We start from the raw sequence: 54978 nt of genomic DNA, 5'->3' as shown, positions 1-54978 counted from the left end.
CCTGTCGCCAAAGCGGATTTCGCCGCTGGCCGGCACGCTCAGCCCGGCCAGCAGACGCAGCAGTGTGCTTTTGCCGCAGCCGGAAGGGCCCAGTAACGCCACGATGCGGCCGGGTTCGATATGCAACGTGAAGCGGTCAAGAATAGGGGTCTCTGCGAAGGCGAAAGAGACCTCCTGCAGGGTGATAGGGGTCAGCGTGCGCATCATCGCCCTCCCTTTCGGGACAGCGAGACCAGCCCGGCGGTCGACATCCGACGGGGCACGCTCACCTGGGATAGCATCAGGGGAGCCAACATATTGTGATCCTCTTTGGGACTTAGTGCTGGCGACTATAGTCAGACGAGATGACGTATTGATTACATTTTCATTGCGGCTTAACGTGTTACCTGCCAACCGACCCATTATTCAAGGAACGCCTATGAGCCGCTTTCGCCACGTTGAACTGCAGTACGCCAGCCGTCTGCTCAACCACGGCCCAACCATTTTGATCACCAGCTACGATGCCCCGTCCGACCGGCGCAACGTTATGGCCGCCGCCTGGTCAATGCCGGTGGAATTCGCCCCGCCGCGGGTGGCTATCGTGGTGGATAAAAGCACCTGGACGCGGGAGATCATCGAGGGCAATGGCACCTTCGGCATTGTGGTGCCCGGCGTCGCAGCCGCCAGCTGGACCTACGCCGTCGGCAGCGTCAGCGGCCGCGATGAGGACAAATTCAATGCCTGGGGGATCCCGGTAGTAACCGGTCCGGAGCTGGGGCTGCCGCTGATCGAGGAGAAATGTCTGGCATGGATGGAGTGCCGGTTGCTGCCGGCGACGGCGGCCCAGACCCAGTACGACACACTGTTCGGAGAGGTGGTCTCTGCCGCCGCCGATGAGCGCGCGTTCGTCACCGGACGCTGGCAATTCGACGACGATAAGCTCAATACCCTGCATCATCTTGGCACCGGCAATTTTGTCGCCAGCGGCCGTCATGTACGGGCAAACTCCCTCGACGAATAAACCGTTCTCGACGATTTCGGCAGCAAAGGCTTTACCGCCGGTGGGATATGGAACTTCGGCGTGCAGACGGAGATTTGGTTCTGACCGAGTGTCACTGGCGGACATCATGCCCGCCAGTGGCAACTACATGCTATAACCCGGCTTCTTAATCAACTGCGCCATCTGCGGGGCGATCTCACTGTCCCACACGGCCTGCCACGCGTCCGGCTCAACCTGAGTGAGTGCGACGCTGACGGCGCTCTCTTTGCTGTTCAGATGGCGGATCAGCACCTCAGTGATGTCGGCGGCCAGCGCGGTTTTTTGTTCATCAGTCAGTTCACGGGGAAAGCATTTAATATCAACATGCGGCATAGCAAAGACTCCTTGTGATCAGAGCCATAACGCTACCACAGAATGGCCGTTATGGTTGGCATCGCGTGCGTTAAATCAGCTTGTTACGGCGTAGCGCCGCGGCCAGCTCCGGTCGGTGACAGACCGCCCGGGCGATGGCGGCGAATTTTGGCGCGTGGTCGTCAAACCACGCCTGGCGGGGTCCCCAGCGGTACATCGCCGCGATATAGCAATCCAGCAACGTTACCGACGCGCCCAGCGCCCACGGCCCGGCGGCCAGCTGCTGTTCGAACCAGAGATAGAGATTTTTCCGGTACTGGCGACAATTCTCCACCAGCTGCTCCGCGGCGGCGGGCGCCCAGCGTTCCGGGTAATCGGCATAGGTAAAGGTAGGATAGACATTGGCCACCAGCCAGACCAGCAGGCGCTGAAACTGCGGACGCTGTGGCGTCCCCGGCGCGGGGGCCAGATCGGGACGCTGGTCGAGGATCATCAGCGCGATGGCGGCGGTTTCGGTCATGATGCTCCCGTCGGCCAGCCTCAGGGTGGGCACCTGGCACAGCGGATTAATCTGCCGCAGACGCTCGCGCGCCGGACCGGGCTGGTCAAAGCCCTCCACGTCAACCACCTCGTAGGGAATATCGGCCAGGGAGAGCATCAGCTCGCTAATCGTCGAGCCCCATCCCGGCACGCCATAAACGGTTATCATGGTCGGCCTCCAGGGTAAAGCCTAAGTGTAGGCAGAAATTTGCCGCTCACCCACCCGGCACACCATGCCACTGGGGGTTAGTAGGTTATCCCCGGCGGGTTGACCACCGACTGCGCCACCGCTTCGCCCTGCTCCCCCCAACGCGCCAGCACCTGCTGATATTCACCGCGGGCAATCGCCCCGTCGAGGGCTGCCTGCAGGGCATAGACCAGACCGTTGCCTTTTTTGGTGGTTGTCGCCACCCACGCTTTTTTCGGCCCCAGGCCCACCACCCGGGTCTGGCCGTTAAGCGCCGCTTTATAGGCTGCCACCGACTGCGGGCCGAAAAAGATATCCGCCCGCCCGGACTGGATATAGAGATTGCCGGAGGCATCATCGGTCAGGTAGACCGGCTGGGCCTGCGGCCGTCCGGCGGCGCGGTTGTCCTCGTTCCAGCCCAGCAGGATCCGCTCCTGATTGGTGCCGGACCCGACGATCACTTTGCGCCCCGCGAGATCGGCGGGTCCGTTTACCGCGGCGATATCGCTGGTGGATTTCACCGAGAAGGCTAGGGAGTCCACCCGGTAAGTCGCAAAATCGAACTTCTCTTTGCGCTTCTCGGTCACCGCGATATTGATCAGCGCCACATCGTAGCGGCCGGAGGCGATGCCCAGCGGCCAGTCCTCCCACGCGGTGGGCACCAGCCTGAGCTTCAGGCCAAGGCTTCCGGCCAGCAGGCGGGCTATATCCGGGTCGCTACCGATCCGCGTGCGGTTGTCGCTGGCCAGCAGGGCCAGCGGCGGCGAATTGAGCGCCGAGATCGCCACCGTTAGCGTCCCCGGCTCGACGAAGCGATAGCCCGGCGGAATTTTCGCTATCGCCTGCGGGTCGCGGGTGACCGGCAATGGCTGCTCATTGGCGCGCAGATCCAGCGCCGCATGAGCGCTCATGGCAAAAGCGCTGAGAACAAGGGTCATTAGCGCTCTGTTCATGACGGCAGCACCCTGGATAAAAACTGCCGGGTACGCGGATGCTGCGGATTGTTGAGCACCTCGTCGCTGCTGCCCTGCTCGACGATCCTGCCGTCGACCATAAACACCACCTGGTCGGCCACCTCGCGGGCAAAGCCAATCTCATGGGTGACCACCACCAGGGTGGTGCCCGATCGCGCCAGCTTCTTGATCACATCCAGCACCTCGCCCACCAGCTCCGGATCCAGCGCCGAAGTGGGCTCATCAAACAGGATCACCCGCGGGTTCAGCGCCAGCGCCCGGGCAATGGCGATACGCTGCTGCTGGCCGCCGGAGAGATGCCGCGACCAGGCGTCGGCTTTATTGCGCAGTCCGACGACGTCCAGTAGCTCATAGGCGCGGGCAATGGCCTCTTTACGCGTGACCTGCTGGTGGGCGATCGGCGCCTCTATCAGGTTCTCCAGCACCGTCAGGTGCGGAAACAGGTTAAAGTTCTGGAACACGTAGCCGACGTTGATCCGCTGGCGGAGGATCTCCTTCTCTTTCATCTCATACAGCTTGTCGCCTTTGCGGCGATAGCCGATATAGTCGCCGTCAATCTGAATAAATCCCTCATCGACCCGTTCGAGGTGATTTATGGTGCGCAGCAGCGTGGACTTGCCCGAACCGGAAGGGCCGAGGATCACCGTCACCGTGCCCGGGGGGATCTCCAGCGACACATCGTCCAGCGCCTTGTGGCGGCCATAGTATTTGCTGACCCCGGTGATAGAGATATGGCCATTATGAGAGCTGGGCATGAACGGCCTCCTGCGGCTGTGGTTGACGTGCGGATTGAGTGGTTCGGCTGCTGCGGGCGCTGTTTACCGCCGAGCGGCGTTCGCTGCGCGCCAGGCCCCGTTCCACCAGATACTGAATGGCGGAGAGGACGCTGGTGATCGCCAGATACCAGGCGGCGCCGACCATCAACAGCGGGATCACCTCCTGGGTACGGTTGTAGATCATCTGGATGGTGTAGAACAGTTCCGGCATCGCCAGGACATACACCATCGCCGTTCCCTTGGCCAGACTGATGATCTCGTTGAAGCCGGATGGCAGGATGGTACGCAGCGCCTGCGGCAGAATAATGCGCAGCGTGCGCCGCCAGGCGGGTAGCCCCAGCGCGGCGGCGGCTTCATACTGCCCGTGGTCGACGCCGAGAAAGCCGCCGCGAATAATCTCCGCGGTATAGGCGCTCTGCACCAGGGTCAGGCCCACCACCGCCGTGGAGAATTGCCCCAGCACGTTAATGGTCTGATAGCTGGCCCAGGTCACGCCGGTAAACGGGATCCCCAGCGACAGGGTGTCGTAGAGATAGGAAAAGTTATAGAGAATGATCAGCACCACAATCAGCGGCAGCGAGCGAAACAGCCAGATATAGCCCCAGGCGAGACTGCTGAGCAGCCACGATGAGGACAAACGGGCCAGCGCCAGCAGGCCGCCGAAGATCACGCTTAGCACCGTGCCGAGCAGGGTCAGGAGCAGGGTTTGCCCCAGCCCCGCGAGGATCACCGGGTCGAAGAACCAGCGGGCGAAGACGCCCCACTCCCAGCGCGGGTTAAAGGCCACCGACTGGATCACCACCGCCAGCACCAGCAGGGCGACCAGAGCCCCGACCACCCGCAGCGGATAGCGCGCCGGCACCACTTTGATCGTTTCAGATGAATGCATAATGCCTCCTCAGGCGCTGTGGCTGTAGGCGCTCACCGCCAGCGCTTTAGTGAACCGCAGCCGGCCATCGTACGGCGGCTGACTGTACTCTTCCGGGTCTCGCGTGAGGTCAAACTGCGCCTCATACCCCTGGCTGAGATAGAGCTTTACCGCCTCCGGCTGACGGAAACCGGTGGTCAGGTAGATATGGCTGTACCCGGCCAGCACCGCCCGTCGCTCCAGCTCCTGGACCACCTTCGCCGCCAGCCCCTGCTGGCGCAGACGGCGGTGCGTCCAGATACGTTTGATCTCCGCGGTGTGGCGATCCTTCGGCTTATACGCGCCGGTGGCGATAATTTCGCCCTCACGCTCAAGGACAATAAACAGCCCCTGCGGCGGCACATACCACTCACTTAACTCCACTTCCGCATCGCGGGAAAAATAGTCGCCGTAGCGGGCGGCATATTCGGCAAACAGCCCGCTAATAATCGGCTGCAGCTCCGGAGCCTCCGGAGAAATATCGCGGAATGCTTCGCTCATCGCGCCTCCTGTCAGTCGCCCAGTCCGGGCGGATTGATTTCCGATTGCGGAATGCTTTCCACCCCTTCGCCCCAGCGGTTAAGCACTTTGGCGTAGTCCCCGCTGGCGATAGCCCCGTTCAGCGCCGCCTGGACGGCATTCACCAGCCCGCTGTCTTTTTTCAGCGTTACCGCGATGTGCGCCGCTTTTGGCCAGCCGCCATCGACGCTGCCCACCAGTTTGGTTTTGCCGGTCAGCGCCGCCTTCCACGCGCCAATCACGTTGGGGCCGAAGAAGGCGTCGGCTCGTCCGGTCTGCAGGGCCAGCGTCTGGGCGGCATCATCCTTGGTGTAGACCGGGATAAACGGCTTAAGCCCCTTCTTGACGTTCGCCGCGTTCCACGCCAGCAGGATCGCCTCCTGGTTGGTGCCGGAGCCGACAATAATCTTTAGCCCGGCGATATCTTCCGCTTTGTCAATCTTGCTCAGCGGGCTGGTGCTTTTGACGTAGAAGCCCAGCGAGTCTTTGCGGTAGGTGGCGAAATCGAACTTCTCTTTCCGCTCTTTGGTAACGGTAATATTGCTGATCGCGGCATCATATTTGCCGGAGGTGACCCCCAGCGGCCAGTCTTCCCATGAAGTGGGAACCACGTTTACTTCCAGCCCGAGGCTCTCCGCCACCAGCCGGGCGATATCCGCCTCGCTGCCGAGCAGGGTTTTGTTGTCATCGGCAAAGACCGTCAGCGGCGGAGAGTTCAGGGCCGCCACCGCGACGGTGAATTTCCCCGGCACCGCCAGATGCAGATCTTGCGGCAACAGGGCAATGGCCTGCGGATTTTTCGCTGTGTGAATCGGCGTTTTGTTGGCCTCCAGGCTCACTCCGGTGCCATTGATCTTGACGTCCTGACCCCACGATGAGGCGCTAAATGCCAACGCGACGGCCAGCAAGAGTGTTGTTTTCTGCATAGCGTGATTCTCTTTTATTATTTTTGGAATTGATTAGCGGGTAGCGCCAGACCCAGACTTTCCCGCAGGGTGGTGCCCGGATAGTCGCGACGGAACAGTCCGCGCGCCTGTAACAGCGGAACCACCTCATCCACAAAGCGCGGGAAGGTTTCCGGCGTGCCGCCCTGAATAATGAAGCCGTCCGCCGCGTGCTGCTCGAACCACAGTTGCAGGCCATCAGCGACATCGCTGGCGGTGCCGGTAAAGCGCGGACGCGGGCTGGCTGCCTCCAGGGCCACCTGGCGCAGGGTTAAGCCCCGCTCGCGGGCGTGACGTTTAATCTCGTCGGTGGTGCTGCGGAAGCTGTTTTGTCCGAGGTCGCCAATATCCGGGAACGGTTCATCAAGCGGGTACTGCGAAAAGTCATGGTGTTCGAAATAGCGCCCGAGATAATTCAGGGCATCCTCGATGGAGACCAACGCCGCGGTGGTCTGGTACTGCCGCTCCGCGTCCTCGGCGTCATCCCCGACGATGACGCTGACGCCCTGGAAGATATGCAGTTGGTCCGGACTGCGCTGATATGCGGCGAGTTGGCTTTTGACATCCCGATAAAATGCCTGCGCCTCGGCCAGCGAGTCCTGATGAGTAAAAATGGCATCGGCGTGGCGCGCGGCTAATTTTTTGCCGTCATCCGACGCGCCGGCCTGGAAAATAATCGGTCGGCCCTGCGGCGTGCGGGCAATATTTAGTGGCCCGGCGACTTTAAAGAAATCGCCGTGGTGGTCGAGCGTATGCAGTTTATTTTTATCAAAGAACTGACCAGTCTCCTTATTGCGCACAAAGGCATCTTCTTCCCATGAATCCCACAAGCCTTTCACCACCTGCAGGTATTCATCGGCAATGCGATAGCGCAGCGCATGATCCGGATGTTGGGCCCGGGAGAAGTTTTTCGCCGACCCCTCCAGCGGGGAAGTGACCACGTTCCACCCCGCCCGTCCCTGGCTTAAATGGTCAAGGCTGGCGAACTGGCGGGCGGTGGTAAACGGCTCGCTGTAGGAAGTCGATAAGGTCCCCACCAGCCCCAGTCGCCGGGTGATCGCGGCCAGCGCGGAAAGTACCGTTAAGGGTTCGAAGCGATTTAAAAAATGGGGAATCGATTTTTCGTTAATATATAAACCGTCGGCGACAAAAATAAAATCCAGCTTCCCCGCTTCTGCTTTTAGCGCCGTCTGGGTGACGAAATCAAAATTAATACTGGCGTCCGCCTGGGCCGCCGGATGACGCCAGGCGGACATATTTCCCGATGCGCCATGCAATATGGTTCCCAGACGCAATTGTCGATTTTCAGACATAGCTACCCCTTCCCCTGTCATTCGTTAAATGTGTTGTAACGCTTCTTCCGCGAGACGGGCGAAATAGTGCGCCGCGGGCGCAATCAGCCGTTCATCCGGATTAAATGCCGGATGGTGCAAACCATATTCGCTGGCGCTGCCGATGCTGACGAACGCCCCGGGAATATGCTGAAGATAGACCGCAAAATCTTCGCCGCCGAGATGCAGATCGGCATGGTGGGTGCGATACCCGGCCTGGGCTGCCACCTCGCTGGCGAAATCGGCCCAGCGGGCGTCGTTGACCAGCGCCGTCGGGCCGGCGTACCAGAAGACGTCAATCTGCGCGCCAAAGGCGCTGGCGAAACCGGCGGCAATCTCGCTGACCCGGGCCTTGACCCGCTGCTGCACTTCACTGCTGTGGGTGCGCAGCGTCCCCTCCAGCTCGACGCTCTCCGGCAGCACGTTCCAGGTATTGCCTCCCTGGATCCGCGTCACGCTGAGCACCACCGAGTCGAGGGTGTTCACCTCCCGGCTGGCCACGCTCTGCAGCACCGTCACCAGCTGGCTGGCCAGCAGGATCGCATCCCTTCCTTCATGTGGGCGGGCGGCATGCGCCCCCTTCCCGGTCACTTTGAAGACGAAGCGGTCGACGTTGGCGTAGAACGCGCCGCCGCGGGTGGCAAATTCGCCCACCGGCAGGCCGGGCTCATTGTGCATGCCGAAGATCGCCGACACCTCCTCCAGCGCCCCGGCGCGGATCAGGGTTTTCGCCCCGCCAAAATTTTCCTCCGCCGGCTGAAACAGGATCCGCACCCGCCCCGGGAGTTCCGCTTCCCGCTCCTTCAGCAGCAGCGCCGCCCCCAGCATCACGCTGGTGTGAATATCGTGGCCGCAGGCATGCATTACCCCTTGATTCTGCGAGCGGTAAGGCAGACCAGTCGCCTCCTCGATGGGCAACGCGTCGATGTCCGCCCGCAGGGCAATCACCTTGTCGCCGCTGCCGACTTCGGCGACCAGCCCGGTTTTCAGATCGTAGGGCAGCAGGGTCAGCCCGCCGCTCTGCAGCCAGTCGCGGATCCGCGCGGTGGTGGCCACCTCCTGCAGGGAGAGCTCCGGGTTCTGGTGCAGCTCGCGCCGCCAGCTAATCAGTTGTTGTTCAAAGGACATTCAGCACCTCCTTGCCGTAGTGAGCCTGCGCCAGCAGGCGCAGGGAGTGCAGGCGCGCTGGCCCGTCGCTAATGGGGGTATCAATGATGAGTTCATCCAACTGTTCTTCCGCCTGCAGCGCGTCAAGCCGGGCTTTAACCTGTTCGGGAGTACCGGAGATCAGCGAAGATTCACGGCGGGCAATGCGCGTCGGTCGGCTGCCGGCCTGGCGGGCAAAAGCGACGGCCTGCGCCTCACTGCCGACGGTCACCCGCTGGCCGTTCTCCAGCTCGACGCCCCACACCTCGACCTGCTGCGCCAGCGCGGCGGCGGTGGCCGGATCGTCAGCGACCACCACCTGGACGGCGACCATCGCCTCACGCGGGCTGAGCTCGCGCCAGCGGTTGAACACGGCACGGCGCAGCGCGCTGTCGCCATTGAGATGGGCGGCAAAGACAAAGTTCCAGTCAAGGCTGGCGGCCAGTTCAGCACTCTCCAGGCTGGCGCCGAGCAGAAAACCGTCTGCCCGGCGCGGCGGGATCGGCGTGGCGCGTAGGCTCTCCTCTCCCCCGGGCTCAGTCAGCGACAGCCAGTTATCCAGCTGCGCCAGCTGATCGGCAAAGGTCCCTTTCTCCTCTTGATGCAGGCCCTGCTGCAGGGCGCGGGTGGAGAGCGGCAGGCCGCCAGGCGCCTTGCCGACCCCGAGATCGATGCGGCCCGGCGCGAGGGCGGCCAGCAGGTTAAAGTTTTCCGCGACCTTATAGGGGCTATAGTGCTGGAGCATGACGCCGCCGGACCCAAGACGGATCCGCTGGGTGTGGCCCAGCAGCCAGGCGATAACCAGCTCCGGCGAGGGGCTCGCCAGCTGATCGGTATTGTGGTGTTCAGCGACCCAGAAGCGGTGGTAGCCCCAGGCTTCGGCGTGTTGCGCCAGCGTTAATGTACGCGCCAGCGCCTGCGCGGCGGTTTCCCCGGCGGCAAGCGGACTTTTATCCAGGATACTGATTCGATAAAACATTTCGCAGGCTCATATGAAAGTACGTGCCTGCATTATTAAAATCTCTGCTAACTATTGAGAAACAATTAATTCACATGTGTACAGCTGAAAATTAGATATGCCCGGCTGAACGCTGCGCTTCCAGCTCGCGGAGCAGCGCCTCGGCCTGCCGCGGATTGCGCACCCGGACGAAGCGAATATGACGATATTGCGGATCCTGCATATCGGCCAGATAGCGTCGGCGATGCTGCCGCCAGGTTTTCAGCGTCCAGAGGATGATGGATTCCCGGCTGCAGAACGAACGGCGAAAACTCTCGCAGTTGCCCGTGCCCGGCCACAGCTCCTGATGTCGCCACGCCCGGCTCGCCGCCCGCCATACCGCCTGGCGCAGCGTGCGCCAGAAACCATAATCTACCCAGATCACCAAATCCACCGCACGCCATTTAACGCTGCGGCTGCGATTGTAATTTCCATCCAGCACCCAGCCCGGCGTGGCCGTCGCGGCGGCAATGGCGGCGAAAAATGCCTCATCCGGCGCGCCCTGCCAGTTCGGCCGCCAGTACAGGCGATCGAGCTCGATCCAGGGTAATTCCAGCCTGTGCGCCAGGCGCCGGGCCAAAGTGGATTTGCCTGAGCCGCTGGTGCCGACCACGTTGATATTCATCTCTGTTTCTCCCCGGTTACCAGACTCTGCCTGGCGATACTCTTGAATCATCTTTCGGGCTGCCGTCCCCCCGGTCATGCCGCGCCAGCGAATGTCGGTTCACCTGGCGCTGGCGTTTTTTGGGCCTATTACAATACCTGCCCTGCACAGAGGAATAAATCATCCGCCATAACCATTCTGCTCCACTGCGTCCGGCCATCAGGCTGGCACAATCCTCAGGCCGGGCATACACTCTGCGTACCTGTGAGCAGTATTCATCAATCCGGAAAGATTATGCTAAAAGAGAACGTAAACGATCTGCTCTCCTTTATGGTGGTGGCGCGTGAACGCAGCTTTACCCGCGCGGCGGCCCAGCTTGGCGTGTCGCAGTCGGCGCTCAGCCATGCCATGCGCCATCTCGAAACGCGGCTCGATGTCCGGCTGTTGACCCGCACCACCCGCAGCGTGGTGCCGACCGAAGCGGGCGAGCGACTGATTCAGCGCCTCGGTCCGCATCTGGAAGAGATCGAGCAGGCCCTGGCTGCATTGCGCGACACCCGAGAACGCCCGGCGGGCAACCTGCGCATTACCGCCGGGGAGCATGCCGCCAGCGCGGTACTCTGGCCGGCGCTAAAGCCATTTATGCTGCAATATCCTGATATTAACATCGAAATCACTGTTGATAATGGGCTCACGGATATCGTGGGTGACCGCTTCGACGCCGGGGTGCGTCTCGGCGAACAGGTGGCAAAAGACATGATTGCCGTGCGCATCGCCCCGGATATGCGGATGGCGGTGGTGGGTTCGCCGGCCTATCTGCAGCGGGCCGGTACGCCGCAAACGCCCTGGGATCTTGCCCAACATCGCTGCATCAATCTGCGCCTGCCGACACGAGGGGGACTTTACGCCTGGGAATTTGCCCGCGATGACCGGGAGATTCAGGTGCGGGTGGAGGGACAGCTGATCCTCAACAGCCTGCCGCAGCGCATCGACGCGGCGGAGGCGGGCCTTGGGCTGGCCTACGTTCCGGATGACTGCGTGGCGGAGGCCTTAGCCAGCGGCCGGCTGGTGCGGGTGCTAGCGGAGTGGACCCCCGCCTTCCCCGGCTACCATCTCTATTACCCCAGCCGGCGCCAGCATACCAGCGCTTTCACGCTGTTACTGGAAACTCTGCGACGCTGATCTCATTGATAAATCTGTCAAATGCTCTCGGTAAATGTTTTAGGTGCGTAACTATTAGGTTACGTGTAGGATTCAGCGCCATGTCTGAGCTTATCTCCTACGTCAGAATGATGAGAAAGCCAGCATAATGTGCCGGCCGTCCTCCATTCCGGCTGCAAACATGGGCATTGACAGGAAACTGATACATCAATGAATACGAAACACGAAAATGCAGCGGAGCATCATGCTGCAAAACGCCACTGGCTTAACTCACATGAAGCGGGTTATCACAAAGCGATGGGCAACCGTCAGGTACAGATGATCGCCATCGGCGGCGCCATCGGTACCGGTTTGTTCCTCGGTGCCGGGGCACGTTTACAAATGGCAGGGCCAGCGCTCGCCCTGGTCTATCTGGTCTGCGGCATCTTCTCCTTCTTTATTCTTCGCGCCCTCGGCGAACTGGTCCTCCACCGCCCCTCGAGCGGCAGCTTCGTCTCTTATGCAAGGGAGTTCCTCGGTGAAAAAGCCGCTTACGTGGCCGGCTGGATGTACTTCGTTAACTGGGCGATGACCGGGATTGTCGATATCACCGCCGTGGCGCTGTATATGCACTACTGGGGCGCGTTTGGCGATGTGCCGCAGTGGGTCTTCGCCCTCGGCGCGCTGGCTATCGTCGGCACCATGAATATGATCGGCGTGAAGTGGTTCGCCGAAATGGAGTTCTGGTTCGCGCTGGTTAAGGTGCTGGCGATCGTCGCCTTTCTCGTGGTCGGCACCATTTTCCTCGGCTCCGGTAAGCCGCTGGACGGCAATGCCACCGGCTTCCATCTGATCACCGATAACGGCGGCTTCTTCCCGCACGGCCTCCTGCCGGCGCTGGTGCTGGTGCAGGGGGTGGTCTTCGCCTTCGCCTCCATCGAGCTGGTGGGGACCGCGGCCGGAGAGTGTAAGGATCCGGAGACAATGGTGCCGAAGGCCATCAACAGCGTGATCTGGCGTATCGGTCTGTTCTATGTCGGTTCGGTGGTGTTGCTGGTGCTGCTTCTGCCGTGGAACGCCTACCAGGCCGGACAGAGCCCGTTCGTTACCTTCTTCTCAAAGCTGGGCGTGCCATATATCGGCAGCGTGATGAACATCGTGGTGTTAACCGCGGCCCTTTCCAGCCTTAACTCGGGTCTCTACAGTACCGGGCGTATTCTGCGCTCGATGTCGATGGGAGGCTCCGCGCCGAAGTTTATGTCGAAGATGAGCCGTCACCACGTCCCTTACGCCGGGATCCTGGCGACGCTGGGGGTATATGTAGTCGGGGTTTTCCTCAACTATCTGGTGCCATCTCAGGTATTTGAGATCGTACTCAACGTCGCCTCGCTGGGGATCATTGCCTCCTGGGGCTTTATCGTGGTGTGTCAGATGCGTCTGCGCAAAGCGATCAAGGAAGGGAAAGCGGCAAAGGTCAGCTTCAGAATGCCGGGGGCGCCGTTCACCTCCTGGCTGACGCTGCTGTTCCTGTTCAGCGTGCTGGTGCTGATGGCCTTCGATTATCCGAACGGTACCTACACCATAGGATCAATTCCGCTGCTGGCAGTATTGCTGGTGGCTGGCTGGTTTGGTGTGCGTAAACGCGTGCATGAGATTCACAGCACGGCGCCGACGCTGAGGAAGTAACTGGCAGGACTCCCGGTTTGTCCATCGCGGGCAAACCGGGAGGTCAGAACTTAATTATCTTCAACCAGCTGCGACACATCGCTGCTGTTAATTTCCCGCTTATTACCTGACTCATCGATATAGCTGGTCATCCCCGTTTCTTTATCCAGCTGCGGCTTGCCGTGGGTAACGATAGTTTGACCGCTCTTCGTGGTCATAACGTAGTTTGACGAACAACCTGCCAGCAGCGCCAGCATCGCGCCGGCGCAAATCACCATGAATGGCTTTTTCATTTTATCTCCACTGATTACCACTGCCCGCACGTGGCGGGAAAGGGTTAAGTGTATAACCATCTGGTTTGTCAGGCCAATAGGCGTTTGTAACAGAGGGTGAGTCGCCGGGCCTGGCCCGGCGGCATGCGGAGCGCGACCACCATTTTCCGGTTTCGTCGCGCTGAGGTCTTACAGGGCGATGCGGATCACATCGTCCGGCGCGGTGGCTTCTTTCTCACGGCTGGAAGCTTGTTTCACGCTAACGTACAGCGTTTTTCCGTCCTCGGAGAGCGCCAGACTGTTGGGGTGAGTCGGCGTTTTAAAGGTCTTCACCACCTTGTAGCTCTTGCCGTCGATAACGCTGACTTCCCCGGCCTTACGATGCGTCACATAGGCTTCGTTGCGCGCCGGGTTAAACAGCACCGCCAGCGACTCCGGCGCGGCGATTTTCTCCAGCACCTTGCCGTCGCGGGTATCGACCACCAGCACTTCCGGCTGCTTGCTGTCGGTAATAAAGGCACGATGGCCGGCGGTATCGAGACTCAGGTTAAGATAGAAATGCGCTTTGCCGTCATCCTGCAATTTTTTGCGGGACGCAATCGTGTTGCTCTCGCTGTCGATGGTCAGCAGTTCGCCATCGGCGTTGGTGGTATACAGACGCTTAGCCTGCGGATCGATCGCCAGACCCGTCGCCATTGCCCCGGTGCCGGTAATGGTCGTTTTCAGCTTCAGGGTTGCGCCATCTACCACCCAAATCACGCTCTCTTTGCCCAGACCGGTAATGTAGACCGTGTTGGTCTGCTCATTGACCGCCAGCTCGCGCGGCTGCAGCGGACGCACGGTTTCGCTGCGCTGACGCTCGTCCAGCACCAGGCGCCCCTTCACGGCGCCGGTTTTGGCGTCAATAGCGGTGACAGTGCTGTCGACGGTATTGCCAAACCACAGCGTGCCGGTGGCATGGTTGATAGTGGCGCCGAACGGCTTCAGATCGTTGTGAATAATCTGCGTCACGTCGAGGGTTGTGGGGTCAAGACGGTAAACCACCCCGCCTTTGTCCAGCGAACGACTCTGTGATGTAGCGACCCACAGCGCATTCTCCTGCTGGCTGTAGGCCATTTCGTAGGCCCCTTTTCCGACGGCCTTGCGCAGCATCTCTTCCGCGGCGTGGGCGCTAAAGCTGCCTGCCAGCAGCAGAGAAGTGACGAGCAGTGAATGGCGCAGACGCGGCGCGGCAAAATGACGTAATGACATGACGACTCCCTTTGATAAACCAGTATGTGCTGACCCGACATCGCTTCCGGCGGTAAAGTCCTGGCTTTACCCTTATTTTTGAATGCGAATAGTAATCATTATTTATCTCAAAGTGGAGCGCTAATTGTTGTTGTGCGGTAAATTCATGCCTGGCGAGCACTATCCGTTAACCAGCAGCAGTTAATAATTTTCAAATATTTTACAAACGAGGTAACATATATACATATGTTCCATTTGGTTCGTCTTTGAGTATTATCGATGAAAATCCTGTCCGTGCGTCACGCCGCCCTCCCGGCCCTGCTCTTGCCGCTCATTGCCGCAGCCCAGGCCGCTGATGAACAAACCATGGTGGTGACCGCCGCGCCAACCACGGTTTCTGAACTGGATACCCCCGCCGCCGTCAGCGTGGTGAATGGGGATGAGATGCGCCAGGCCGCGCCGCGCGTCAATCTCTCTGAATCGCTGGGCGCCGTGCCGGGCCTGCAGGTGCAGAACCGGCAAAACTATGCCCAGGATCTGCAGCTGTCGATTCGCGGCTTTGGCTCGCGCTCAACCTATGGCGTGCGCGGACTGCGCATCTATGTGGATGGCATTCCGGCCACCATGCCCGACGGCCAGGGGCAGACCTCAAATATTGATATCGGCAGCGTTGACACCATTGAGGTGCTGCGCGGCCCCTTCTCTGCCCTGTACGGTAACTCGTCCGGCGGGGTGATCAACGTCACCAGCCAGACCGGCACCCAGCCGCCCACCGTGGAAGCCAGCAGCTACTATGGCAGCTTCGGCACCTGGCACTACGGGATGAAAGCCACTGGCGCCGTTGGCGACGGCAGCCACGCAGGCGATGTCGATTACACGGTCTCAACCAATCGCTTCACCACCCATGGCTATCGCGATCACAGCGGCGCGCGCAAAAATCTGGCGAACGCCCGGCTGGGGGTGCGCATCAACGACGTCAGTAAGCTGACTCTGCTGCTGAATAGCGTGGATATCAAAGCCAATGACGCCGGTGGCCTGACCGCCGATGAATGGCGCGATAACCCGCGCCAGTCGCCGCGCGGCGACCAGTATAATACCCGCAAGAATACCCGACAGACCCAGGCCGGCCTGCGCTATGAGCGCCAGCTCAGTGCCCAGGACGATCTCAGCGTTATGATGTACGCTGGAGAACGTGAAACCACTCAGTTCCAGTCGATCCCGCGCGCGCCGCAGCTGAAGCCGAGCCATGCCGGCGGGGTGATCGACCTTACCCGTCACTACCAGGGGATCGATACCCGGCTGACCCATCGCGGAGAGCTGCTGGTGCCCGTCACGCTCACCGCCGGTCTCGACTACGAGAACATGAGCGAGCGGCGCAAAGGGTATGAAAACTTTGTGATGGTCAACGGCGCGCCGCAGTATGGCGAACAGGGCGCGCTGCGCCGTAACGAACGCAACCTGATGTGGAACGTCGACCCCTACCTGCAGACCCAGTGGCAGCTCACTGACAAACTCTCGCTCGATGCCGGGGTTCGCTACAGCTCGGTATGGTTCGACTCGAACGACTACTACATCACCCCAGGCAATGGCGATGACAGCGGTGATGCCAGCTATCACAAATGGCTGCCCGCGGGCTCGCTGAAATATGCCCTGACCGACGCGTGGAACGTCTATCTTTCCGCCGGCCGCGGCTTCGAGACGCCAACCATTAACGAACTCTCCTACCGCTCCGATAACCAGAGCGGCCTCAACTTCGGCCTGAAACCCTCCACCAACGACACGGTGGAGATCGGCAGCAAGACGCGGATCGGCAATGGGCTGTTCACCGCCGCCCTGTTCCAGACCAATACCGATAATGAGATTGTGGTCGACAGCAGCAGCGGCGGGCGCACCAGTTATAAAAACGCCGGCAAGACCCGCCGTCAGGGGATGGAGCTGGGGCTGGATCAGCAGTTTGGCGAGAGCTGGCGTCTGAAGGCGGCCTGGACCTGGCTGGACGCGACCTATCGCACTAACGTCTGCGACGACGCCAGCTGCAATGGCAATCGCATTCCGGGGATCGCGCGCAATATGGGCTACGCCTCCTTTGGCTATCAGCCGGAGCAAGGTTGGTACGCCGGGAGCGATATTCGCTATATGAGCGATATCATGGCCAATGACGAAAACACCGCCAAAGCGCCCTCCTGGACGGTGGTTGGCCTGACGACTGGCTATAAATGGAGCTACGGCAGGATGGATATGGATCTGTTCGGTCGCATCGACAACCTGTTCGACCGGGAGTACGTCGGGTCTGTCATCGTTAACGAGTCTAACGGACGTTACTACGAGCCTGCCCCGGGACGTAACTACGGCATCGGCCTGAACCTCGCCTGGCGCTTCGAATAACGCGCCCCTTCCCCGCCGATGCCTCTCGCGATCGGCGGGCGAAGCGCTTTTCCTTACCGTCTATTCCACCGCCAGGCGGACACCCGCCAACCAACCGCGCTTGACACTCCACCCCCTTCGTAGTCATATAGTAACCACATAATCACCATGGTTACTATTTATATTGATCGGCACTTTTATCAGCCAGGGAGGGATAAATGGATAATGTCGTTTATGCGGACTGCGTATTGATTAACGGCAAGGTCGCCACGGTGGACGCACATTTTAGTTTTAAGCGCGCCATCGCCGTGAAGCAGGGATGGATTATTAACGTTGGTGAAGACCAGGAGATTCAGCAGCATATTGGTCCCCAGACGCAGGTCATTGACCTTGGCGGCAAACTCATTTTACCCGCCGCGCATGACTCACATATCCATATCGGCTGGCTCGCTGACAGCTGGCATTGCCTGAACTGCCAGGACGTGCGTTCCCTGGCAGTACTGCGGGAAAGACTGCGCGACCAGGCAGCCCGCACTCCCGCCGGGGCATGGATTCGTGTCTGCGGTCTGGATCCAAACGCAATCAAGGAGTGCGCGGCCGAGCAGCGCTCTCTGACGCGCTGGGATATTGACGACGTCACGGCCGATCATCCCACCCTGCTCGCCCTGTGGGACGGTCACTCCTGCATCGTCAACAGCCGGGCGCAGGCCCTCTCCGGTCTTGACGCCAGCACCCCTGATCCCCTCGGCGGACATCTGGGGCGAACGGCCAGTGGCGAACTGGACGGCAATTTCATCGACCTGCCCGCCCTGCATCTCGCATCCGGCACGATGCCCCGTCTGACCGTAGCGGCCCTCAAAGAGAACCTTCTGGCAGCCCAGCGCCTGATGAACAGCGAAGGGTATGCCAGCTACACGGAAGGCGCCATGGGTCCGGGGGAAAACACGCGCGAGGTGGGCGCTGCGGGGGATCGCGCCATCGCCGCCTACCATGAACTGCAGGATGAAGGAAAACTCACCGCCCGGGTATCCATCGCCTTTTACTCCGCCGAGCGGGGCGTTCAGTCCTGCGCCACCCTGAAGCGCGATCTGGATAGCTTTGATTTCTCCCAGTTCACCGACCGGGACTGGCTGGACTGTCGGACCATAAAACTGTTCTGCGATGGCGTTCCCACATCGCACACAGCGTGGATGAATCAGGATTACGCCGACCGGCCGGGATATCGCGGACGCTCGGTGTTTGGTGGCCCCGAGGCGACCGAGGAAGCACAAGTTGAGGCGCTAAAGCAGATGATTCTGCTGGCTCACCAGCGCGGTTTTCAGGTGGCAGTCCATGCGGTCGGCGATAAGGCGGTAAAAGTCACGATTAACAGCTTCGTGCAGGCGATTCAGCGCTATCCGGGGGAGAGCCGACGGCATTATGTGCTGCACGGCTCAATGGGCGATCGGCAAGATTTCGTGACGGCGGCAAAATACGGCATTCTGCTTTCCGAACAACCCTCACCCGGCGGCCCGGCATATGACTATGAACAGCGCGCCCGCTACTGTGGCATCAAGGGGGAAATCTGCAAAGGGCTACGGGATATCATCGACCTTGGGGTCATCGTCGCCGGCGGGTCAGATGGCATTATGGCGCTGGTGAACTGGCGCAAAATGGTTCAGGCAGCGGTCACCCGCAAATCATCTTCCAGCGGCAACGTTATTCGCCCGGAACTGGCAATTAGCGTGGCGGACGGCGTGCGGATGTACACCATCAATGCGGCCTATCAGGAAGGGAAAGAAGCGGTACGCGGATCGATAGAGGTCGGCAAAGTCGCTGATTTTCAGGTGCTGGACCGCGATATCTTCGCCGTAGCCCATGAGGAGATTGGCGCCAGCCGCGTGGTGATGACCATGGTTGGCGGAAACGTCGTCTTTCAAGACTAACCGCGCTCACCCGGCTCAGGTCGCCGGGCGGGCAGCGTGCTGCATCAGCGGAAGGCGTCTGCCCGCCAGAGCATCGCGCTTCCGCTACAGGAGCGAATTAAAGCAGATTTCGCAGGGATAACTCGAAAATGATCTTTTCTGCCTGGCAGGAGAAGGCGATGGAGAGGTCGAGTTTCACCGCGTCGCCAGCGGCGACGATGGTGTAATCGACCTGCGGCGGTTCACTGGCCGGCGCTGCGGCGGCAGCACGTTCGCGCACGGCGGCTACGGTGGATTCCGCTTCTTCGCGGCTTGGGAACACCTTCTCGGCCCGGTAGACGCAGTCCTCGTTATCAATGATCGTCCCGACATCAATGGCGCAGCCTTTGGTGCTGCATTTATCTACTACATCTTTCATCGTAATAACCTCTTGAGTTTTCTTAAGGATAAGAACCCGCCCGCCGAAAAGCAAACCATTAATATCCGTAAGGATTAGCAATTTTTCTATTATATCGCGCCGCGCCGGGCGCCATCTTGCGCCACCGCAAAACGAGGCATCATGTTTACGGACGGTCGCGTAACGATACGCGTTGCCCTCGCAGCAATCGTGGTCTCCATCACACTATTCTGCACACCATCTCGTCTGCCTCGACTCGCAGCGTTAGTCTGGTCACAGAACATCGCCAACAAGGAGCTGCTATGGCACTGCCGATTATGATTGATTGCGATCCGGGACATGATGACGCGATCGCCCTGGTCCTCGCCCTCGCCTCGCCGGAGCTGGAGGTGAAAGCCGTCACCGCTTCCGCAGGCAACCAGACCCCGGAGAAGACCCTGCGCAACGTGCTGCGTATGTTGACGCTGCTGAACCGGCCGGACATTCCGGTTGCCGGCGGCGCGTGGAAGCCGTTGATGCGCGATCTGATCATCGCCGATAACGTGCACGGCGAGAGCGGACTGGATGGCCCGAGCCTGCCTGAGCCGGCCTTTGCGCCGCAGAACTGCACCGCCGTCGAGCTGATGGCCAGCGTGCTGCGGGAAAGCCAGGAGCCGGTGACCCTGGTGGCCACCGGGCCGCAGACTAACGTGGCGTTGCTGCTCGCCAGCCATCCGGAGCTGCACGCGAAGATCGCCCGCATCGTGATCATGGGGGGCGCCATGGGGCTGGGCAACTGGCAGCCGGCGGCGGAGTTTAATATTTACGTTGATCCGCAGGCCGCGGAAATGGTCTTTCAGTCGGGGATCCCGGTGGTGATGGCGGGCCTTGACGTCACCCATAAGGCGCAAATCCTTCCCGCCGATATCGAGCGATTCCGCCAGATTGGCAACCCGGTGTCGACCATCGTCGCCGAGCTGCTCGACTTCTTTATGGCCTACCACAAAGATGAAAAGTGGGGCTTCGACGGCGCGCCGCTGCACGATCCCTGCACCATCGCCTGGCTCCTCAAGCCGGAGATCTTTACCACGATCGAACGCTGGATTGGCGTAGAAACGGAAGGCAAATATACCCAGGGGATGACGGTGGTCGATTACTACCATCTGACCGGCAATCGGCCCAATACCACCCTGATGCTGGATGTGGACCGCGAAGCCTTTGTCGATCTGCTCGCCCAGCGGTTAGCCTTCTACGCCTGACCTCTATGCCAGGCCCCTTTTCCCTGGCGGGAAAGGGGCCTGTTAAGTCGAAGCCCGCCAGGCTAGTCGTCCGCCGCGACGCGGATCACTACCTTACCGAAGTTCTCACCTTTTAACAGGCCGATCAGCGCCTGCGGCGCCTGGTCCAGACCGTCGATCAGCTGTTCGCGATATTTAATTTTCCCCTCCTGCACCCAGCGCCCCATCTGCTGCTGGAATTCGGCGATCCGATGCCCGTAATCCTGGCCGATAATAAAGCCCTGCATCCGGATGCGCTTTTTGAGGATGGTCGCCATCAGCAGCGGCAGACGATCTGGCCCGTCCGGCAGCCCGGTGGCGTTATAGCCGCTCACCAGCCCGCAGACGGGTACCCGCGCTGCGGTATTCAACAGCGGCAGCACCGCGTCAAAAACCTTGCCGCCGACGTTTTCATAATAAACGTCAATACCCTGCGGGCAGGCCTGGGCCAGCTGTTCGGCAAAATCATCCGCACGATGGTCAAGGCAGAGATCAAAGCCTAACGTCTCAACCGCATAGCGGCATTTTTCCGCGCCGCCAGCGATGCCGACGGTGCGGCAGCCCTTAATTTTGCCGATCTGTCCAACCGTGGCGCCAACCGGCCCGGTCGCCGCGGCGACCACCAGCGTTTCGCCCGCCTTTGGCTGGCCGATGTCCAGCAAACCCATGTAGGCGGTGAAGCCGGGCATCCCCAGAACTCCCAGCGACCAGGACGGGTGTTGCGGATTGTCACCCAGCTTCACCAGTCCGCTGCCGTCGGAGAGTTCATAATCCTGCCAGCCGCTGTAGCCCAGCACCCAGTCGCCGGGTTGATAATCGGCATGATTTGAGCTGACCACGCGACTCACGGTCCCTCCCACCATCACCGCGCCAATGGCCACCGGCGGCGAATAGGACGGCGCGTCGCTCATGCGCCCGCGCATATACGGGTCGAGCGATAAATAAACGGTACGCAGCAGCACTTGACCCGGGCCTGGCGTCGGCACTTCGCTCTCTTCCAGGCGGAAATTCTCTGCCGTCGGTTCACCATGGGGACGGGAAGCCAGCACCCAGCGGCGATGGCGTTGCGGTTGATCTGTCATAGCAAACTCCTCTTGTTAGCAGACTGTACTGAGGCTAGCTGCTTTATGCGTATTATGCTTTAACATTAAGAGCCGGATGGCGATTGATTAAGGCGAACTACCAGATAGACGCAGGTCTCTGCGGATTCATTAATAAAGCGACAATCGTTGGGCGGGCCAAGCTCCAGACAATCCCCCGCCTGCATCTCATGGCGGGTATTGCCTTCGACAAACACCAGCTCGCCCTGTTGCAGCCAGATTAGCTGGCGGGCAAGCGCATAGGACGCGGCGGGCATCGGCACATCGCTACCGGGCGGCAGCTCAATCTGCACCAGATCGATCGGCAAATCGCTGCGCGGCGAAACGTGGCGGCGGAGATAGTGGCTTTGCGGGTCGCGCCATACCGGCTGGCTGGCAAAGCGCAGCAGCTTGCCCTCCTGCATTTCCGCGCGGGCGATCAGGGTCGACATACTGATGCCGAAGGCGCCGGAAAGGCGGCCAAGCATCGAGGCGGTCGGGCTGCTTTCGCCGCGCTCGATTTTATGGATCATCGCCCGTGAGGCGCCGGCCCGTTCGGCGAGGTCGTTCAGCGACCAGCCGCGGGACTCGCGCTCGATGCGGATGCGCGCGCTGATGCGCTGATTGAGGTTGTCTTCTATAGTATTCATAACGTAACACTATAGTGTGCGCCCCCCCATTACACAACCATCCACCGAGACGTGTTATTCCCGGGTTAGCCGTTAAAATTATGCTGAAAACGGATGACAGCGTGGCGTTCATTATTGTAATAATATTGTACTACTATAGTGTACGAAAAATTGAGGTTTGCTATGTCCATTCGCCCTGCCATTAAAGACGACTGCGCGGCGATCGCCGAGATCTATAACCATGCCGTCGTCCATACCGCCGCCATCTGGAATGATAAAACTGTGGATACCGACAACCGCATCGCCTGGTTTGAAGCCCGCCAGTTGGCTGGATTTCCGGTACTGGTGAGCGAGGAAGACGGCGTCATTACCGGTTATTCCTCGTTTGGCGACTGGCGGGCGTTTGACGGCTTTCGCCATACCGTGGAGCATTCGGTGTACGTTCATCCCGAACATCAGGGGAAAGGGCTGGGCCGCAAGCTGCTGGTCGCCTTGATCGCCGAAGCGCGACGGCTGAATAAACATGTGATGGTCGCCGGCATCGAGTCGCAGAATCACGCTTCGCTGCATCTGCATGAAACGCTGGGCTTTATCACCACCGGGCAGATGCCGCAGGTGGGCACCAAATTTGGCCGCTGGCTGGATCTGACCTTTATGCAGCTGCAGCTGGATGCGCGTCAGGACCCGGACGGCAAAGCATGAACGCGTCGCTCACTCTCGCCTGCCTGATCGCCGCCGGCGTTGGCCTGGTAGTGCAGAACACTCTGATGGTGCGCATCACCCAGTCGGCGTCGACGATCCTTATCGCTATGCTGCTCAATTCGCTGGTCGGGATCGTTATCTTCGTGACGATGTTACTGCTGCGCCAGGGCGTCGCCGGCTTTCAGGAGCTGGCCCTGAGCGTGAAGTGGTGGACGCTGATCCCCGGCCTGCTGGGGTCCTTTTTCGTCTTCGCCAGCATCAGCGGTTATCAAAACGTTGGCGCGGCGACGACCATTGCGGTACTGGTGGCCAGCCAGCTGGTGGGCGGGTTGATCATGGATTTAGTTCGCGCCCACGGCGTGCCGGTGCGGGCGCTGATCGGACCGTTATGCGGGGCGGTGATGCTGGTGGTGGGCGCCTGGCTGGTGGCCAGACGCCAGTTCTGAGCGCATCTTCAGAGGATCGCGCCGCCTTTGGTCAACTGCTCGCGGCGCGCGTCCTGCTCTTCCTGATGCTGTCGCCCATGATGGGCGATGGCGGTGCGCAGACGCTGCTGTTGGATATAGCGTTCCTCACGACTGAGTTGCGCATCATCACTCAGGGCGATTAGCAGCTCATTCATATGCGCGATAACGCCCTCGGCCAGGGCGTCATCGACTTTGACGATAACCTCATCCAGATGTGCCATCCTGTTCTCCTTTCGCTTAATTCAGCTTCGCTTTGGAAAAATCGCTCCCCATCATGCTGACGGTGTAGCCGCTGACGTTGCTGCGCGTCGCATAGAAGGTTTTCCCGGTCGCCAGGGTGATCCATGGCGCCTGCTGATAAAAGATCTCCTGCGCCTGTTCGTAGAGTTTGGCCCGCGCCTGCGGATCGCTCACCAACAGCGCTTTCTTTACCAGCGCGTCATAGGATTTGTCACACCAGCGGGCGGCGTTGGAGCCGGTCTGGATATTATCACAGCTGAGCAATGTGCCAGCAAAGTTGTCCGGATCGCCGTTGTCCGACATCCAGCCATACAGGGCGCTGTCGTGCTCCCCTTTACGCATACCGGCAAGGTATTCGCCCCATTCATAGCTGACAATTTTGGCTTTCACCCCCACTTTCGCCCAGTCGTTTTGGATCATTTCGGCAATGCGTTTTGAGTTTGGGTTGTAGGGGCGCTGGACCGGCATTGACCACAGGGTCACTTCCGCGCCTTGCTCCAGACCCGCCTGCTTGAGCAGCGCTTTGGCTTTCTGCGGATCGTAGTCATAGTCCGGGAGATCTTTCTTATACCCGAGCATCGTCGACGGGATCGGTGATTTCGCCACGCTGCCGGAATCGAGGAATACCGCCTTGACGATCGCCTGCTTGTCGGTAGCGTAGTTTAACGCCTGGCGCACCAGCACATTATCAAACGGTTTTTTCTCGGTGTTAAACGCCAGATAGCCGACGTTCAGCGCCTCAATCGCATGCAGCGCCAGATCTTTATTGCCCTTAATCACCGGGAACTGTACCGGCGACGGCGCGGGAATAATCTGGCACTCGTTGGTCTGCAGTTTCGCCAGACGGGTCTCGACGTTCGGCGTAATGGAGAAGATTAAGTGCTTGGTCGGTACCTCGCCTTCCCAGTAGTGGGGATTGGCAATATAGCGGATTTGCGAATCCACTTTATACTGCTGCAGCGCATACGGCCCGGTACCGACAGGCCAGTTATCAACGTTTTCCGGCGTTCCTTTCTTCAGCATCGCCTCACCATACTCTGCCGACAGAATAGAGGCGAAGTCCATGCCCCAGTCGGCAAGAAACGCCGCGTTCGGCTCGTTGAGCTCGAACTGGACATGGTAATCATCCACCTTTTTCACCGATTTAATCAGCTTATCGAGGCCCACGTCGTGGAAGTATTCATAGTTCCCCTGCGACACCTTGTGATAAGGATGCTGAGGATCCATCTGGCGCAGCACGGAGAACAGGACGTCGTCGGCGTTAAAATCGCGGGTAGGTTTGAAGAATTTGTTGCTGTTGAACTTCACCCCCTGACGCAGAGTAAAGGTCCAGGTTTTGCCATCCTCAGAGACGTGCCACTCGGTGGCCAGCGACGGGATCGGCGTATTTTTCACCGGGTCAAAGCTCACCAGACGGTTATACAGTACCTGCGAGCTGGCGACGAACGACGGACCGGAGCTGGCGATCTGCGGATTGAAGGACTCCGGAGAGGCTTCTGAGCAGTAGACCAGAGTGTCATTGCCTGCGGCCCAGGCGGCGCCGGCCGGCAGCAGTGCGCTCAGCAGCAGCGCCAACGTGGTTTTCCCTGTAGACATGGTTATAAGTCCTGATTATTGATTATAAGAACAGTAATAACAGCACAGCCGCCTGACGGCGGCAAATAATCAATGGCTATCACCTTATGCAAAACGCGTGGAATTTGCTGGTTTAATCGACGTTGCGCTGCTTTTTACGCCAGAGGGCTTCGGGATGATGTGAGCCACACAAAATTCCTGCAAAAAAATGTGCGATAACCGCCCGGCTCACGCTTCCCGTCAGTGCCGCCCGGTACACTGGGGGAACCGCAGAACAAGAGGTTTCCACCATGACAATCACCTGCAATCTGTACATTAACGGCCAGTGGCACGATGCCGAAGACCGCCGCACCTTTACCCGACGCCACCCGGCCCACGATGAGGCAGCCTCGGTGGCCGCTGCCGCCAGCCTCGCCGACGGCAAACGCTGGTCGAAGCCGCGGCCTGCGCCTTTCCGCTGTGGCGCGATACTGCGCCGGCGGAACGACGTCGCTTACTGCTCGAGGCGGCGGAACAGATGCTGTTGCGGGAGGCGAAATTTATCGCCGCCATGGCGGCGGAGACCGGCGCGACCGCGCACTGGGCCGGATTTAACGTTCATCTGGCGGCAGATATTCTGCGTGAAGCGGCGGCGCTGACCACCCAGATTGAAGGGCAAATAATTCCGTCCAACGTGCCGGGTAACCTGGCGATGGGCGTCCGCCAGGGGGCGGGAGTGGTGCTGGGCATGGCGCCGTGGAACGCGCCGCTGATTCTGGCCACCCGGGCCCTGGCGACGCCGCTGGCCTGTGGCAACACGGTGATCCTTAAAGGCGCCGAACTTTCCCCCGCCACTCAGGGACTGATTATCGACGCCCTTGACGCGGCGGGCTTCCCGCCGGGCGTGGTGAACTATCTTACCTGTGCGCCTGAAGATGCGCCGGCGCTGGTGGAATCGCTGATCGCCCACCCGGCGGTGCGGCGCGTTAACTTTACCGGCTCCACACCGGTGGGACGCATTATCGCCCGCACCTGCGGACAGTATCTGAAACCAGCGGTGCTCGAGCTCGGTGGAAAAGCGCCCCTGCTGGTGCTGGACGATGCTGATATTGAGCAAGCGGCAGCGGGCGCTGTTTTTGGCGCCTTCGCCAACGCCGGGCAGATCTGCATGTCCACCGAGCGCATTATTGTCGACAATGCCGTAGCGGAGGCGTTTATCCCGCTGCTGGCCAGGCGCGCCGCCGCCCTGCCTGCCGCCCTCACTGGCCCGGTTGTCGATATGAACACCATCGCCCGCTGCAACGCGCTCATTGACGATGCGTTAGCGAAAGGCGCTCGCCTGCTGACCGGTGGTAAAGCCAACGATACCCATATGAGCCCGACCCTGCTGGACGGCGTGACCCGCGAGATGCGGCTGTGGCGTGAAGAGTCCTTCGGTCCGGTGAAAGCGATTATTCGCGTTCATAGCGAAGAGGAGGCGCTGGCGGTGGCCAACGACAGTGAGTACGGTCTTTCCGCTGCGGTCTACAGCCGCGACAGCGCCAGAGCGTGGAACGTAGCGCAACGTCTGCATACCGGGATTTGCCATATCAATGGCCCAACGGTGCATGATGAGGCGCAAATGCCGTTTGGCGGCTGCAAAGCCTCCGGCTATGGCCGCTTTGGCGGCCGGGCCGGGATCGCGGAATTCACCGAGCTGCGCTGGATAACGATCCAGACCCAGCCCCGCGAGCTTCCCTTCTGAGGCCCAGCGCCTCTTAACTATGGCTGGCGATAAGCTGCGCCAGCCCCTGCGGGTTTTCCCACGCCATCGAGTGTCCGGCATGGGGCACGATGCCGACCGGGATCCCTTGTGCCTGAACGAGGTCGCTATCCGCATAAGGGAGCGACCGCTCTCCGACGATCAGCATTTTCTGGCAGCGCAGCTGGCATAGCTGGGTAAACCAGGGCGTGTCGCTGCCGCATATCAGGCTGCTGGCGGCCCGCCAGACGGCCCAGGGGGCGCTGTTTTGTAAACAACCCGCCCACGGCGAGCGCTCCTCCGCCAGCAGCCGGGCATAGCCGTCAGCGACAAAGGCTGACTCTGACTGCGCCGCAATGCGCCTGCTGTACTCGCCGCCGCCGGCGAACAGATTGGGTTCCGAGACCAGCAGCGTGGTCACCCGCTCGCCCAGTAGCCCCGCCGCTTCGATGGCGATGCTCCCTCCCATGCTATGCCCGAACAGCGCGAAGCGCTGCAGGCGCAGGTGGCTGAGGAACTGCTCCAAAACTAAAGCCTGCTCATGTATGTTGTAACTAAACACGCGCGGTTTATCGCTATAGCCGAAGCCCGGCAGATCGATGAGTATTTTGCGCCGTTCGCGGAGCGCGGGATCGCTGGCAATGCGGGGATAATCGTAGGATGACGCGCAGCCAAGGCCGTGGATAAACACCACCGGAAGGCCATCTCCCGGGAAATCGTGCCAGCGCAGCGTGGCGCCAGCGACGGACGAATAAAAACCGTTCACCTGTATGCCTCCATGATAAGGTTACTGTTTTTTTATACAGTAACCTTATCCTTTGTGCTACCCCTTTCTGCCGTCTAGCGCCTGAGGGTTAAAACAGCGAGACGAGCAGCGCCATCGGGAAGCTGAACGGCCAGGTGGCGCCGATCAGCAGGGCCGCCAGCAGGCGGATCATCCGGCTCTCTTTGGTTAAAAACCAGCTAATCACGGCGCATATCACGCCCATAATGGCGTAAAACACCAACATTTTTTGATATAACGTCATTCTTACTTTTTCCTTCCCTGAGGGGCGTTCCATGGTGGGATGATTATCTGCCATGACGTCGTGATTCAGAGATACCTGTATAACAAAATCAGAAACGGGCTGAATATTCAGAATAAAGCCTGATTCGTCTTAATCTGATAGCGCAACCGCTGGCGCCGTACTATACCTTTAGGACTTACTCATTAGGGTGGCGCTATGGATGTCTCCAGTAAAACCGTCGTTATGATTAATGTCTGCGCCGCGTTCGCGCTTATCAGCCTGCTGTCCGTAAGATTTGGCTGGTTTTAATCATTTAATTCAGCAACGAAACCTAAAAAAGCAGCCCTGGAGGCTGCTTTTTTACGCGCGAACAACAGAGTTGTTATCTTGCTGTCGGGCGGCGGGGGCTAACTGCGCGGCAGCTATTACCTTATTAAGACTGGGGTTATAGCGCGGCAGTACATTGACTTTTTCACTATCCCATTCGGCGGCGGCGCAGACGGCCTGCCCTACGCCCATCTTCTCACAGCTTTGGATTCGTTTCGCCGGGGCATTACCATAGCTCAGCGCCACAGCGCCGATAGCCAGCAGAATAAAAGCAAAAATTTTCACAGCGACATCAACGCCAAAACCTAATATGCCCTAAATGATCGCATGAGCGGCGGCGGAAAGTCAAACCCGGGGCGCGCTACCGGGCGGCATCCGGTATTTGCCTCTGCCTCAGGGCTATAAAATATTCAGAACAAATATCATGCGATAACCGTAAATATTAAAAGCTTATCTCTAGCCGTGAAATACTTTCTGTTCAGGGGAGTTAATTTCGCTAATGAGGAAAATATTTCGCCGTCGGCAAGGGGAAAAGGATCGCCGCCTTCGCCACAGGCGCAATATATCGCGCGGGCCGTCATCGTAAGAAGATAAATGGCGATGGCAAGCCGTTGTAACATAACCTCTTCATCTCCGTCATCACGGATAAGAGCCAGAAATAGCGCTAAATGACAACAAATATCATTTGCCTTCGCGTCAGATAATACTTACATTCATAACCATTGGTAATGCTTTAGCGCAGTTCGCGCTGTGAATTTCGAGGTGGATATGTCCGGAATCATCACGCTGGTCATCTCGCTAATCCTGCTGGTCGCGGCGGTGTATAATCTTATTTCCTACATTCGTGACCGGCGCAGCGCCAGCCTGCCCAGCAAAAAAACCAAGCGCTGAAAGTAATTAAAGCAGTATTCTCGTTACCCCGGCGCGACTGGCCGGCTCATCTCTTCGCTCTTCTGCGAGCACAAAAAAGCCCCTGCCGACAGACAGGGGCCGCAATTCGGTCGCGAACCGCGATGTTGCCGCCCCACCCGCCGGGCGCTGTGCGCCCAGGGTGACTGGCGGACCCCATCCGGCGCTTATCTCCGGCACTCATGATGGCTTAGCTCTTGAAGGGGCATCAGAATAATCTCATATCCCCTGGGTTGAGTTTTGACAATTTTTGCCATTGTGACTATTAGCGGCCTAACACACCCATCGCGCAATAGTCGCCTGGCGCTAAATGGTTAATCCTTTAGCTATGCTTAACCATCACATGGCGGACCACGGTATAATCCTCAAGGCCATACATCGACATGTCCTTGCCGTAGCCTGACAGCTTCTGGCCACCGTGCGGCATTTCGCTGACCAGCATAAAGTGGGTATTGACCCAGGTGCAGCCGTACTGCAGCCTGGCGCTAAGACGATGGGCGCGACCGACATCTTTCGTCCATACCGAGGAGGCCAGGCCATACTGAGAGTCATTCGCCCAGCTCAGGGCCTGCGCTTCATCGCTGAAAGGCGTCACGCTGACTACCGGACCAAACACTTCGCGCTGGACAATAGCGTCTTCCTGCCGGGCGCCGGCGAGCAGCGTCGGCTGGAAGTAATAGCCCGCGCCGTCAGCCCGACTGCCGCCGGTGACCACCTTAATGTGCGGCAGCGCCCTGGCGGCTTCCACCGCCGCGCTAACGCGCTCAAGATGGGCCAGCGAGCTCAGCGGACCCAGTTCGGTGGCAGCGTCCTCCGGCGCCCCCATTTTCAGGCTGGCCACCGCCGCCCCAAGTTTCTCCACCAGCTGGTCATAGATACCCTGCTGGGCGTAGATCCGGCAGGCGGCCGTGCAGTCCTGGCCGGCGTTGTAAAAACCGAAGGTCCGCACCCCATCCACCACCGCATCGATGTCCGCATCGTCAAAAACGATCACTGGCGCCTTACCGCCCAGCTCCATGTGGGTGCGTTTAATCGACGAGGCGGTATGGCCAATGATATGGGCTCCGGTGGCAATCGATCCGGTCAGGGAGACCATTCGCACTTTAACGTGGGCGGTCAAGGGGTCGCCCACCGTTTTACCACGGCCAAACAGCACGTTGATAACCCCCTCCGGGAAGATATCTTTTGCCAGCTCCGCCAGCTTCAGCGCCGTCAGCGGGGTGATCTCCGAGGGTTTTATCACTACGCAGTTGCCCGCCGCCAGCGCCGGGGCCAGCTTCCAGGCCGCCATCATCAGCGGATAGTTCCACGGCGCGATGGAGGCCACCACGCCCACCGGATCGCGGCGGATCATTGAGGTATGCCCTTCGAGATACTCTCCGGCCGCCATCCCCGGCAGGCAGCGAGCGGCGCCGGCGAAGAAGCGGAAGACGTCGGCGATGGCCGGCATTTCATCATTAATCACGCAGTGCAGCGGCTTGCCGCAGTTCAGCGACTCCAGCTGCGCCAGGGTTTCAGCCTGCGCCGAGATGGCGTCCGCCAGCTTCAGGAGACATTCCGCACGCGTCTTCGGCGTCGTCTGACTCCAGGCATCGAATGCCCGGTCCGCCGCCTCAACGGCGGCATCGACCTGGGCCGCTGTCGCTTCGGCAATCTCCAGGATCACTTCGCCGGTTGCAGGGTTATATACCGGAACCTTCTCGCCTTCACCTGCCACTAACTTACCGTTTATCAATAGGTTGTGTTGCATAGCATTATCCTGTTTCATGGTTTTATTTCCCGTTTCCGGCGTCGTTATCGCCGTCGCGGGTGAGCCACCAGGCCCCTAAGATTGGTATCGTCGTTACCAGCATCACCAACAGCGCGACAACGTTGGTGACGGGCACATCTCGCGGCCGCCCCAGCTGATTCAGCAACCACAGCGGCAAGGTGCGTTCATGCCCCGCGGTAAAAGTGGTAACGATAATTTCATCAAACGACAGAGCGAATGCCAGCATTCCCCCCGCCAGCAGCGCCGACCCCAGATTGGGCAGCACTACGTAACGAAAGGTCTGCCAACCGGTAGCGCCTAAATCCATCGAGGCTTCCACCATACTCCACGAAGTCCGGCGGAAGCGGGCGATGACGTTGTTAAACACCACCACCACGCAGAAGGTCGCGTGCCCCACCACTATCGTCAGCAGGCCAGGCTCAAGGCCGACCGCTTTGAACGCCGTCAGGAGCGCCAGGCCGGTAATGATCCCCGGCAGGGCGATAGGCAGCAGCAGCAGTAGCGACACCGCATTTTTGCCAAAAAAGGCGCTGCGCCACAGAGCTCCTGCAGCCAGCGTGCCAAGCACTAAGGCAATGGCGGTCGACAGGGCGGCGATCTTAAGTGACAGTGTCACTGCCTGCAGAATGTCGCTGCGCCCGGCCGCCTCGCTGAACCAGCGCAGCGTCAGCCCCTGCGGCGGAAAGCTAAAGGCTGCATCTTCCGTATTAAAAGCATAGATGGCGATAATCAGCAGCGGAAAGTGGAGGAATATCACCCCGCCCCAGGTCGCCAGTCGCAGATACCAGGGCGCGCGTTCAGAGTGCATCGAAGGCTCCCAGACGTTTCACGAACGCCAGATAGAGGGCAATCAAGACGATAGGCACCAGGGTAAACGCCGCCGCCATCGGCATATTGCCGATCGCCCCCTGCTGCGAGTAAACCATATTGCCGATAAAGTATCCCGGCGGGCCCACCAGCTGCGGCACGATAAAGTCGCCTAGCGTCAGCGAAAAGGTGAAGATCGACCCAGCGGCGATGCCGGGAATGGCCAGCGGCAGCACCACGTAGCGAAAGGTCTGCCGCGGGGCCGCGCCGAGATCGGCCGAGGCCTGTAGCAACGATCCCGGAATACGCTCCAGCGCCGCCTGCACCGGCAGGATCATAAACGGCAGCCAGATGTAGACGAACACCAGAAAGCGTCCAAGGCCGGAGGTGGACAAGGTATTGCCGCCGACCGCCGGGACGCTCAACAGCGCGTTCAGCGCCCCCTCCAGTCCAAGATGACCGAGGAACCACTGCGCCACGCCATCTTTCGCCAGCAGCAGCACCCACGCATAGGCTTTGACGATATAGCTGGCCCACATTGGCAGCATGACCGCGATATAAAAGAAGGCCTTCATTTTGCCGCTGGTATAGCGCGCCATATACCAGGCCATCGGCAGCGCCAGCAGCGCGCTGGCCAGCGTGACGCACAGCGCCATCACCAGGGTCCGCACAATAATGTCGTAGTTGGCAGGGTTGAACAGCGCCCGCAGGTTAGCCAGCGTGAAGTCGCTGGTCACCGACATGGTGAAGTCGTCAAAGGTATAAATGCTCTGCCACAGCAGGGTCAGCAGCGATCCCAGATAGACGATGCCAAACCACATAAGCGGCCCGAGCAGCAGTAAAAACAGGCCCAGCGCCGGTCGGCGCCAGAAGATCCCCGATATGCGCCCGGTCTGCGCAGGAATTATTGCCATGGTCATCTCAGCCTCCGCTTTCCAGCGGGGTCATCGCCGAGCGCGACCATGACGCCTGTACTATTTGCCCGGTTCGCGGAACGCTGGCCGCCGCCGCGCCATCGATGTTGGCCTGGCTGACCAGCAGTTTGTCGCCATCCGCGAGGCGGAGCTCGATCCGCGTCGCCGCCCCCTGATACTGCACCGCCTGCACCACACCCTGCACCTGCACCTCGCCGCCGCCCTGCAGGCGAACATGCTCCGGACGCAGCGACCAGCTGCCCGCCATCCCGCACAATCGTCGGGCCGCCTCGGCTGCAAAAACGTTGGCGGTGCCGACAAAACCGGCCACAAATGCGGTCCTGGGGTGCAGATAGAGATCCTGCGGGGCATCCACCTGCTCAATGCGCCCGTTGTTAAACACCGCCACGCGATCCGACATCGACAGCGCTTCGCTCTGGTCGTGGGTCACGAAGATGAAGGTGATCCCCAGCGACTGCTGCAGCTTTTTCAGCTCCACCTGCATCTGCTCGCGTAGTTTCAAATCCAGGGCGCCCAGCGGCTCATCGAGCAGCAGCACCCGCGGCTGGTTCACCAGCGCCCGGGCAATCGCGACCCGCTGCCGCTGGCCGCCGGAGAGCTGGGAGGGCTTGCGATGATGAGCAAAGCCAAGGGCCACCTTCTCCAGCGCCTCCTGGGCGCGGGCATGGCGCGCTTTCTTCGCCATGCCTTTGACCATCAGGCCGTAGGCGACGTTGTCAAGGATCGACATGTGGGGAAATAGCGCGTAGTCCTGGAACACGGTATTCACATCCCGCTGCCAGGGCGGCAGTTCGCTGGCCGGCTGACCAAAGATATGGATGGTTCCGCCGGAGAGCTGCTCAAAACCGGCAATCAGCCGCAGGCAGGTGGTTTTACCCGAGCCGGACGGACCCAGCATCGAGAAAAATTCTCCATCGCGTATGCCAATGCTAACCCCATCCACCGCCCGCACATCGCCATACAGGCGCGATACATTCTGGAACTCGACCGCGTACGTCATTGTTTGCCTCCGATCCTTAGCGGCCGCCCATTATCGCAATATAGTCCTGAGTCCAGCGGCTATAGGGCACGTATTTCCCGCCTTCCGCAACCGGCGTTTTCCAGAAGTGAATGCGGTTAAAATGCTCATAGCCGTTGGTCTCACAGCCTTTATCACCGAGCAGCGCGCTGGCTTTACAGCCCTCAGGCACCACCGGCAGCGAACCGAACCAGGCCGCCACATCGCCCTGCACCTTCGGCGTGAGCGACCAGTTCATCCATTTATAGGCGCAGACCGGGTGCTTCGCCTCGCTGTGCAGCATGGTGGTATCCGCCCAGCCGGTTACCCCCTCCTTCGGGAACACGGTGGCGACCGGCTGGCCTTCCGCCTTCAGGCCGTTGGCTTGATAGGGCCACGAACTGGAGGCGGCTACCCCTTCGTTTTTGAAGTCGTTCATCTGTACGGTGGCGTCATGCCAGTAGCGATGGATCAGCGGTTGCTGGTCGCGCAGGACTTTCAGCACCGCGTTGTACTGGGTTTCGGTCAGTTGATAGGGGTCTTCGATCCCCAGCTGCGGCTGGGTGGCTTTGACAAACAGCGCGGCGTCGGCGATATAGATCGGGCCATCATAGGCCTGCACCCGCCCCTGGTTGGTTTTACCATCCGGTAGATCCTGCTTGACGAAAACCACGCGCCAGCTGTCCGGCGGCGTCGGGAATACGCGGGTGTTGTACATCAGCAGGTTCGGCCCCCACTGATACGGCGTGCCATAGACTTTACCGCCGACGTTAAACCACGCCCCCTTCGCAATACGCGGATCAAGGGAGCCCCAGCCGGCAATCAGCGCCGTGTTGATCGGCTGCACGCGTTTGCCCATGATCAGGCGCAGCGAAGCATCACCCGAGGCGGTGACCAGATCGTAGCCGCCTTTGGCCATCAGACTGACCATCTCGTCAGAGGTGGCAGCGGTTTTGACATTAACCTGACAACCGGTGTCCTTTTCGAACTGACTCACCCAGTCGTACTGTTTGTCGGTCTGACCGCGTTCGATATATCCCGGCCAGGCAATAATATCGAGCCGCCCTTCCGGTTTATCCAGCGAGGTGAGCGGCTCTGCCGCCTGAACGGTCAAACAAGCCATACCCAGCACATAAAGGCTGCAACGGGCAATTTTTTTGCTCATCAGGTGTTACTCCTGTCACAAAGGAATTAGCGGCAGCCGTGCCGTAAAAATATCTCCTGAAATAAGGGTAGTCAGCGGATTAACGCCCCCAGGGGAATTTATTCAGGTTGTGACCCGGGACGCATTACGTAAAAATCGCCAACACAAGCAGGACTTTATGGATTATAGACAACGAGTTAGGGAATGAGGAGGGGTATGCATATTTCCTATGGTGAGCGCCGGTAAAATAATGACCGGCCTCGATAAAAATCCTCTTTCGCTTATTTTCGCAGAATGTTTATGATGAGAAAAATAAACGACAGGGTCAGGCAAGCTGTTCGCGAATAAGCTCCCCCAGGCGCTTCACCCCCTGCTCTTCGCGTTCCCCCCAGCCCCAGGCGGTATTAAAACGGAAAAACGAGGTCCAGCTGTCGGAGGTGGAGAACATTTTCCCTGGGGCAATACTGATGTGCGACGCCAGCGCCCGGGCGCTAAGTGCGCTAGCGTCGGCCCCTTCCGGTAGTTCGATCCACAGAAAGTAGCCGCTGTCGCTGTGGTGGACGATGACCTCCGGCGGCAGATGGCGCAGCAGCGCCTGCCAGGCCTGCTGTTTACGCTCCGCCAGCTGACGACGTAGACGGCGCAGGTGGGCGTCATAGCGCTTGGTGGACAGGTAATCCACCAGGGCTAACTGCATCGGCGAACTGGTGGAAAGCGTACTCATCAGCTGGAGCTGCTGGATCCGCCGCGCCTGTTTGCCGGCCGCCACCCAGCCGATACGAAAGCCGGGTACCAGACATTTTGAGAACGAGCTGCAGTGCAGCGTCATCTCCTGGCGATCCCAGAACTTCGCCGGTAACGGCTTTTCGCGGCCAAAATAGAGCTCGCTGTAGACATCATCTTCGATCAACATCACGTTATAGCGCGCCAGCAGCGCCACCAGCGCCGCTTTTTTTTCAGCGCTGAGGGTGAAGCCGAGCGGATTCTGGCCGTTGGTCATCAGCCAGCAGGCCTTCACCGGATAGTTTTGCAGGGCCGCCTCCAGCGCCGTCAGATCAATGCCTTCCCTGACGTCAGTGGCCACCGACAATGCTTTCAAACGCAGCCTCTCCAGCGCCTGCAGGGCGCCGTAGAAGCAGGGGTTTTCCACCACCACCCAGTCTCCCGGCTCGGTCACCGCCTGCAGGCTGAGGTTAAGCGCCTCCAGCGCCCCGGCGGTGATGACGATCTCGTCCGGCGAGACGTTCATCCCCTGCAGGGCATAGCGACGGGCAATGGCATGCCGAAGTTCTGCATTGCCCGGCGGCAGATTCTCAATGACGCTCATGGCGGTGGCGGTTTTACTCACCTGCGCCAGCGAGCGGTTGAGCTGCTGCAGCGGGAAGAGACGCGGGTCCGGAAAGGCCGAGGCAAAGGGCAGCATCGACGCCTGGCGGCTGGCCTGGAGCACCTCAAAGATATAGGTATTGATATCGACGGCTTCATCGCGAGTGACCTGGGCAGGCGGCGCCGGCTGGCGGAGCTTCACCGGCTGGGGGGCAACATAATAACCCGACTGCGGACGGGCGACGATGCGCCCCTGGCTTTCCAGCAGCTGATAGGCATGGCTGACGGTCATAAAGCTCATGCCGCTGCTGATCACCTGCTCGCGCAGCGACGGCAGCCGATCGCCAGGCAACCAGACGCCAAGGGCGATCTGCTCGGTCAGTTGCTGCGCCAACTGTTGATACTTTTTCATTGCGGCCGTCCCCGTACGATAACGTCCCATTATCATATATCAGTTATAAAAAAATCATAGTTTCCTGTAACTGTTATATCTGCAGCGGCGACCGCGTCGCCGTGATAGCACGGGATGGGTTTAAAATATCACCACCCAGAATAGCGAGATTAAAACAAACCAGAAGATAATCATTACGCCAAGCGTAATGCACAGACTCTGTAATCCTTTTTCAGACATTGGCATTCCCTTTTATTTATTCCCGAGCTCATACAGTACAAATTAGCCGCGGAGCCGACAATTTATTATTATTTAATTTACGATTAACCGGCTCAGCGTTTTTACTTATTCTCATACTAATGAGTGACAATAAATCAGAGTAAAAATCCGTGGCGGATTTCGTAAGCCAAAATATGCGCTACGGCGGGTGGTAAGGATATATTATGCCGACCGGGCGACTACGCCATACCGGCGGCAGGGCCGCGTAGCCAGCCGTTAGCAATAATATGACAGACAGCGGAATAGACGCCTAATCACCTTCCGCAGGGATTAATCAAGGTTGCGCAAGGATATTTTCTCGCCCTGGCAACAGCTGAAAAATCATAACAGCGGCCAACTGTTATGATAAAAAATGGCGTGACTGCCTCTGCCCCTCAGTCGTCACCCCACCTAAAATTGCGCTGAATCAATTTTGTTGTGGAGTCCTGCATGTTCGGTCTTGATGCATTCCATCTGGCGCGAGTTCAATTCGCTTTTACGGTCTCATTTCATATTATCTTCCCCGCCATTACTATTGGGCTGGCCAGCTATCTGGCGGTGCTCGAAGGCTTATGGCTAAAAACAAAATATCCCGTCTGGCGCTCGCTATACCATTTCTGGTCGAAGATTTTCGCCGTCAACTTCGGTATGGGGGTCGTTTCCGGGCTGGTGATGGCCTACCAGTTCGGCACCAACTGGAGCGGTTTCTCACAGTTTGCAGGCAGCATAACCGGCCCTCTGCTGACCTATGAAGTCCTGACGGCATTTTTTCTGGAAGCGGGCTTCCTCGGGGTGATGCTTTTCGGCTGGAACCGCGTGGGGCCGGGGCTGCACTTTTTCGCCACCTGCATGGTGGCGCTGGGTACTATCATCTCCACCTTCTGGATCCTCTCCTCTAACAGCTGGATGCAGACCCCGCAGGGGTTTGAGATCGTTGATGGCCAGGTCGTGCCCGTCGACTGGCTGGCGGTGATCTTTAATCCGTCGTTCCCCTACCGATTATTGCATATGACAGTAGCGGCATTTCTCAGTAGCGCGCTGTTTGTCGGCGCCTCGGCGGCCTGGCATCTGCTGCGCGGCAATCAGTCGCCGGCGATCCGTAAGATGTTCTCGATGGCGCTATGGATGACGCTGCTGGTCGCCCCCGTCCAGGCGCTGATCGGCGATATGCATGGTCTGAATACCCTGAAGCACCAGCCGGCGAAAATCGCCGCCATTGAGGGGCACTGGGAAAATCCGCCGGGTGAGCCAACGCCGTTGCTGCTGTTTGGCTGGCCCGATATGGACCAGCAGCGCACCCGCTACGGGCTTGAGATCCCGGCCCTGGGCAGTCTGATCCTCACCCACAGTCTTGATAAACAGGTGCCGGCGTTGAAAGAGTTCGCTCCTGAGGAGCGCCCAAATTCTACTGTGGTGTTCTGGTCATTTCGCCTGATGGCCGGGCTGGGCATGTTGATGCTGCTGCTGGGCGTGCTGGCCCTGTGGCTGCGTCGCGGTGACCGGCTATACCACTCGCGGCCGTTTCTGCGTTTTGCCCTGTGGATGGGGCCATCCGGACTGATCGCTATTCTCGCCGGCTGGGTGACCACCGAGGTGGGCCGCCAACCCTGGGTCGTGTATGGCGTTCAGCGCACCGCCGATGCCGTTTCCGCTCATGGCGATCTGCATATGTCGGTCAGTTTATTGACCTTTATCGTAGTGTACAGCGCCGTCTTCGGCGTCGGCTACAGCTATATGCTGCGCCTGATCCGCAAAGGGCCGCAGGAGATGCTCCCGGCGACAACCGGTACGCCCGCCCGCCCGCTGTCCGCCGCCACTGAAGGTTATCTGCAGAAGGAGTCCCACTAATGGGTATCGAATTATCGGTGATCTGGTTCGTGATTATCGTCTTTGCCACGCTGATGTACATCGTCATGGATGGCTTTGATCTGGGCATCGGCCTGCTGTTCAGCACGGTGCGGGGCGGCGGGGATCGCGACGTAATGGTCAACAGCGTCGCGCCGGTATGGGATGGCAATGAAACCTGGCTGGTGCTCGGCGGCGCCGGCCTGTTTGGCGCCTTTCCCCTCGCCTACGCGGTGATCATCGACGCCCTGTCGATCCCCCTGACCCTGATGCTGATCGGCCTGATTTTTCGCGGCGTCGCCTTTGAGTTTCGCTTCCAGGCTACGCCGTCGCACCGGCCATTCTGGGATCGCGCCTTTTTTGGCGGCTCCCTGCTGGCAACCTTCAGCCAGGGCGTGGTGGTCGGGGCGGTGATCAACGGTTTCACCGTCAGCGGTCGCGCCTTCAGCGGCGGCATGTTTGACTGGCTGACCCCGTTCAGCCTGTTCTGCGGATTCGGACTATGCGTGGCCTATGCGCTGCTCGGCGCCACCTGGCTGGTGATGAAAAGTGAAGGCGCGCTGCAGCAGAGAATGCGCAGCGTATCGCGGCAGTTGCTGGGTGCCCTGCTGGCGGTGTTTGCCGTCATCAGCCTGTGGACTCCGCTGGCGCACCCGGCGATTGCTGCCCGCTGGTTCAGCCTGCCGAATCTCTATTTCCTGCTGCCGGTGCCGCTGCTGGTGATCCTCGTTAGCGGCTGGCTGTGGCGCACGCTGCATCAGCGCGACCGCCATGTTTCGCCCTTCACGCTGACGCTGGGCCTGGTCTTTCTCGGCTTCAGCGGACTAGGGATCAGCATCTGGCCGCATATTATCCCGCCGGCCATCACGTTGTGGCAGGCTGCCGCTCCCCCGCAAAGCCAGGGCTTTATGCTGGTGGGCGCCCTGCTGATTATTCCGGTCATTCTTGGCTACACCTGCTGGAGCTATTACGTGTTCCGCGGCAAAGTTCAGCCTGGGGAGGGATATCACTGATGCGTACTGCCTGGCCTAAACGTCTGCTGTGGCTGATCGCGCTCTGGGGAGGTAGCGTACTGACGCTGGCCGCCATAAGCCTGCTGTTTCGCCTGCTGATGACCGCCGCAGGGCTAAAAGTCTGAGGGCGGATGCAGAGAGGTCCGAAAAGGGACTTCTCCATCTTATCTTCACTTTTGCCTGATGAAATACGGCGATACATCTGAAGAAAGGATATTGCTATGAAGAAGTTAGCTTTACTGTACGCCGTAATGACGCTGGGAATGTCGTCATGGGCTTTCGCTGCCGACAACCCGCCGCCGCCGCCGGAAAAAGGCGCGCAGCATCAGGGTAAACCGCCGGTGAAAAACGTCCAACACGAAGGTAAGCAAGCGCAATACAACAGCAAACAGCCACAACGAGACGGTAAACAGCCGCAGCACAACGGCAAACAGCCGCAGCACGACGGTAAACAGCCGCAGCACGACGGTAAACAGCCGCAGCACAACGGCAAGCAGCCGCCAAAAGGGAGCGAGCACAGCGGGAAACCGCTGCCGCCGAAAGCGTAACACTCTGGCCTGGCTTCCGCGTCAGGCCTTTTTTCATCCTTCGTCAGCCATCGTTGACAAACTCTTGCCGTTCTTTGAGATGCCCGAAAAAAAGCCTGCATTGCGCCTGACATAGTATGTCCACGCCATTGTTCCGTCGAGAAAAGGTATGTTAAAGAGAAGCATAAGCGCCCTGCTGTTGCTGTGCGCATTATTTTCCGGGCATCTGTTGGCCCATCGTCAGGGACACGAGTACTTTCCGGTGCAAAGTCTCGAACAGCAGCTGCTGCACGAAGCGGATAGCGATGAGCTTCGCAGCCAGCACGAGGAGGCCGCCGCAGACCTGCGCGAACATCACCGCTGGCAGGACGACCGTAAACCGCGGGCATCCTGCCAATAGCATCGACTCGAATCAGGCCCCTTTGCGCTTCGGCAGCGTCTTCATCAGATCGTCCGGGCTGACGGAGGCCACAATGCTGCCCGGGTGCGGCATTTTGAGGATATGGTTTTTGATCTTGCCGACCACGTGCATTTCGCACGGACGGCAGTCAAACTTCAGGGTCAGGACCTCATCGCCATGGATCAGCTGCATCGGCGTGGCTTTCCAGCTCTTAATGGAGCCTTTCGCCTGCTTCGGGCAGAGGTTGAAGGCGAACCGCAGACAATGCTTAGTGATCATCACCGGCACATCGCCCTTCTCTTCGTGCGCTTCATAGGCGGCGTCGATCAGCTGTACGCCATAGCGCTGGTAGAACGCCCGCGCCTTGTGGTTATAGACGTTGGCGAGGAAGGAGAGATGGGTCTCCGGGTAGACCGGCGGCGGTACAGAGACCGGCTTGCGGGTGCCGCGCTGCCAGGCGTTGAGGCGTGCTTCATCCAGCATCTCCGCAGTTTCCCGACGCAGCTGGTTGAGCAGGCTGTTGGGCACAAACAGCGGCGGCAGATTAACCTGCACTTCGCGCGCATAGTAGATGGTTTGCCCCAGTTTTGTGACACCGTCACGCAGGTTGGCCAACGCTTTCTCCGCCTGGTTAGCTTCGGCGAACTCCCCGTCAAGGGTGTGGGTCACGCTGACGCCATCTTCACAGGTCATGGTGAGAACCAGCTGCTCCTGCCAGCCGCTCAACGTCACATCTACCGCGATGCGGCGTTCGCTGGAGGTCTTTAGCAGCGCCTGTTGCCAGTTATGATCGAGGTTGCGGTTGAGCGGCTGATGGGGGCGCACTTTATGCAGATCCGCTGGCATCTCGTTCGGCCATACCCGATAACGGTTTTCGCCGGTTTTTTCCACGGTATTAGCACGGAAGCCCACCACTTCGCGCTTAATCATCACGTTGAGACCATCGCCGTTGGTTAACGGTTCACTGACTTCAACGTCGAGGTGGTCTTTGCCTACCTTCAGAACTTCACCCACCGGCAGGCCGATAAATTTCGGCGAATCAAAGGCGCCGATATCGCCTTTGCGGGCATTAACAAAGTAGTCAGTGCTGCCCCGGTGGAAGGTTTTATCCGTGGACGGGATAAAGAAATGCTCGGTGCGTCCAGCCGAGGCGCGCGCCAGGTCGCCGCGATCTTCGATAATGGCATCCAGCATTTGACGGTAGTGCGCAGTGATGTTTTTCACATAACTCATGTCTTTGTAACGGCCTTCAATTTTGAAGGAGCGTACGCCAGCGTCGATCAGCGCCGCCAGGTTGGCGGTCTGATCGTTATCCTTCATCGACAGGAGATGTTTCTCATAGGCCACCACCCGCCCCTGATCGTCCTTCAGGGTATACGGCAAGCGGCAAGCCTGCGAGCAGTCGCCGCGGTTGGCGCTGCGTCCGGTCTGGGCGTGCGAAATGTAACACTGCCCGGAATAGGCCACGCACAGCGCGCCATGGATAAAGAATTCGATAGTGGCGTCAGTGTGGTCGTAAATGGCTTTGATTTGACTGAGGTTCAGTTCGCGCGCCAGCACGATCTGACTGAAGCCGGCGTCGGAGAGAAACTTCGCTTTTTCCACACTGCGAATATCGCACTGGGTGCTGGCGTGCAGCTCAATCGGCGGCAGATCCAGCTCCATGATCCCCATATCCTGGACGATCAGCGCATCGACGCCTGCGTCGTAGAGATCGGTAATCAGCCGCTGCGCCGGCTCCAGTTCATCGTCATGCAGAATGGTGTTCAGCGTCACAAATACCTTTGCGCCAAAGCGATGAGCGAAAGGCACCAGCCCGGCGATATCGCTCAGACTGTTGCTGGCGTTGTGGCGGGCGCCAAAGCCAGGTCCACCGATGTAAACGGCATCGGCGCCGTGAAGGATCGCTTCGCGAGCGATACCGGCGTCGCGGGCAGGACTAAGAAGTTCAAGACGATGATTGTGCAGGCGCATACGCGTGTTGTTATCCAGTATAAGGGGGTCGAAATGGCGGCTATTGTAGTCAGAACCGGGCGCAGACGAAAACCTTTTCCGCCGTCGCGCGACGACGAATTTTCACTTTTCAACAAAGTATTGACGGAAAAGATATTTCCCTCAAATGACGGCGAAGAGTACTGTCATCACGTATTCCGGATTTTCCTCGTCACGTTGTGAGTGGTTATCATCAGTCATCTTGTCTGGCCGCGGGTTCGCTCGCGGTTTTTTCTTTTGGATAATGGATAAGAGAATGGAAATGGGCCGCCTGGGCGCCGCGGTTACGATACGCATGCGTCGCGTCGCCGGCGAAACGCCTACCCTCACCCGCTTGCAGCGAGTGCCACTCCCCTTGTAAGCACAAATCCAGCGTACCACTTATCACTACCACATGCTCAATCACCCCTTTCTCATGCGGCGTTGATTCGCTCAGCGCGCCGGGGGCAAGGGTTATCGAAAAATGGTCAAAGCGCAGCTCGGGATCCCACGGGAATACTGGCGTCACCACCATCGCCTGCTGCTGCGGATCAAACGCGGAGGGCGCGGCGCTGGCGTCCGGGACGATGAACGCCGAAAACGGTACGTTCAGCCCGGTGGCAATCTTCCACAGCGTCGCCACCGTAGGACTTGATTCATTCCGCTCAATCTGCCCGAGCATGGCTTTCGACACCCCGGTCTCTTCCGCCAGTCGCGACAGGCTCCAGCCTAGCTGCTGGCGCAGGGTTTTAAGCGTTGCCGCCAGATGTTGCGCAATATTCATCCTTCCTCCCGTTTTTACTGCGCAAAGTATACCGCCATTTGTCTGATTTTTTCAGGACGTTTAACGGCATCGTACGCCACTGGCGGCGAGTTTTTCTCCCAGGGTAGCTGCGCGAACCACCGCTTGTGCGTTATAACGCACAATGATACAGTGAATGGATGTTATAACGCACATGGGAATCATCGATGCGCTCGTTTAGTCTTCCGCTTCCCACTCTGTTCGCTGGCTTCGTCGCCGTGTTGGTGGGGTACGCCAGCTCCGCCGCCATCATCTGGCAGGCCGCCGCCGCGGCCGGCGCTACCCCCGGGCAGATCGCCGGCTGGATGACGGCTCTTGGCCTCGCCATGGGCATCAGTACTCTCGCGCTGAGCGCCTGGCGGAAAGTTCCTGTGCTCACCGCCTGGTCAACGCCGGGCGCTGCGCTGTTAGTTAGCGGCCTGCAGGGGGTGACCCTCGCCGAGGCCGTGGGGATCTTTATTTTCGCCAACGCGCTAATCGTTATCTGCGGCGCCACCGGCCTGTTTGCCCGGCTGATGAAGATCATTCCCCATTCGCTGGCCGCCGCGATGCTGGCTGGGATCCTGCTACGGTTTGGTTTGCAGGCCTTCGCCGGCTTACAGGATCATCTGCCGCTGTGCGGCGGGATGCTCGCCGCCTGGCTGCTGTGTAAAGCGCTGTGGCCCCGCTTCGCCGTGGTGGCCGCGCTGGTGATTGGAGCGCTGATTGCGGCGGCGTCCGGGGATGTGGCTAGCGCCGCCGTGCCGCTGGCATTTGTGATGCCGGAATGGGTCGCCCCGCAGTTTACTCCGGCGCTTTTGCTCAGCGTCGGTCTGCCGTTCTTCCTCGTCACCATGGCCTCGCAGAACGCTCCGGGGTTCGCCACCCTGCAGGCATCAGGCTATACCGTACCGGTCTCCGCACTGATCGTCGTTTGCGGTGGGTTGGCACTACTGCTGGCGCCGTTTGGGGTTTATTCCATCTGCATCGCGGCGATCACCGCTGCGATTTGCCAGAGCCCGGAGGCGCACCCGGATCCGAACCAGCGCTGGCTGGCGGCCATAGCTGCGGGCGGTTTTTATCTGCTGGCCGGTCTGTTCGGCGGGTCAATCACCGCCCTGATGTCGGCCCTGCCGCCGGCGTGGATCCAGATGCTGGCGGGTCTGGCGCTGCTCGGCACCATCGGCGGGAGTCTTTTTCAGGCAGTGCATCAGGCCAGTGAACGCGATGCGGCGGTGCTAACCTTCCTGGTCACCGCCAGCGGGGTGACGCTGGCGGGAATTGGCTCCGCCTTCTGGGGCGTGGTGCTCGGCGGGGTGAGTTACGGCGTGCTATCCGCGCTGCGCCGCCCGTAGCTGGGAGGGCGTCAGCCCGGTGGCGGCTTTGACCCGATGGCTGAAATGGCTGGGGGAGCTAAAACCACAGGCCAGCGCTATCTCGGTTAACGGCAGCGCGCTATGGCAGATCAGGTTTTGCGCCTTCGCCATTCGCTGCTGCATGACGTACTGATGCGGAGCCATATTTAGCGACTGACGAAACATACGAGCAAAATGAAACTCACTCAGACCCGCCTGCTGCGCCAGGTCGGCCAGGGTCAAGGGCTGATCGAGATGAGCATCGATCCAGGCCAGTACGTGACGCTTTACGCCTGGCGCCAGCCCGCCGGTGACCGTCGGCAAACGCCACTGCACGGTGGAATAGTGCTGGATCAGATGGGTAAGCAGTAAGCTGCTGGCAGCGCTGAGGGTCAGCTGGTTCGCCGGCTGCCGCCAGTCGTTAGCCAGCAAAAACTGACGATACACTGCGGTGATTTTATCATCGCTGGCGAAGGTCTTTTCCTGCAGGGTGAAGTTCGCCGGGCTGCGGTCCCACACCTCCTCGCCGACGCGACGCAGGTGCGCATCGGTACAGTAAAGATGCACAAACGACAGATCGCCGCGGATATCCCATACGCTTTCATCGCCTTTCGGCATCAGACAAAAACGATCCGGGCCGCCGCCATTTTTCCAGCCGTGCGGCGTCTTTTGATAGCTTTCGTAGCCATCAGCCACGTACAGACTTAAAGTATGATGGTCGCTGCGCACCGTCACGGTATCGCAATTGTTATACCAGGCGGCCAGTTGAATACCGGAATTCAGCTCCACGGTTCCCTTCAGCACCGCGTTCTGTCGCCGTAATGTTTCAAATGTCCCGTAACCCATCGTCTTCACACATTGTCTGTAAAAGCCCTAGTCTAGGGAGACTACGGCGCGGTTTCCAGTCCTCACCGCCAGCGGATGGCAAATAAGCGCAAGAATTTGCAAGCCGACAACAAACCGGTGAAAGCCGCAGCAGGCGGCAGCCGGCATACTCCTCCCATCAACAGGTAGAGGAGAACCAGGGTGAACGCATTACTCTATGCACTCGTTGTCGTGATCTGGGGTACAACGTGGATCGCGATTTTTTTACAACAGGGACCGGTGGCCGCGCCGGTATCGATTTCCTGGCGTTTCGCCGTAGCCAGCGTCACGATGCTGGCGATTCTGCTCGTCACACGACGCCTGCGGCCGCTGGGCGCGAAAGATCATCTCTGCTGCCTGCTGCAGGGCTGCTGCGTCTTCTGCTTTAATTTCTGGTGTTTTTATACCGCCGCCGCCTGGATCAATACCGGTCTGGAATCGGTGATCTTTTCGATGGCGGTACTGTTTAACGCCATCAACAGCTTTCTCTTTTTCCGCCAGCAGCCGCCGGGCCGCTTCTGGGCCGCCGCCGCGCTGGGTCTCGCCGGTATCGTCATCCTGTTCTGGGACGACCTGCTGGCCAACGGACTGAACGCCTCGCTGCTGTGGGGGATCGGGCTGAGCGCCCTGGGTACCTACGGTTTTTCGCTCGGCAATATGTTCAGTATTCGCCACCAGCGCCGCGGGCTGGAAACGCTGACCACCAACAGCTGGGCGATGCTCTACGGCACGCTGGTGATGGGGGCGATCGCTCTGCTGCGCGGCGATAATTTTATGCCAGAATGGACCGTCAGCTATCTGGGCGCCCTGCTTTACCTGGCGCTGTTCGGCTCGGTCATCGCCTTTGGCGCCTATTTCACTCTCGTGGGGCGCATCGGCGCCAGCAAAGCCGCCTACAGTACGCTGCTGTTTCCGCTGGTCGCCTTATCCATTTCCACCGTCTATGAAGGGTATGTCTGGCACAGCAGCGCCGTGATCGGGCTGGCGCTGATCCTGCTGGGTAACATGGTGATGTTTGCCAAACCGGAACAGCTATTGCTGCGCCGAAGGCTGGCCTGAGGAGGCTGAAGAAAAACAGCGCCGTCGTCAGACGGCGCTGGCACGATTAACGCTGAGAGGGATCGAATTTAACGGCGTCGACCGCCATATCATCGATAACCTGCTTCAGGGTATCGACGGTCAGCGGTGTATTCTCATTCGCCAGGGTTTTGCCTTCCCCTTTACGTACGACCTTGATGACCGGCTTATTGGTGCTGGCGTCAATGACCTCCGCCTCAAAGTACAGATTGGTGTCCATGGTACGATGGCCGGTGGCGGCCTGGGTGCCGGCGACAATCATAGCAACCGGGATCACTTCATAGAACTGCAGCCCCTCTTTGCTGGAGTCCACCCCGGTGATCGCCCCGCGGAAGATGAGGCTGCGCTTGCCGGCGGTAGTGGCCAGCGGTTTACGCTCGGAAATAGCCTGTTTCAGCTCTTTGTTGGTGTAGTTAAGAATATCCTGCAGCGCCTTCTCCCCTACCTGGGTGGTCGGCTTCGGTACCGGATAGTAGGTCACCGGGTGATAAACGATATTGTCATAGTTGGCCGGATTGAAGTTCGGATCGATCCAGCGCAGCTCCGGCTTGCCGGAGGCAGAGGTCGTTTCTTTCAAACTGGAATAATCTTTTAAGAAGCCCGAATACTGATCCGGTTGCGCCACTTTCGCCGCACAGCCGGTCAACGCCAATATTCCCGCCAGAGCGGCGACTTTCAGTAAAACGCGAGTACGCATAGAGAGATCCCTGTAAATGCAGTTTTTTTTTCGGCAGACGTTATAGCAAATAGGACCCACTAGTTTTGTGACAAAAAAAGGGCTTCGTCAAGGAAGATTTATAAATATTGATGGCCTGAACATTACGTTAATAAATAATCACTTAAAAGGGGTATCGCGCGGTTTTCCAGGCTCATTTTCGCCGCAACGGGTCTCTGTCTTGCCCAGGCTCTGGCGGGGAATGCGGCGCGGGCCATGCTCAGCTTCCCACGCCGCGGCGAATCAGGCAGGCTTGCGCGCCAACAGGGTGGCGAAGCGCAATTTGATGCGATTGCCGTTGGCGTCGGTGCGATGCAGCTCGCCGACGTCCTCATTGTATTTCAGCAGCTCCCAGCCCTGGTAATAATCACGAAGCTCATCAGCTTTAAAGGCAAACGGGAAGCCGACGGTGCAGGGATAGTCTTCGGTATCCATCGCCGCCACAATCAGGTTATAGCCGCCGGCGGCGGTGCAGCGCTGCATATTGGCGATCAGGCCCGGGATGGTGTCAGGCTCGAGGAACATCATCACTACGGTGGAGAGGATCAGGTCATACTCGCCGTCAAAGCTCAGGCTGTTGAGGTCTTTCACCGCCGTTTGCAGATTATCCAGTCGCTCGGCGGCGCGAATACTTTCCAGATTGTTGACGCTCATCGGATTTTTATCCCACGCCGTAACCGCGAAGCCGTTCGCCGCCAGATAAAGGCTGTTACGCCCGTTGCCGCAGCCCAGATCCAGCGCCCGCCCCGGCGGCACAATCGTCGCGGCATGCAGCACCTCGGAATGGGTGCGGGTCAGGCTGTATTTTTGACTAAAATAATCCGCGTCACGCTTTGTCATGATCCTTCCTTCTTATTCAGGAGTGTTTCCCGGTCGACCTGGAGCAACAGTTTCCCGCTGACCAACAGCAACGCTGTACGCAGCAGCAGCAGGCCGACAACCAGATTGCTAAAAATAAATAGCGGCATCGCCAGATGATGAAAAAAGCCGTCTCCCCTGGCCTGGCCGAGATGCAGACCGGTGGTGGCCAGCGCGGAAATGCCGAACGAGAAGCTCCAGAAAGAAGCATTGAACGGCTGACGAAGATACCAGGGCATCAGACGGAGCATAAACAGTAGCTGCAGCAGGCCGTAACCAAACAGCAGCTTAGCGAAGGTATCGGCCTCCCCGCCGTTGACGCTGAGCCAGGCGCTGCAGGCCACCAGCGCAGGCGCCAGTTGGATCCCCAGCGAGGTGCGCAGCGGCGTCGGCAGCTCGCCTGCGCTGCGCAGACGCTGGAGGATCGCCGGCTCGAGGCTCAGCCAGGAGAAGACCCCGGCGCCGAGGAACACCAGTCCGGCATCGGAAAATCCCAGCGCGCCGCAGGCCATCGCGCTGATAAAATTATTGGCTACTGTCGGCAGATACAACCCCGGCGTGGTGGCCTCGCGAGGATGGTTCCCCCGCCATAGCCCACCGCTTTGCCAGGCGGCATAGGCGAGCTGCAGCGCCACGCCCGGCACAAACAGCCCGATCGCCAGCGGCCGGCACCAGGGAGCCAAACCAATCGCCACCAACAGCGTGGTGGCCGGAAACAGGCTGACGAAGCTGCTGCTCACCGGATGACGCATCTCCCGCAGCACGCTCGCCGGAAAGCGGATCGCCCGGCTGATAAACGCCATGCTGAGCAGGACCCACATCGCCATCGCCAGCGTCACCAGCCCATCACCAATGCTGCGGCTGACCGGCCAGAGGGTGCTGGCGTAACGCCAGGCGAAGCCCATTCCGATGGTGCCGAGCACCATGCCAAAATAACCCGCCGGCAGGTTTAGCACCTGCCGCGGCGTTTGCGTTTTATTCATTTTATTGATGATATCAATTTAATTTGAAGTTGCATTCTAAAGGAACCTTATCCCGCGCGCTATGGCGATCTTTGCTATGTTTATGTTAACCATAAGTAATAAGGATCGGCCATGCGTAAATACCGTCTCAGCGAACAGACCCGGCAGTATTGTTATGAGGAAGAGCATGGCAAACAAAGCGTCACCCTGCGCCAGATAGTGGCGCTTATTGATTTCGCTGACGTTAAAGCGGGCAGCGAAGGCGGCTGGGTGGATGAGGAATGCGCTCTCAGCCAGCAGGGGGAGTGCTGGATCTACGATGTCAACAGCGTGGTCTTCGCCGGGGCGCGCATCCGTGACGACGCCCGCTTAACCGGGTTCTGCGTGGTCAGCCATGAGGCCACCATCGGCGGACGGGCCTGCATTCACGCCTCGCAGATCAGCCATCACGCGCAGATCAGTGACAACGTCACGGTTATGCAGAGCCAGGTGCGCGGTTATTGTCGCCTTGCCGACGAGGCGCGTCTTCTCCCCCACTGCCAGGTGATTGCCGCGCGCGGGTTAACCGCCGATCGCGACAAAGTCCTGCAGATCTATCAGCGAGCCACCGTCAGCGCCTCGCGCATTCTCCACCAGGCGCAAATCTACGGCGATGCCTTCGTTGAGCATGCGTTTGTCGAACATCGGGCGGAAGTGTTTGACCAGGCAAGACTTGAAGGGAACGAAGAAAACGACGTCTGGGTATGCGATAACGCCCGGGTATACGGGCACGCGCGTCTGATCGCCGGTCGTGGAGAGGATGCCATTCCCACCGTGCGCTACAGTTCGCAGGTGGCAGAGAATGCGGTGATTGAAGGCAACTGCCTGCTGAAGCATCGGGCGATGGTCGGCGGCGAGGCGCAGCTGCGAGGTGGTCCGATTCTGCTCGACGACGATGTGCTGATCCAGGGGCGGACAGTCATCATCGGCGATGTGATCTTAGAGCACCAGGTCTCCATCAATGACGAGGTGCAGATTGCCGCACAGGAGGGAGAGGCCATTCATCTGCGCGGCCCGAAAACGCTTGACGGCCAGCAGCACATCACCCGCACGCCGCTGTTAGGCGCGCTTTAATGCCTCATCGCGGTCAATAATGCGGGCGTAGATATTCTGATCGTCATAGCTACCTTTCAGATACTCGGCTTGTCGGAGACAGCCTTCCAGAACAAACCCGTTGCGCAACGCTACCTGGTTGCTGCGGGTGTTCGCCACCCGGCATTTGATCACAAACCGGCGCACCAGCCCGCTGGCGGCATAATGGCGGATAAAGGCCTGTAATGAACGGGAAAGCAGCCCTTGCCCCTGGTGCTCTTCATCGATCCAGTAGCCAATATAGGCCGTTTTATTCTGCGGCTCGATCTGATTGAACGACAGGACGCCGACTAGCTGCTTATCGAGAAACAGCAAAAACATTTTGGCGTAATCCCGCTGATGCAGCATCACGTTGCCCTGCACATGGCGGCGGGTCTCGTCTTCGCTGCGCACCTCGGCGGGCCAACTGAGCGACTGCTGTAGCCAGCGCTGGTTTTTGACCACCAGCTGGTGCAGGTCGCTAACGTAGCGCTCATCAATGGCGATTAGCGTCAGCGCGTCGGTTACCGGGATCGACTCAGGTACTGCTGGGATATCTGCGGTCATAGCGCTCTCTTCTGGCCCGCAGGGACTGCCTGCGGGCGTCGGGTGACTCAGGGTTATTTCATGATCCGGTCGTCAACGTAGTTGCGTTTATCTGCTGCCGGCGGGAAATACTGATAGAGCCAGGTTTCGCTGATGGCTTCTCCCTGACAGCGCAGGAACAGACGCATCTCCACCGGGTCGGTTGAGTCGGTGGTCGGATACCAGTCGAAAAGGATCCGGTAGCCATCGAACGGCTCGACGTAGAGGATCTCAATCTGCTTCGCTTCCCCGCTGGAGAGGGTGATCACCGGTTCAATACCGCGCGGCGCGGCCGCCTTCAAATCGCCGCCGACAAAGTCGATGGCAAAACGACGCGCCCACTTATCCGGGTAGTGTTCACCCGGCGCCCATCCCTCGGGGAAGCCCCCCATCCCGGTGCGGGTGGCCAGAACGCGCGCCAGCGGAGTGCTCACCGGCGGCTGCGCGCTCCAGTAAAGACGGTAGCGGAAGTCCAGTTCGTCGCCCGCCTTCACCGCCTTTTCCGGCTGCCAGAAGCAGACGATATTATCCAGCGTTTCGCCGGTAGTTGGGATCTCCATCAGGCTGACCGCCCCTTTGCCCCACTGGTTACGCGGCTCAACCCACAGGCTGGGACGCTTGTTATACCAGCCCATCACATCCTGGTAGTGGGAGAAATCACGGTCCAGCTGCAACAGACCAAAGCCGCGCGGGTTCTTGTCCTGGAAGGCATTGAACTGCAGCTTCTGCGGGTTATTCAGCGGCCGGCAGACCCATTCCCCGTTGCCCAACCACATTGACAGCCGATCGGAGTCGTGGATTTGCGGATGGATGGTGTCGCACATCCGCCGCTCATTATTGCCGCAGCTGAACATACTGGTCATCGGCGCGATACCCAGCTGTTTGATATCCTTGCGGGCGTACAGGTGGTTTTCCACGTCCATGATAACCTGGGTATCCTGGCAGTGGATGGTGAACTTGTAGGCGCCAGTGATGCTCGGGCTGTCCAGCAGCGCGTAAACGGTAAACACCGTGGCGTCCCCTTTGACCGTTTCGAACCAGAACGACGTAAAGTCGGGAAACTCTTCCGGGGTATCGGTAAAGGTATCCACCGCCAGACCGCGGGCCGACAGGCCATACTGATAGGTGCTGTCTACCGCGCGGAAGTAGCTGGCGCCGAGGAACGCCACGATATCGCGGCGCGCCAGCTCCGGCGCTTTAAACACCCGGAACCCGGCGAAGCCGAGGTCAGACTGTCCTTCCAGCTGACGGGTATCCACACCGGCGTCATTGTACTTAAACAGCTCCGGACGGAAGTGGATCTCGCGCGCCTGCTGGGTGCTGGCGTCTAAAGAGAACATCCGCACGCGGCGACGGAACCCCATCCCGACGTGGAAAAACTGGATGTCCAGCTTACGCTCTTCAATATTGTTCCACAGCGAGTGGTTGGCATCGTACTGGATGCTGTTATAGGCCTGCGGGGTGAGATTGGCGAGCGTCGGCGGCAGATCGCGCGGGGCGCCGCCCCACGGCTGGCGCGCCAGATCGTGAGCCATCGCCTGCAGAACAGCATAATCAAAACGACGCGTTTGCCCGTCGGCAATGCCCGCGTCTTCGGCAAAAGCGGCCTGACTGAATAAGGAAGCGACTCCTGACGTTCCGCATACGGCGGCAACAGCCATGGAAGATTTAAGAAAACGTCTGCGGTTCATGCCTGAGAAAGCGTCCTTCTGCACGGGTGAATTGATTCGCAACGCGTCATCACGCTGCGTGATAATTTCCGCCCACTCTAGACAAAAACGATTAATAATCCAATTGTTGCCAGCAGAAAAAAGGTAAAAAAGCCCTGTCCAGAGGAACAGACTGTTTTTTTCATTTCCTCTGACGTGTAGCCTGGGCATACACGCTGCCTGCCGCTTTTTACCCCTGACTATTCAAGGGAAATCTATTCTCCAGTGCTGAATATTCACCCCATGTATCGCTCCTCGCCGCGCGCGTTTTTTAGGCACGATTCGCGCAAATTCCCATCGCGCCTGGTGCTAACTTTTCCCCGATAACCGCTATCTTTCTTCACGTTAGCGGCCAACAGGGGAGAGCCGTTCGGGCTGTCCCGCCACGCTCTCCAGGGAATTCATTCAGGAGTCATGCCATGCAAGTGAAAGCAGCCGTTACGCTGGGCTACCAGCAGCCTTTTGTCATCAAAGACGTCGAGGTCGCCCCGCCGGGGAAGGACGAGATATTAGTGAAAATTGTCGCCACCGGCGTCTGCCATACCGACGCCGTGATGCGCGACAACCCCGGGGTGGTGCCTATGCCGGCGATCCTCGGCCATGAAGGCGCCGGGATCGTTGCCAGCGTCGGCGAGGCGGTTAGCGGCATCAGAGTAGGAGACCACGTAGTGCTCAGCTACGCCGCCTGCCACCACTGCGAAAATTGTTTAAGCAACCACCCTTCGGCTTGCGAAGATTTTAATACGCTTAATTTTGGCGGCCGACGCGAGGATGGCACCACCCCCTACCGGCTGGGAGACCAGGATCTGTCCCTGTTCTTTGGCCAGTCGTCTTTCAGCCAGTATGTGGTCACCCGCGCCAGCAACGCGGTCGTGGTCGACCCGGAGGTTGATCTCACCCTGCTCGGCCCGCTGGGCTGCGGTATCCAGACCGGTAGCGGGACGGTGCTCAACCGCCTGAAACCGGTGGTCGGCGAATCGCTGGTGGTGTTTGGCTGCGGCGCGGTGGGGCTCAGCGCCATCATGGCAGCGAAATTAACCGGCTGTTCGCAGATTATCGCGGTGGATATCCATGCCAGCCGCCTCGCCCTGGCGCGCGAACTGGGCGCCACCCATCAGATCAACGGTAAGGAACAGGATGCCGTCGCCGTGATTAAACAAATCACCGGTAAAGGCGCCCACTACGCGGTGGAAACGACCGGCGTCTCCGCTATCGTTCTGCAGGCCGTACACGCGGTGAAACCGCTGGGAACGGTGGCGATTGTGGGCTTTACCGGAGATATCACCCTTAACGTGCAGAACGACCTGATGGCGGAGGGAAAATCGCTGGTCGGGGTGATTGAAGGCGACGCCGTGCCGGCGCTGTTTATTCCGCTGTTGGTGCAACTCTATAAACAGGGAAAATTCCCTATCGATAAGCTTATCGCCCGCTATCCGTTGGCCGATATCAACCAGGCCTTCGCCGATTCGGCGTCCGGCAAGGTGATCAAGCCGGTGGTGGTCATGTGAGATAACGTCGCCACCGGTCGGTGGCGACAGTTGCGCATTATGGGATTTATTCCAGCGTCACGTGATGCTTCATCACCCGGCGAAACAGCGCCAGTCTGGCGCGCATAAAGCGGTTCTCCACTTTAAACCCGGCGCGCTTATGCAAGCCAATGCGCAACAGGCGATCCCGCCCGCGCAGGCACGCCGGCCAGCGCACCGCGCCGGAAAGCGTCTGCTCGCCGCTGGCGAGGCGGGCAAACTGCGCCCAGTAGTCAGCGACCTGAGCGGCGAAGGCCAGATCCGCTTCGCTGGCGTACTGCCGCACCGGGTCGGTCAACCGCAGGTTATCAAACACGTAGGGCACCTCGTTGCCATGCCAGGCCCCATGCGGGTAGGCGTCATGCTCCGCTTCCGCGACATAATCAAACCAGTAGCGCCAGCACGGCTGACCCACGCGCTGTTGCGCCTGCATCACTACATAACCAAGGGTGGTGAAGGCCATGTCGCGGCATACTTCCCGCCCCAGCGCTTCATCGCCCTTCACGCCGGGATAGAGGAGTTTGATCAGCCCCAGCCCCAGACGGCGCTCTCGGCGCAGCTTCTGGATCTGCCCGGCAATATCGACGCCGAACACGGCCATCACGCTGGCTTCATCGCTATTGGAGCCGATCATCACCGGTATCGGATGCTGGCGGCCGGCAAAGAAGGTCTCCAGCATCGGCTGCGGCAGCACCGCGTCTCCGGCAATAGGCGCTGGCCCGGTATTCAGCGGCGCGGTGAGCGACCAGAAGGCCTCCGCGGGGATCGCCCGCAATTCCTCAGCGCTGGCTTGCGGTAAGGCGAAGTGTTCCGCCAGCAGGCGCCCTTTTTCCAGCGCTTTTTCCCGCGGCAGATCGGGTAGCGTATACCCGCTCTGAATAATCGCTTTATGAAACAGCCCTTTCGCTTTCGG

The 54978-nt window shown here is 59.4% G+C and carries 57 protein-coding genes and 3 pseudogenes (2 of these 60 cut by a window edge); 22 read left to right on the top strand and 38 right to left on the bottom strand.

Annotated features, from left to right (window positions below):
* On the bottom strand, positions 1-207 hold the 5' end (the start) of the coding sequence (locus tag RRF55_RS12125) for an ABC transporter ATP-binding protein (RefSeq protein WP_004189827.1). 498 nt of this gene lie to the left of the window's left edge; the window shows 207 of its 705 coding nt (coding positions 1-207); it begins with the start codon at positions 205-207; its stop codon lies off the left edge, out of view.
* A 211-nt stretch (positions 208-418) separates the two neighbouring features.
* Between RRF55_RS12125 and RRF55_RS12120 the strand changes: the two genes are divergently transcribed.
* Complete coding sequence (locus tag RRF55_RS12120) at positions 419-1000, top strand: flavin reductase family protein (RefSeq protein ID WP_048331877.1); 582 nt, start codon at positions 419-421, stop codon at positions 998-1000.
* Between the two features lie 9 nt (positions 1001-1009).
* A pseudogene (locus tag RRF55_RS12115) lies at positions 1010-1084 on the top strand (hypothetical protein); the annotation flags it as partial.
* 39 nt (positions 1085-1123) lie between these two features.
* On the opposite strand, the gene pptA reads toward RRF55_RS12115, so the two are convergent.
* From pptA to RRF55_RS12065, 10 genes and pseudogenes are all read right to left on the bottom strand, one after another.
* Positions 1124-1351: a tautomerase PptA gene (gene pptA, locus RRF55_RS12110; RefSeq protein WP_002906690.1), complete on the bottom strand. Its 228-nt coding sequence runs from the start codon at positions 1349-1351 to the stop codon at positions 1124-1126.
* A 70-nt stretch (positions 1352-1421) separates the two neighbouring features.
* Positions 1422-2039 (bottom strand): glutathione S-transferase family protein, encoded by a 618-nt coding sequence (locus tag RRF55_RS12105; protein WP_021469726.1) that lies wholly within the window; start codon positions 2037-2039, stop codon positions 1422-1424.
* Positions 2040-2116: 77 nt separating this feature from the next.
* Positions 2117-2968 (bottom strand): transporter substrate-binding domain-containing protein, encoded by an 852-nt coding sequence (locus tag RRF55_RS12100; protein WP_072093194.1) that lies wholly within the window; start codon positions 2966-2968, stop codon positions 2117-2119.
* Positions 2969-3006: 38 nt separating this feature from the next.
* Complete coding sequence (locus RRF55_RS12095) at positions 3007-3786, bottom strand: amino acid ABC transporter ATP-binding protein (protein ID WP_032415020.1); 780 nt, start codon at positions 3784-3786, stop codon at positions 3007-3009.
* On the bottom strand, positions 3770-4696 hold the full coding sequence (locus RRF55_RS12090) for an amino acid ABC transporter permease (RefSeq protein WP_032415022.1): 927 nt from the start codon (positions 4694-4696) through the stop codon (positions 3770-3772). The genes RRF55_RS12095 and RRF55_RS12090 overlap by 17 nt, the downstream gene beginning before the upstream one ends.
* 9 nt (positions 4697-4705) lie before the next feature.
* Positions 4706-5215, bottom strand: coding sequence for a GNAT family N-acetyltransferase (locus RRF55_RS12085; RefSeq protein ID WP_002906702.1), 510 nt, complete (start codon positions 5213-5215; stop codon positions 4706-4708).
* Positions 5216-5226: 11 nt separating this feature from the next.
* A pseudogene (locus RRF55_RS12080) lies at positions 5227-7490 on the bottom strand (NtaA/DmoA family FMN-dependent monooxygenase).
* 24 nt (positions 7491-7514) lie between these two features.
* Positions 7515-8636, bottom strand: coding sequence for a M20 peptidase aminoacylase family protein (locus tag RRF55_RS12075; protein WP_004180131.1), 1122 nt, complete (start codon positions 8634-8636; stop codon positions 7515-7517).
* Positions 8626-9633: an MsnO8 family LLM class oxidoreductase gene (locus RRF55_RS12070; RefSeq protein ID WP_064153394.1), complete on the bottom strand. Its 1008-nt coding sequence runs from the start codon at positions 9631-9633 to the stop codon at positions 8626-8628. The genes RRF55_RS12075 and RRF55_RS12070 overlap by 11 nt, the downstream gene beginning before the upstream one ends.
* A gap of 91 nt (positions 9634-9724) precedes the next feature.
* Positions 9725-10276 carry an adenylate kinase gene (locus RRF55_RS12065; protein WP_004180132.1) on the bottom strand — a complete coding sequence of 184 codons (552 nt, stop codon included), beginning with the start codon at positions 10274-10276 and terminating at the stop codon, positions 9725-9727.
* 273 nt (positions 10277-10549) lie between these two features.
* Between RRF55_RS12065 and RRF55_RS12060 the strand changes: the two genes are divergently transcribed.
* Positions 10550-11437: a LysR family transcriptional regulator gene (locus RRF55_RS12060; protein ID WP_009307754.1), complete on the top strand. Its 888-nt coding sequence runs from the start codon at positions 10550-10552 to the stop codon at positions 11435-11437.
* Positions 11438-11626: 189 nt separating this feature from the next.
* The gene (gene ansP, locus RRF55_RS12055; protein ID WP_002906778.1) at positions 11627-13081 is read left to right on the top strand and encodes an L-asparagine permease; all 1455 of its coding nucleotides are present in this window, start codon (positions 11627-11629) and stop codon (positions 13079-13081) included.
* A 50-nt stretch (positions 13082-13131) separates the two neighbouring features.
* Here ansP and RRF55_RS12050 read toward each other — a convergent pair whose 3' ends face one another.
* Together RRF55_RS12050 and RRF55_RS12045 are read right to left on the bottom strand one after the other, a co-directional pair.
* Entirely contained in the window at positions 13132-13353 is a 222-nt protein-coding gene (locus tag RRF55_RS12050; RefSeq protein ID WP_002906779.1) for a YgdI/YgdR family lipoprotein, read from the bottom strand.
* A 168-nt stretch (positions 13354-13521) separates the two neighbouring features.
* Positions 13522-14583: a YncE family protein gene (locus RRF55_RS12045; RefSeq protein ID WP_002906780.1), complete on the bottom strand. Its 1062-nt coding sequence runs from the start codon at positions 14581-14583 to the stop codon at positions 13522-13524.
* A gap of 258 nt (positions 14584-14841) precedes the next feature.
* Between RRF55_RS12045 and pqqU the strand changes: the two genes are divergently transcribed.
* Both pqqU and RRF55_RS12035 read left to right on the top strand, forming a co-directional pair.
* The gene (pqqU, locus tag RRF55_RS12040; protein ID WP_002906783.1) at positions 14842-16947 is read left to right on the top strand and encodes a TonB-dependent receptor PqqU; all 2106 of its coding nucleotides are present in this window, start codon (positions 14842-14844) and stop codon (positions 16945-16947) included.
* A gap of 197 nt (positions 16948-17144) precedes the next feature.
* The gene (locus RRF55_RS12035) at positions 17145-18851 is read left to right on the top strand and encodes an amidohydrolase (protein ID WP_087830440.1); all 1707 of its coding nucleotides are present in this window, start codon (positions 17145-17147) and stop codon (positions 18849-18851) included.
* Between the two features lie 97 nt (positions 18852-18948).
* Here RRF55_RS12035 and RRF55_RS12030 read toward each other — a convergent pair whose 3' ends face one another.
* Positions 18949-19248 carry a DUF406 domain-containing protein gene (locus tag RRF55_RS12030; protein ID WP_002906788.1) on the bottom strand — a complete coding sequence of 100 codons (300 nt, stop codon included), beginning with the start codon at positions 19246-19248 and terminating at the stop codon, positions 18949-18951.
* Between the two features lie 89 nt (positions 19249-19337).
* Positions 19338-19568, bottom strand: coding sequence for a hypothetical protein (locus tag RRF55_RS12025; protein ID WP_004220071.1), 231 nt, complete (start codon positions 19566-19568; stop codon positions 19338-19340).
* Here RRF55_RS12025 and rihA point away from each other — a divergent pair.
* Positions 19530-20465, top strand: a complete 936-nt coding sequence (gene rihA / locus RRF55_RS12020; RefSeq protein WP_087830439.1) for a pyrimidine-specific ribonucleoside hydrolase RihA — start codon at positions 19530-19532, stop codon at positions 20463-20465. The genes RRF55_RS12025 and rihA overlap by 39 nt on opposite strands.
* A gap of 62 nt (positions 20466-20527) precedes the next feature.
* On the opposite strand, the gene RRF55_RS12015 is transcribed toward rihA, so the two are convergent.
* A complete protein-coding gene (locus RRF55_RS12015; RefSeq protein WP_002906792.1) occupies positions 20528-21565 on the bottom strand; it encodes an NADP-dependent oxidoreductase in 1038 nt (345 codons plus the stop codon).
* Positions 21566-21630: 65 nt separating this feature from the next.
* Positions 21631-22212: a helix-turn-helix domain-containing protein gene (locus RRF55_RS12010; protein WP_002906794.1), complete on the bottom strand. Its 582-nt coding sequence runs from the start codon at positions 22210-22212 to the stop codon at positions 21631-21633.
* Positions 22213-22374: 162 nt separating this feature from the next.
* Between RRF55_RS12010 and RRF55_RS12005 the strand changes: the two genes are divergently transcribed.
* Together RRF55_RS12005 and RRF55_RS12000 are read left to right on the top strand one after the other, a co-directional pair.
* Positions 22375-22893: a GNAT family N-acetyltransferase gene (locus RRF55_RS12005; RefSeq protein ID WP_002906796.1), complete on the top strand. Its 519-nt coding sequence runs from the start codon at positions 22375-22377 to the stop codon at positions 22891-22893.
* Positions 22890-23339, top strand: a complete 450-nt coding sequence (locus RRF55_RS12000; RefSeq protein ID WP_004180135.1) for a DMT family transporter — start codon at positions 22890-22892, stop codon at positions 23337-23339. The genes RRF55_RS12005 and RRF55_RS12000 overlap by 4 nt, the downstream gene beginning before the upstream one ends.
* 8 nt (positions 23340-23347) lie before the next feature.
* Here the strand turns inward: RRF55_RS12000 and RRF55_RS11995 are convergent, their stop codons facing one another.
* Positions 23348-23581 carry a YdcY family protein gene (locus RRF55_RS11995; RefSeq protein ID WP_004180136.1) on the bottom strand — a complete coding sequence of 78 codons (234 nt, stop codon included), beginning with the start codon at positions 23579-23581 and terminating at the stop codon, positions 23348-23350.
* Between the two features lie 16 nt (positions 23582-23597).
* Positions 23598-25196, bottom strand: coding sequence for an ABC transporter substrate-binding protein (locus tag RRF55_RS11990; RefSeq protein ID WP_009484786.1), 1599 nt, complete (start codon positions 25194-25196; stop codon positions 23598-23600).
* A 269-nt stretch (positions 25197-25465) separates the two neighbouring features.
* On the opposite strand from RRF55_RS11990, the pseudogene RRF55_RS11985 reads away from it, so the two are divergent.
* A pseudogene (locus tag RRF55_RS11985) lies at positions 25466-26898 on the top strand (aldehyde dehydrogenase).
* Between the two features lie 13 nt (positions 26899-26911).
* Here RRF55_RS11985 and RRF55_RS11980 read toward each other — a convergent pair.
* Both RRF55_RS11980 and RRF55_RS11975 read right to left on the bottom strand, forming a co-directional pair.
* The gene (locus RRF55_RS11980; RefSeq protein ID WP_004891556.1) at positions 26912-27661 is read right to left on the bottom strand and encodes an alpha/beta fold hydrolase; all 750 of its coding nucleotides are present in this window, start codon (positions 27659-27661) and stop codon (positions 26912-26914) included.
* Between the two features lie 88 nt (positions 27662-27749).
* Positions 27750-27923 (bottom strand): GhoT/OrtT family toxin, encoded by a 174-nt coding sequence (locus RRF55_RS11975; RefSeq protein ID WP_002906888.1) that lies wholly within the window; start codon positions 27921-27923, stop codon positions 27750-27752.
* Between the two features lie 195 nt (positions 27924-28118).
* Here RRF55_RS11975 and yncL point away from each other — a divergent pair, with 195 nt between their 5' ends.
* Positions 28119-28211: a stress response membrane protein YncL gene (gene yncL, locus RRF55_RS11970; RefSeq protein ID WP_002906891.1), complete on the top strand. Its 93-nt coding sequence runs from the start codon at positions 28119-28121 to the stop codon at positions 28209-28211.
* A gap of 51 nt (positions 28212-28262) precedes the next feature.
* On the opposite strand, the gene RRF55_RS11965 is transcribed toward yncL, so the two are convergent.
* Both RRF55_RS11965 and RRF55_RS11960 read right to left on the bottom strand, forming a co-directional pair.
* Positions 28263-28514, bottom strand: a complete 252-nt coding sequence (locus RRF55_RS11965) for a hypothetical protein (protein ID WP_002906893.1) — start codon at positions 28512-28514, stop codon at positions 28263-28265.
* Between the two features lie 137 nt (positions 28515-28651).
* Positions 28652-28849: a hypothetical protein gene (locus RRF55_RS11960; RefSeq protein ID WP_016531599.1), complete on the bottom strand. Its 198-nt coding sequence runs from the start codon at positions 28847-28849 to the stop codon at positions 28652-28654.
* A gap of 148 nt (positions 28850-28997) precedes the next feature.
* Between RRF55_RS11960 and RRF55_RS11955 the strand changes: the two genes are divergently transcribed.
* Positions 28998-29120 carry a small membrane protein gene (locus RRF55_RS11955; RefSeq protein ID WP_021313832.1) on the top strand — a complete coding sequence of 41 codons (123 nt, stop codon included), beginning with the start codon at positions 28998-29000 and terminating at the stop codon, positions 29118-29120.
* 340 nt (positions 29121-29460) lie between these two features.
* Here the strand turns inward: RRF55_RS11955 and patD are convergent, their stop codons facing one another.
* The 6 genes from patD to RRF55_RS11925 form a co-directional block, all read right to left on the bottom strand.
* On the bottom strand, positions 29461-30888 hold the full coding sequence (gene patD / locus RRF55_RS11950) for an aminobutyraldehyde dehydrogenase (RefSeq protein WP_004175939.1): 1428 nt from the start codon (positions 30886-30888) through the stop codon (positions 29461-29463).
* Between the two features lie 22 nt (positions 30889-30910).
* On the bottom strand, positions 30911-31717 hold the full coding sequence (locus RRF55_RS11945) for an ABC transporter permease (RefSeq protein ID WP_004143773.1): 807 nt from the start codon (positions 31715-31717) through the stop codon (positions 30911-30913).
* Positions 31707-32636 carry an ABC transporter permease gene (locus tag RRF55_RS11940; RefSeq protein WP_004189770.1) on the bottom strand — a complete coding sequence of 310 codons (930 nt, stop codon included), beginning with the start codon at positions 32634-32636 and terminating at the stop codon, positions 31707-31709. The genes RRF55_RS11945 and RRF55_RS11940 overlap by 11 nt, the downstream gene beginning before the upstream one ends.
* A 1-nt stretch (position 32637) precedes the next feature.
* The gene (locus RRF55_RS11935; protein ID WP_004151215.1) at positions 32638-33651 is read right to left on the bottom strand and encodes an ABC transporter ATP-binding protein; all 1014 of its coding nucleotides are present in this window, start codon (positions 33649-33651) and stop codon (positions 32638-32640) included.
* 16 nt (positions 33652-33667) lie between these two features.
* Complete coding sequence (gene ydcS / locus RRF55_RS11930; RefSeq protein WP_021313835.1) at positions 33668-34813, bottom strand: putative ABC transporter substrate-binding protein YdcS; 1146 nt, start codon at positions 34811-34813, stop codon at positions 33668-33670.
* A gap of 304 nt (positions 34814-35117) precedes the next feature.
* Positions 35118-36530 carry a PLP-dependent aminotransferase family protein gene (locus RRF55_RS11925; RefSeq protein WP_004180141.1) on the bottom strand — a complete coding sequence of 471 codons (1413 nt, stop codon included), beginning with the start codon at positions 36528-36530 and terminating at the stop codon, positions 35118-35120.
* Positions 36531-37217: 687 nt separating this feature from the next.
* Between RRF55_RS11925 and RRF55_RS11920 the strand changes: the two genes are divergently transcribed.
* The 5 genes from RRF55_RS11920 to RRF55_RS11900 all read left to right on the top strand — a co-directional run bounded on the left by RRF55_RS11920 (position 37218) and on the right by RRF55_RS11900 (position 40552).
* Positions 37218-38615 (top strand): cytochrome ubiquinol oxidase subunit I, encoded by a 1398-nt coding sequence (locus tag RRF55_RS11920; RefSeq protein ID WP_021313836.1) that lies wholly within the window; start codon positions 37218-37220, stop codon positions 38613-38615.
* Positions 38615-39625: a cytochrome d ubiquinol oxidase subunit II gene (cydB, locus tag RRF55_RS11915; RefSeq protein ID WP_016531444.1), complete on the top strand. Its 1011-nt coding sequence runs from the start codon at positions 38615-38617 to the stop codon at positions 39623-39625. Before RRF55_RS11920 ends, cydB begins: the two co-directional genes overlap by 1 nt.
* The gene (locus RRF55_RS11910) at positions 39625-39750 is read left to right on the top strand and encodes a DUF2474 domain-containing protein (RefSeq protein ID WP_004180143.1); all 126 of its coding nucleotides are present in this window, start codon (positions 39625-39627) and stop codon (positions 39748-39750) included. Before cydB ends, RRF55_RS11910 begins: the two co-directional genes overlap by 1 nt.
* Positions 39751-39846: 96 nt before the next feature.
* Positions 39847-40173: a hypothetical protein gene (locus RRF55_RS11905; protein WP_048331885.1), complete on the top strand. Its 327-nt coding sequence runs from the start codon at positions 39847-39849 to the stop codon at positions 40171-40173.
* Between the two features lie 148 nt (positions 40174-40321).
* A complete protein-coding gene (locus RRF55_RS11900) occupies positions 40322-40552 on the top strand; it encodes a DUF2554 family protein (protein WP_004143781.1) in 231 nt (76 codons plus the stop codon).
* A 12-nt stretch (positions 40553-40564) separates the two neighbouring features.
* On the opposite strand, the gene RRF55_RS11895 is transcribed toward RRF55_RS11900, so the two are convergent.
* The gene (locus RRF55_RS11895) at positions 40565-42526 is read right to left on the bottom strand and encodes a peptidase U32 family protein (RefSeq protein WP_002907469.1); all 1962 of its coding nucleotides are present in this window, start codon (positions 42524-42526) and stop codon (positions 40565-40567) included.
* Between the two features lie 33 nt (positions 42527-42559).
* Here RRF55_RS11895 and RRF55_RS11890 point away from each other — a divergent pair, with 33 nt between their 5' ends.
* The gene (locus RRF55_RS11890; RefSeq protein ID WP_032421683.1) at positions 42560-42727 is read left to right on the top strand and encodes a hypothetical protein; all 168 of its coding nucleotides are present in this window, start codon (positions 42560-42562) and stop codon (positions 42725-42727) included.
* Positions 42728-42737: 10 nt separating this feature from the next.
* Here RRF55_RS11890 and RRF55_RS11885 read toward each other — a convergent pair whose 3' ends face one another.
* Positions 42738-43307 (bottom strand): helix-turn-helix domain-containing protein, encoded by a 570-nt coding sequence (locus tag RRF55_RS11885; protein ID WP_064153405.1) that lies wholly within the window; start codon positions 43305-43307, stop codon positions 42738-42740.
* Between the two features lie 185 nt (positions 43308-43492).
* On the opposite strand from RRF55_RS11885, the gene RRF55_RS11880 reads away from it, so the two are divergent.
* Positions 43493-44659 carry a benzoate/H(+) symporter BenE family transporter gene (locus RRF55_RS11880; RefSeq protein WP_021313839.1) on the top strand — a complete coding sequence of 389 codons (1167 nt, stop codon included), beginning with the start codon at positions 43493-43495 and terminating at the stop codon, positions 44657-44659.
* On the opposite strand, the gene RRF55_RS11875 is transcribed toward RRF55_RS11880, so the two are convergent.
* Positions 44636-45505, bottom strand: coding sequence for an AraC family transcriptional regulator (locus RRF55_RS11875; protein WP_004151213.1), 870 nt, complete (start codon positions 45503-45505; stop codon positions 44636-44638). The genes RRF55_RS11880 and RRF55_RS11875 overlap by 24 nt on opposite strands.
* Positions 45506-45685: 180 nt before the next feature.
* On the opposite strand from RRF55_RS11875, the gene RRF55_RS11870 reads away from it, so the two are divergent.
* Complete coding sequence (locus RRF55_RS11870) at positions 45686-46582, top strand: DMT family transporter (RefSeq protein ID WP_130974851.1); 897 nt, start codon at positions 45686-45688, stop codon at positions 46580-46582.
* A gap of 46 nt (positions 46583-46628) precedes the next feature.
* Here RRF55_RS11870 and RRF55_RS11865 read toward each other — a convergent pair whose 3' ends face one another.
* The 3 genes from RRF55_RS11865 to tehA all read right to left on the bottom strand — a co-directional run bounded on the left by RRF55_RS11865 (position 46629) and on the right by tehA (position 49156).
* Entirely contained in the window at positions 46629-47297 is a 669-nt protein-coding gene (locus tag RRF55_RS11865; protein WP_002907480.1) for a DUF3313 domain-containing protein, read from the bottom strand.
* A 261-nt stretch (positions 47298-47558) separates the two neighbouring features.
* A complete protein-coding gene (gene tehB / locus RRF55_RS11860) occupies positions 47559-48155 on the bottom strand; it encodes a tellurite resistance methyltransferase TehB (RefSeq protein WP_064153407.1) in 597 nt (198 codons plus the stop codon).
* Positions 48152-49156: a dicarboxylate transporter/tellurite-resistance protein TehA gene (gene tehA, locus RRF55_RS11855; RefSeq protein ID WP_002907483.1), complete on the bottom strand. Its 1005-nt coding sequence runs from the start codon at positions 49154-49156 to the stop codon at positions 48152-48154. The genes tehB and tehA overlap by 4 nt, the downstream gene beginning before the upstream one ends.
* 111 nt (positions 49157-49267) lie before the next feature.
* On the opposite strand from tehA, the gene ydcK reads away from it, so the two are divergent.
* On the top strand, positions 49268-50248 hold the full coding sequence (gene ydcK / locus RRF55_RS11850) for a YdcK family protein (protein WP_130974852.1): 981 nt from the start codon (positions 49268-49270) through the stop codon (positions 50246-50248).
* Here ydcK and rimL read toward each other — a convergent pair.
* Together rimL and RRF55_RS11840 are read right to left on the bottom strand one after the other, a co-directional pair.
* Entirely contained in the window at positions 50234-50812 is a 579-nt protein-coding gene (gene rimL / locus RRF55_RS11845; protein WP_032415040.1) for a 50S ribosomal protein L7/L12-serine acetyltransferase, read from the bottom strand. The two genes, ydcK and rimL, sit on opposite strands and share 15 nt — an antisense overlap.
* Positions 50813-50865: 53 nt before the next feature.
* Positions 50866-52521, bottom strand: a complete 1656-nt coding sequence (locus RRF55_RS11840) for a glucan biosynthesis protein D (protein ID WP_002907489.1) — start codon at positions 52519-52521, stop codon at positions 50866-50868.
* 437 nt (positions 52522-52958) lie between these two features.
* On the opposite strand from RRF55_RS11840, the gene RRF55_RS11835 reads away from it, so the two are divergent.
* Entirely contained in the window at positions 52959-54047 is a 1089-nt protein-coding gene (locus RRF55_RS11835) for an NAD(P)-dependent alcohol dehydrogenase (RefSeq protein WP_009484803.1), read from the top strand.
* A 46-nt stretch (positions 54048-54093) separates the two neighbouring features.
* On the opposite strand, the gene RRF55_RS11830 is transcribed toward RRF55_RS11835, so the two are convergent.
* Positions 54094-54978, bottom strand: the 3' portion of a protein-coding gene (locus RRF55_RS11830; RefSeq protein WP_023278953.1) for a carboxylesterase/lipase family protein. 621 nt of this gene lie beyond the right edge of the window; only the last 885 of its 1506 coding nucleotides appear in the window; its start codon lies off the right edge, out of view; it ends in the stop codon at positions 54094-54096.

This window comes from Klebsiella sp. K47 (genome assembly GCF_051858335.1).
Lineage (GTDB): Bacteria > Pseudomonadota > Gammaproteobacteria > Enterobacterales > Enterobacteriaceae > Klebsiella > Klebsiella pneumoniae.
This window is presented reverse-complemented; position numbering and strand designations above follow the sequence as displayed.

What these genes read in the sequence shown, in the direction of transcription:
- RRF55_RS12120 (WP_048331877.1), top strand. Translation starts at nt 419, where the DNA reads ATGAGCCGCTTTCGCCACGTTGAACTGCAGTACGCCAGCCGTCTGCTC.
- pptA (WP_002906690.1), bottom strand. Translation starts at nt 1,351, where the DNA reads ATGCCGCATGTTGATATTAAATGCTTTCCCCGTGAACTGACTGATGAA.
- RRF55_RS12105 (WP_021469726.1), bottom strand. Translation starts at nt 2,039, where the DNA reads ATGATAACCGTTTATGGCGTGCCGGGATGGGGCTCGACGATTAGCGAG.
- RRF55_RS12100 (WP_072093194.1), bottom strand. Translation starts at nt 2,968, where the DNA reads ATGAGCGCTCATGCGGCGCTGGATCTGCGCGCCAATGAGCAGCCATTG.
- RRF55_RS12095 (WP_032415020.1), bottom strand. Translation starts at nt 3,786, where the DNA reads ATGCCCAGCTCTCATAATGGCCATATCTCTATCACCGGGGTCAGCAAA.
- RRF55_RS12090 (WP_032415022.1), bottom strand. Translation starts at nt 4,696, where the DNA reads ATGCATTCATCTGAAACGATCAAAGTGGTGCCGGCGCGCTATCCGCTG.
- RRF55_RS12085 (WP_002906702.1), bottom strand. Translation starts at nt 5,215, where the DNA reads ATGAGCGAAGCATTCCGCGATATTTCTCCGGAGGCTCCGGAGCTGCAG.
- RRF55_RS12075 (WP_004180131.1), bottom strand. Translation starts at nt 8,636, where the DNA reads ATGTCCTTTGAACAACAACTGATTAGCTGGCGGCGCGAGCTGCACCAG.
- RRF55_RS12070 (WP_064153394.1), bottom strand. Translation starts at nt 9,633, where the DNA reads ATGTTTTATCGAATCAGTATCCTGGATAAAAGTCCGCTTGCCGCCGGG.
- RRF55_RS12065 (WP_004180132.1), bottom strand. Translation starts at nt 10,276, where the DNA reads ATGAATATCAACGTGGTCGGCACCAGCGGCTCAGGCAAATCCACTTTG.
- RRF55_RS12060 (WP_009307754.1), top strand. Translation starts at nt 10,550, where the DNA reads ATGCTAAAAGAGAACGTAAACGATCTGCTCTCCTTTATGGTGGTGGCG.
- ansP (WP_002906778.1), top strand. Translation starts at nt 11,627, where the DNA reads ATGAATACGAAACACGAAAATGCAGCGGAGCATCATGCTGCAAAACGC.
- RRF55_RS12050 (WP_002906779.1), bottom strand. Translation starts at nt 13,353, where the DNA reads ATGAAAAAGCCATTCATGGTGATTTGCGCCGGCGCGATGCTGGCGCTG.
- RRF55_RS12045 (WP_002906780.1), bottom strand. Translation starts at nt 14,583, where the DNA reads ATGTCATTACGTCATTTTGCCGCGCCGCGTCTGCGCCATTCACTGCTC.
- pqqU (WP_002906783.1), top strand. Translation starts at nt 14,842, where the DNA reads ATGAAAATCCTGTCCGTGCGTCACGCCGCCCTCCCGGCCCTGCTCTTG.
- RRF55_RS12035 (WP_087830440.1), top strand. Translation starts at nt 17,145, where the DNA reads ATGGATAATGTCGTTTATGCGGACTGCGTATTGATTAACGGCAAGGTC.
- RRF55_RS12030 (WP_002906788.1), bottom strand. Translation starts at nt 19,248, where the DNA reads ATGAAAGATGTAGTAGATAAATGCAGCACCAAAGGCTGCGCCATTGAT.
- rihA (WP_087830439.1), top strand. Translation starts at nt 19,530, where the DNA reads ATGGCACTGCCGATTATGATTGATTGCGATCCGGGACATGATGACGCG.
- RRF55_RS12025 (WP_004220071.1), bottom strand. Translation starts at nt 19,568, where the DNA reads ATGTCCCGGATCGCAATCAATCATAATCGGCAGTGCCATAGCAGCTCC.
- RRF55_RS12015 (WP_002906792.1), bottom strand. Translation starts at nt 21,565, where the DNA reads ATGACAGATCAACCGCAACGCCATCGCCGCTGGGTGCTGGCTTCCCGT.
- RRF55_RS12010 (WP_002906794.1), bottom strand. Translation starts at nt 22,212, where the DNA reads ATGAATACTATAGAAGACAACCTCAATCAGCGCATCAGCGCGCGCATC.
- RRF55_RS12005 (WP_002906796.1), top strand. Translation starts at nt 22,375, where the DNA reads ATGTCCATTCGCCCTGCCATTAAAGACGACTGCGCGGCGATCGCCGAG.
- RRF55_RS12000 (WP_004180135.1), top strand. Translation starts at nt 22,890, where the DNA reads ATGAACGCGTCGCTCACTCTCGCCTGCCTGATCGCCGCCGGCGTTGGC.
- RRF55_RS11995 (WP_004180136.1), bottom strand. Translation starts at nt 23,581, where the DNA reads ATGGCACATCTGGATGAGGTTATCGTCAAAGTCGATGACGCCCTGGCC.
- RRF55_RS11990 (WP_009484786.1), bottom strand. Translation starts at nt 25,196, where the DNA reads ATGTCTACAGGGAAAACCACGTTGGCGCTGCTGCTGAGCGCACTGCTG.
- RRF55_RS11975 (WP_002906888.1), bottom strand. Translation starts at nt 27,923, where the DNA reads ATGACGTTATATCAAAAAATGTTGGTGTTTTACGCCATTATGGGCGTG.
- yncL (WP_002906891.1), top strand. Translation starts at nt 28,119, where the DNA reads ATGGATGTCTCCAGTAAAACCGTCGTTATGATTAATGTCTGCGCCGCG.
- RRF55_RS11960 (WP_016531599.1), bottom strand. Translation starts at nt 28,849, where the DNA reads ATGTTACAACGGCTTGCCATCGCCATTTATCTTCTTACGATGACGGCC.
- RRF55_RS11955 (WP_021313832.1), top strand. Translation starts at nt 28,998, where the DNA reads ATGTCCGGAATCATCACGCTGGTCATCTCGCTAATCCTGCTGGTCGCG.
- patD (WP_004175939.1), bottom strand. Translation starts at nt 30,888, where the DNA reads ATGCAACACAACCTATTGATAAACGGTAAGTTAGTGGCAGGTGAAGGC.
- RRF55_RS11945 (WP_004143773.1), bottom strand. Translation starts at nt 31,717, where the DNA reads ATGCACTCTGAACGCGCGCCCTGGTATCTGCGACTGGCGACCTGGGGC.
- RRF55_RS11940 (WP_004189770.1), bottom strand. Translation starts at nt 32,636, where the DNA reads ATGACCATGGCAATAATTCCTGCGCAGACCGGGCGCATATCGGGGATC.
- RRF55_RS11935 (WP_004151215.1), bottom strand. Translation starts at nt 33,651, where the DNA reads ATGACGTACGCGGTCGAGTTCCAGAATGTATCGCGCCTGTATGGCGAT.
- ydcS (WP_021313835.1), bottom strand. Translation starts at nt 34,813, where the DNA reads ATGAGCAAAAAAATTGCCCGTTGCAGCCTTTATGTGCTGGGTATGGCT.
- RRF55_RS11925 (WP_004180141.1), bottom strand. Translation starts at nt 36,530, where the DNA reads ATGAAAAAGTATCAACAGTTGGCGCAGCAACTGACCGAGCAGATCGCC.
- RRF55_RS11920 (WP_021313836.1), top strand. Translation starts at nt 37,218, where the DNA reads ATGTTCGGTCTTGATGCATTCCATCTGGCGCGAGTTCAATTCGCTTTT.
- cydB (WP_016531444.1), top strand. Translation starts at nt 38,615, where the DNA reads ATGGGTATCGAATTATCGGTGATCTGGTTCGTGATTATCGTCTTTGCC.
- RRF55_RS11910 (WP_004180143.1), top strand. Translation starts at nt 39,625, where the DNA reads ATGCGTACTGCCTGGCCTAAACGTCTGCTGTGGCTGATCGCGCTCTGG.
- RRF55_RS11905 (WP_048331885.1), top strand. Translation starts at nt 39,847, where the DNA reads ATGAAGAAGTTAGCTTTACTGTACGCCGTAATGACGCTGGGAATGTCG.
- RRF55_RS11900 (WP_004143781.1), top strand. Translation starts at nt 40,322, where the DNA reads ATGTTAAAGAGAAGCATAAGCGCCCTGCTGTTGCTGTGCGCATTATTT.
- RRF55_RS11895 (WP_002907469.1), bottom strand. Translation starts at nt 42,526, where the DNA reads ATGCGCCTGCACAATCATCGTCTTGAACTTCTTAGTCCTGCCCGCGAC.
- RRF55_RS11890 (WP_032421683.1), top strand. Translation starts at nt 42,560, where the DNA reads ATGGCGGCTATTGTAGTCAGAACCGGGCGCAGACGAAAACCTTTTCCG.
- RRF55_RS11885 (WP_064153405.1), bottom strand. Translation starts at nt 43,307, where the DNA reads ATGAATATTGCGCAACATCTGGCGGCAACGCTTAAAACCCTGCGCCAG.
- RRF55_RS11880 (WP_021313839.1), top strand. Translation starts at nt 43,493, where the DNA reads ATGCGCTCGTTTAGTCTTCCGCTTCCCACTCTGTTCGCTGGCTTCGTC.
- RRF55_RS11875 (WP_004151213.1), bottom strand. Translation starts at nt 45,505, where the DNA reads ATGGGTTACGGGACATTTGAAACATTACGGCGACAGAACGCGGTGCTG.
- RRF55_RS11865 (WP_002907480.1), bottom strand. Translation starts at nt 47,297, where the DNA reads ATGCGTACTCGCGTTTTACTGAAAGTCGCCGCTCTGGCGGGAATATTG.
- tehB (WP_064153407.1), bottom strand. Translation starts at nt 48,155, where the DNA reads ATGACAAAGCGTGACGCGGATTATTTTAGTCAAAAATACAGCCTGACC.
- tehA (WP_002907483.1), bottom strand. Translation starts at nt 49,156, where the DNA reads ATGAATAAAACGCAAACGCCGCGGCAGGTGCTAAACCTGCCGGCGGGT.
- ydcK (WP_130974852.1), top strand. Translation starts at nt 49,268, where the DNA reads ATGCGTAAATACCGTCTCAGCGAACAGACCCGGCAGTATTGTTATGAG.
- rimL (WP_032415040.1), bottom strand. Translation starts at nt 50,812, where the DNA reads ATGACCGCAGATATCCCAGCAGTACCTGAGTCGATCCCGGTAACCGAC.
- RRF55_RS11840 (WP_002907489.1), bottom strand. Translation starts at nt 52,521, where the DNA reads ATGAACCGCAGACGTTTTCTTAAATCTTCCATGGCTGTTGCCGCCGTA.
- RRF55_RS11835 (WP_009484803.1), top strand. Translation starts at nt 52,959, where the DNA reads ATGCAAGTGAAAGCAGCCGTTACGCTGGGCTACCAGCAGCCTTTTGTC.